We start from the raw sequence: 57,671 nt of genomic DNA on the forward strand, positions 1-57,671 counted from the left end.
ATGACCTGCTTATTCGCACCTTCCCTAAGGCTCAGATACCGCCATCGTGGGGTATGGCTATTTGGGACGCTAATGGCAAATGCGTTCTCACAAATGAAACGAAGATATTAACCGATATACGACAGATAGGTGTACCGGGGGGGAGTGCTAATAACGGCGCTAATATCAATTATACGCTACCCGGTAAATATGCAATCGTGCCTCAGGCAGCAGGGTATCGGGTTGCGGTCTCATCGTCAGGGACATTACAAACGCCTATAGGCATGTGCTGTTATTATGACGGGAACAACTCAATTATTAGCGCCAGGCTTGGTGAGATCCCCCCAGGCTCCTGGACGCCGAGCGGAGTCGATTTCCACACAACAACGACGGCAATCAAAACGGCCAGTTACGATTAAAGCAAATCCCAGGAAGAACCCTGCTCCGGCAGGGTTTTTTATTATCTGAATTCAGGAGAAATCTATGTCAGCAGGAACATTAACCCTGACGAATAACTCTGCTGCGGTCGCTGGTAGCGGAACTGCGTTTACCACAGAACTGGCGGCCGGTGATTTTATTGTCGTTACGGTCGGTGGCGTTCCGTACACCCTCCCGGTTAAGACCGTCAACAGCAACACATCTGCGACACTGGTGAATAATTTCACCGGACCAACGCAATCAGGTGCGGCCTGGTATGCAGTTCCTCGTATCGCCATGAACCTTGTCACCGCTGCTGCGGTAACACAGGCTGCGGAGGCACTGCGCGGGCTGAACTACGACAAACAGAACTGGCAGCAGCTCTTTAGCGGTACCGGAGCCATCACCGTCAGGCTGCCTGATGGGACAACATTTAGCGGTCCTGCATGGAGCAGCATAACAGCCATGCTGAATCAGAAAGCAAGTAAGGGCGTGAATAGTGATATTACAAGCCTGACCGGTCTAACAACTCCACTCAGTATTACGCAGGGTGGAACCGGGTCGGGTACCGTTTCTGGGGTGCGAAACATACTTGAGTTAACATCCTCAGCAGTAACGGAAATTGGTACGGATGGTGACAAAATACCACTTTTGTCTGGTCTCAATACCTGGTCGAAGTTGCAGACTTATACAATGGGCATCAATACCTATACAGCGGCAGGCGATACTCGTGCAGATGTGAAATTGATGCGGGATGTTGGTACATCACTTGCTAACTCTTCGGGTCCTTCGTTCAATTCAGAAATAACTACAGGTACTAACTCTCGCTGCGGGGCAAAATTTTTCCCAAATTTTAACTCTGCGTCTGTTCGTCGGGCGATTTGTCAGATAACGAACGATGGCAATGTAGCTGCTACGTTTGCATATGAGCAGGGCGGATCATTAACAGGTCCCTTAGGGTCTGCGCAATGGTCCGGCTCTGATGTGCAGATTAAACATGACTTCATGCCAGCAGCTCCCGGTCATCAGGAACGTATTGCCGCTATTGGTCTGGCGGAATACAAATACAACGGAAGTGATGTTGTCTCTCGCGGCTTCCTCGCACAACAAATGGCATTCATCGATGATTGCTATGTATTTGCTGGAGGAGAAGCGCAGGATGAAAACGGGAAAATGTTTGATGTGTTGAACGTTGATGATCGGGCAGTCATTGCCGATCTGATATCTACAGTTCAGGACCTGATGAAAGAGTCAGCTGCTCTAAATGAGAAAGTGTCTGGGTTGGTAACAGAGTGAAATACGCAGCACTCAGACTGGTGCGCTGCGTAGTCTTACTCTTAATCATTAACTAACCAAAACTCAGCCTCTTCAAACATTTCCTGAACAGTACGGCTAATCTGTTCTTTCTCATGCTTGCTGGCGTCGGTGTTGATCGCCGGCAGTGTCATCATCGGTTTAACCCGAACATCAGCATCCGGGAAGAACTGGTGAACCCTCCTGGTCAACTCGCCCAGAATGATATCTTTCGCACCGGGCAGACCATCAAAATTCCTTTTGTCATAAACGAGTTCCACGAACATTGCTTATTGCCTTTTTACTGGATGTATATACAGTATTTATACTGTGTTTTTATCCGGTATTCAAGAGAGGGCGTAATGATGCCACGACGCAGCGATATTGAAATGGCCTGGTATGCTTCGATACAGCAGGAACCGAATGGCCGGAAGACCGTCACCACACAGCGGTTTGTCCAGGAACTGAGCAAGGTTAACTGGAACTGGACGATGAAGCAGGCCAACGAATGGATCGAGTGGTATGTGACAACGTTCCGCGATGTATCAACGCAGGAAGGCGAAAACCGTACCTTTCAGCTGTTCAATCCAAATGGAGGACTATAGCCATGGGCTTCCCGTCACCTGCCAGTGATTACGTTGAAACAAAGATTTCCCTCGATCAGCAGCTAATTAGCCAGCCAGCTGCGACATATTTCATGCGGGCATCGTGTTCACATTTCAGGGAAGGGATACTGCAGGGTGCGCTGCTTGTCGTCGACTCTTCGCTGTCGCCCTGTGATGGCTCGCTGCTGATATGCGCGATAGATGGGGAATTCAGGATCAAGCGATACCGAACCCACCCTCAGCCCCACCTGATAAATCTGGAGAACGGGAGAAGGGAGGAGTTGCCAGTAGACGATGATAGCTACAGTTCTTCACATACTGTATTCGGGGTGATCACTTACATTATCAATAATGCCAGGACTGCAGAGTTTGATGACTGCCCGGTGATGTGAGTACCGAAATTATGCAATGTAGTCGATGCCCTGCGTCGGGGTTTTTCCCCGATAATTCCCCATTGCTTCCCCGTACAGAAAACAGGCATTAAAAAACCAGCCGTAACGGCTGGTTCTTAAAGGAGTTTCTGGTCGGCACGAGAGGATTTGAACCTCCGACCCCCGACACCCCATGACGGTGCGCTACCAGGCTGCGCTACGTGCCGACACTATGGCGCTAATACTACTGCTTTCCACCACGATTGCAAGAGTATGGTTTACTAACTGATTTATAATTAATCAGTTAGCAATAAAACGTTTCTCATCCGTCAGAACCTGTAGCAGTAAGCTCAGCTGTGGTTTCTGATCTTTAATCTTCTCGCCGCGTAAATCATAGGTCTGGTAATTACCGTTGTTGTTGAGCACCAGCGTCATTTCTGGAGTGGTAATCGCCATTGTGCTGCTGTCGGCGGCCGTTACCCAATAGTGGCGTCGCGTGGCATTAAACAAATCCTGGCCTTGCGAATATTCGTTTGCCGGTGTGCTGACGTGCAGCAGTCGCTGCATTAGCGTGGTCATCAGGTCGGTATGATCGGTCAGGCTATTAATGCGCTGAGCGGGTGTACCCGGCCAGTGAATTATCAGTGGAACCTGAAGATGACCGCGCGACCAGTCGAAGCGATTCTCATCCTGCGATAGTGGGACACCCCGACCGGCGGTAATAATCACCACCGTGTTGTTGAGCTTACCCGAATCACGCAGGGCGCCCAGAACGCGGTTAATGTTCGCATCTACGTCCTGAGCGGCGTTGGCGTAGCGTTTAGCAAAGTTCTTCTGGTTGCTGTCATCAATGTTAGTCCCGTTAAAGGAGACCCATGAGAACCAGCGGTTATCTTCCTGCGCGTAGCGGCCCAGCCAGTTGATCCATTGGTTCGCCGTTTGTTCGTCAGATTGTGTCTGCACGCTTGGCATGGAGAAGTCTGACAGCAGCGCCTGGCGATAGAGCGGGCTGGTAAAGCCATCAGAGGAGAATAACCCTAACTGATAACCTTGTTGATTCAGGGCAGAGATCAGCGCGGCAGGCGTTCTGCTTGCCAGAATGCCGTCCATATAGCTTGGCGACACGCCATAGAACAGGCCAAAAATACCGTTATCGGAGGTATTACCGGAACTCATATGGCGCGTGAAGGAAATATTTTGCCCGGCAAATTCCGCCAGGGCTGGCATCTGTTTTTCAAAGTGCGAGTAGTTCAGACCGTCTACGGTGATCAGCAGGACGTTCTGGCCGGTACCCATATCACGATAGCGTAAATCGCTAAGCGGATACTGCACGGAGACCGCTTCCGGATTACCTTGTTCGATCAGGCGGCGCTGATACTCTTGCGCATCCAGCAAACCATGTTTTTCCAGAAACTTACGCGCTGTCATTGGGTAAGACAGCGGCAGGTTTGCGCGCTGCATAGTGATCGGCCGATAGAAATTGGCGTCCGCCCAGATGTACACCACATGCGATGCGATGAACGATACGAAAAAGAAAGCGGCTAAAGGTTTCGCGAAATGACGGCGACGCGTCAGGCTGCGCAGCTTTTGCCAGCTCCAGGTCGCAAACAACATTTCTATTAGCAGAATAATCGGCACGCTGATGAACATCAGCTGCCAGTCACGCGCCGTTTCGTTCTGATCGGGGTTAATGACCAGTTCCCAGACAATCGGATTGAGATGCAGGTGGAAACGGGTGAACACTTCGCTGTCAATCAACAGCAGCGTCATGCCCACGGTCGCCAGGATGGCTGATAAGAATCGCATCAGCCTCTGGGACATGACGATAAACGTCAGGGGGAACAGGATCAGCAAATAGGCGGCAAACACCAGGAAGCTAAAATGCCCGACAACGCTCAGATAAGAATAAACACGACCTGCAAGCGTTGTCGGCCAGTCGGCGACAAACAGGTAACGACTACCGAGCACCATGGCCAACAGAATGTTGAACAAGGCGAACCAGTGCCCCCAGCTAACCATCTGGGAGACTTTCTCACGGTAGCGTTGACGATGAGTTACCATAAACTGTTGTTCGTTTCCCCGGAGCAGGCTCTTAGTGCGCTTGGTCGTCGTTTATCGAAGACTGCAATGCGCGGGCAAATGAATTCGCAATCGCCTGGCGCTGGGCCGGTGCGACGCTTGTATTGATAAGGTTAGTGACCATGTTTCCCAGTACCATCAGGGAAAGATCGGTCGGTGCCTTATGTTTTTCCAGTACGTTGAGCATTTCATTCAGCAATTGTTCAACGTGTTCGTCACTATAGCGGGAAATTTGTGGCATAAATCGAAATCTGTCTGTTCATGAAAGGGCAACATATTACCGTAGCGACAGTTTTTTTTCTGCTTTTTTATCTTCTATTGCGTCACTGCCCGGCAGGTGGTTGAATACCGCCCGGTCTTAAAGGAGAGTTTATCATGAGTCTGGATATCAACCAGATTGCCCTGCACCAGCTTATCAAGCGTGATGAGCAGAACCTTGAGCTGGTCTTGCGCGATTCATTACTGGAGCCGACGGCGACCGTTGTCGAGATGATGGCTGAGCTGCATCGGGTATATAGCGCCAAGAATAAAGCCTATGGCCTGTTTAGCGAAGAGAGCGAACTGGCGCAAACGCTGCGTTTGCAGCGTCAGGGCGAAGAGGATTTTCTGGCGTTCAGTCGTGCTGCAACCGGGCGTCTGCGCGATGAGCTGGCGAAATATCCGTTTGCTGACGGCGGGATCGTGCTGTTCTGTCATTACCGTTACCTGGCGGTAGAGTACCTGCTGGTGGCGGTGCTGAACAACTTAAGCAGCATGCGCGTGAATGAAAATCTGGATATCAACCCGACGCACTATCTGGATATCAATCATGCTGATATCGTGGCGCGTATTGATTTAACCGAGTGGGAAACCAACCCGGAGTCCACGCGGTATCTGACGTTCCTGAAAGGAAGGGTAGGACGTAAAGTTGCCGATTTCTTTATGGATTTCCTCGGGGCCAGCGAAGGACTGAATGCGAAAGCGCAAAACCGTGGCCTGCTGCAGGCGGTAGACGACTTCACTGCCGAAGCTCAACTGGATAAAGCTGAACGCCAGAACGTGCGTCAGCAGGTTTATAGCTACTGTAACGAGCAGCTTCAGGCCGGGGAAGAGATTGAACTGGAGTCCCTGTCAAAAGAACTTTCCGGCGTCAGCGAAGTCAGCTTCAGTGAATTTACCGCGGATAAAGGCTATGAGCTGGAAGAGAGCTTCCCGGCAGATCGCAGCACGCTGCGTCAGTTAACCAAGTTTGCCGGTAGCGGCGGTGGGTTAACGATCAATTTCGACGCCATGCTGCTGGGCGAACGCATTTTCTGGGATCCGGCGACGGACACCTTAACCATTAAAGGTACGCCGCCTAACCTGCGCGATCAGCTGCAGCGCCGTACTTCTGGCGGGAAATAACATGGATGATGCCGGATGGCGGCGTAAATGCCTTATCCGGCCACATGTCATACGTTGTCATCGGTTAAAAATGACATAAAAAAACCCCCCCCCGTCAACTTGTTGGCGATTACGCGCGAACGAAGTCGATGTGAGACAGTTTCGGCTTGAACGGGTGACGCTGTACAGCCTGAGCTTTAACTTTAACTTCTTTACCGTCAACAACGATGGTCAGAACTTCGCTGTAAAATTCAGCTTTAGCTTGCATGTTCATGATGGAATCGTGGTCCAGTTCGATAGCAATCGGGGCTTCTGCGCCACCGTAGATGATTGCCGGGAACTTGTTAGCGGTACGCAGGCGGCGGCTCGCACCCTTACCCTGCTCTTTACGTACTTCAGCGTTGATAGTAAACATTTAAATCTCTCTTTAATAATTCCTGCTACAGGCGACCCAGCAACAGGTAAGTGATCTGCTTTGCGTATGCAAAAGCGGGCGAGATTCTATCCTCAAATGACAGGTACATCAATCAAAAGTACGATTAACCGCGTAATTCATGCGCCCGGCGGAAGCGGCCTTCATAATCAAAGACCTTTTCACGTACCTGCCAGTACTGACCTTTCATGCGAGCGACCACAAAATCGGGATGGCGTAACAGCGCCTGCTGCGCCAGGATGTCGGCGGCAGTTATCCAGCGTATAGGGATGCCGGGCGTGCGGGTGTGTGGGCGAATAAACAGCTGTTCAAAGGCGGTACGTTGAGCGGGGGTGTGCAAACGAAATCGTTCGCTGACGTCGGCGCCATCCTCATCATAATACGTTATTTTCAGCCATTCACCTTTGTCATCCTGGCCATGCTGTAACGCCATGCCGCTACAGCGCAGTACCAGCGCATCCTTGAGCCTGAGCGCCGCCTTCAGCATATCGTCCGGATCGACCAGTATGGTATCGCATGCCCGACAGCGGCGAGCGGCAATGTCATTTTCAGCATTGCACTGTGGGCAGTTTTTAAAACGAAAGCGGAAGTCACATTGTTCACGGTGACCGTCATCATCTTCAAACCAACCCTGACAGCGACGGCCAAAGTGTTCGATCAGCGTGCCATCGGCTGTGGTCTTACCCCAGAAGGTGTTAGCAAACCCGCAGGCGGGGCAGAATACTTGCACCGGAACGTTGTCGCTTTTTCCTTTTGGCGCACCGACTTCCGGGGCGTAAAGATCGTGAGGATTGCCCGCGTAGTCGAGGATCAGACAATCCGTTTTTCCCGGCGCCAGACGCAGCCCTCGTCCGACGATTTGTTGGTACAGGCTTACGGACTCGGTGGGGCGCAGGATCGCAATGAGATCGACATGTGGGGCGTCAAACCCGGTGGTCAGCACCGCTACGTTGACCAGATAGCGAAAGCGCTGGGCTTTGAAATCCTCAATCAACACATCTCGCTCTGCGCCAGGCGTGTCACCGGTGATCAGTGCGGCATCGTCTGCGGGCAGCAGACCAACAATCTCTTTCGCGTGCTCCACGGTAGCGGCAAATATCATGACGCCTTTACGCGACTGGGCAAATTCAACAATCTGGCTGATGATATGCGGTGTTATCCGCTGCTGTTTTTTCAGCTCATGGTTGAGGTCAGCTTCGCTGAACAAACCGTTACTTTGTGCTTGCAGGCGGCTGAAGTCATACTGGACGACCGGCATGTCGAGGCGCTCTGGCGGCGTCAGATAGCCGTGTTTAATCATGTAGCGCAGCGGCAGCTCATAAATACAGTCGCGAAAAAGCGCTTTTTCATCGCCGCGCACCATACCGTGATAATGAAAATGGTAAATCCAGCCTTTACCGAGGCGGAAAGGCGTGGCGGTCAGTCCGAGCAGGCGTAGGTGAGGGTTGACGTGGGTCAGGTGAGTCAGAATTTGCTGATACTGGCTCTCTTCGTCGTCACCAATGCGATGGCACTCGTCGACGATGAGCAGGGAAAATTCACCCTGAAACGCTTCCAGATTACGTGCCACCGACTGTACGCTGCCGAAAACCACTTTACCGTGGCTCTCTTTACGCTTCAGGCCAGCGGCAAAGATATCGGCATCCAGCCCCAACGCACAATATTTGGCATGATTCTGTGCGACCAACTCCTTCACATGCGCCAGCACTAATACGCGCCCACGCGCCACACGCGCCAGTTCAGCAATCACCAGGCTTTTACCCGCCCCGGTTGGCAGGACGATGACCGCAGGTGTGCGGTGGTGGCGAAAATGGTTGAGCGTGGCATCCACGGCTTCTTGTTGGTAAGGGCGAAGTGTAAAAGTCATGGTCTCACTAGGGTAAACAATAACAATGAATAGTATGCCACGAATCTTTTTCCCTTGAGGGAAGTTGTTAGCCCGCTATACTGAGCGGAAAACGGCTCCACTTTTCGGGCATAACGCTCGATTTCCGTATTGTTACAGGCAAAATCACACTCATGCGACTTGATAAATTTATCGCTCAGCAACTCGGCGTCAGCCGCGCTATTGCCGGGCGTGAAATCCGTGGTAACCGCGTTACCGTCGATGGCGAAATCGTCAGAAATAGCGCCTTTAAACTGCTGCCAGAACATGACGTCGAATACGACGGTAATTCACTGACTCAGCAAAATGGCCCGCGCTATTTTATGCTCAACAAGCCTCAGGGCTATGTGTGCTCCACGGAAGACCCGGATCATCCGACAGTGCTTTATTTCCTCGATGAACCTGTTGCCCACAAGCTGCATGCGGCAGGGCGTCTGGATATCGACACCACCGGGCTGGTACTGATGACCGATGACGGTCAGTGGTCACACCGCATCACCTCTCCGCGTCACCATTGTGAGAAAACCTATCTGGTGACGTTAGAGTCGCCGGTGGCGGAAGATACCGCCGAACAGTTTACTCGTGGTGTACAGTTGCATAACGAAAAAGATCTGACAAAACCAGCGGTGCTGGAAGTGATTACGCCAACCCAGGTGCGCTTGACCATTAGCGAAGGGCGCTATCATCAGGTTAAGCGTATGTTTGCCGCCGTTGGCAACCATGTTGTGGAACTGCACCGTGAGCGAATCGGCGCCATCAAACTGGATGACGATCTTGCGCCCGGCGAATACCGCCCCTTGACTGAAGAAGAAATCGCCAGCGTTAACGTAACCCCTCGTTAATTTCAGGAGCTAAATGTGACCACCCGGCAGAACTCTTCAATTGCCATTGTTTTTATCCTTGGCTTGTTGGCCATGTTAATGCCGTTGTCGATTGATATGTATCTTCCGGCGCTGCCGGTGATCTCTGCTCAGTTTGGCGTGCCTGCGGGCAGTGCGCAAATGACCCTCAGTACCTATATTTTGGGGTTTGCAGTGGGGCAACTGATCTACGGCCCTATGGCAGACAGCATCGGGCGTAAGCCGGTGATTCTGGGGGGAACGCTGGTGTTTGCGGCGGCGGCAGTCGCCTGCGCGCTGGCACAAACTATCGATCAATTGATCACTATGCGTTTCTTCCACGGTCTGGCGGCTGCGGCGGCGAGCGTGGTGATTAACGCCCTGATGCGCGATATTTATCCGAAAGAAGAGTTTTCACGCATGATGTCCTTCGTCATGTTGGTCACGACGATTGCGCCGCTGCTGGCGCCGATTGTCGGTGGCTGGGTGCTGGTATGGTTAAGCTGGCACTACATCTTTTGGATCCTGGCCGTGGCGGCAATTCTGGCTTCGGTGATGATTTTCACCTTGATCAAAGAGACCTTGCCCGTTGAGCGACGCCAGCCGTTTCGTTTGCGTACCACAATGGGCAATTTCGCCTCGCTGTTTCGCCATAAGCGCGTGTTGAGCTATATGCTGGCCAGCGGATTTAGTTTTGCCGGGATGTTCTCGTTTCTCAGCGCTGGTCCCTTTGTCTACATTGAGATCAACCATGTTTCGCCGCAGAACTTTGGCTATTACTTTGCGCTGAACATTGTCTTCCTGTTTGTGATGACCATTATTAACAGCCGCTTTGTTCGGCGGGTTGGGGCATTGAATATGTTCCGCACCGGGCTGTGGATCCAGTTTGTTATGGCGGGCTGGATGGTATTTAGCGCGCTGTTCGGGTTGGGCTTCTGGGCGCTGGTGGTCGGTGTTGCGGCGTTTGTTGGTTGCGTATCGATGGTGTCATCTAACGCGATGGCAGTGATCCTCGATGAGTTCCCGCATATGGCTGGCACGGCGTCGTCGCTTGCGGGAACCTTCCGCTTTGGCATCGGTGCCATTGTAGGTGCGCTACTGTCACTGGCGACCTTTAACTCGGCCTGGCCGATGATCTGGACGATTGCCTTTTGTGCGTCCTGTTCCATTCTCTTCTATCTCTATGCCAGTCGAGCCAAAAAAACGGTGATCTAATACACAACCTGGGGGCATTTGCCCTCCGGAGTTGATGTACATCAACCGCTAATCTATCTATTCCCCTGGTTATGTTTATTTTATGTAAAATCAATTTATGTAAAAAGTCACATCATTGTAGTTAAAAAGGTTGAGTTAGATCTCAGAAACGCGTACATATAGCCCGGAAAACTGCCAGAACCGTTGAATAAATTTAAATATTGGGTTCGGAAAGTGGCATACGGACAGGGTGTAAACGTTTGCCAACTGTCTAAAGACGTATTGTCAATGATGTGTTAATATTGATGTAAAATAATTGTGAAGTAATTGTACTTCCAGGGAAAGAAAGTGATGACATTACAACTCTCAATCGTTCACCGTCTGCCGCAGTGCTATCGTTGGTCGGTGGGTTTCGCAGGTTCAAAAGTTGAACCGATTCCGCAAAACGGCCAGAGCAATGAGAATAGCCTGGTGGCGCTCAAGTTACTCAGTCCGGACGGTGACAGTGCGTGGTCGGTAATGCATAAACTCAGCCAGGCGTTGAGCGACATTGAAGTTCCGTGTTCCGTACTGGAATGTGAAGGGGAGCCGTGTCTGTTCGTCAATCGTCAGGATGAATTTGCAGCGACCTGCAGACTGAAAAATTTCGGCGTGGCTATCGCAGAACCTTTTTCAAATAATAACCCATTTTGAGCGTCAGCTTAGCGCGAGTAGCTGACGCGTATAGGCTTGTTGTGGCGCGTTGAAGACGTGCTCGCATTGCCCCTGTTCCACGACCTCTCCTTGCCGTAGCACAATAACCTGATGGCATAGCGCACGTACAACATGCAAATCGTGGCTGATAAAGATGTAGGCCAGGCGATGCTTTTGCTGTAATGACTTAAGCAACGTCAGGATTTGCGCCTGGACGGTCCTGTCGAGTGACGATGTCGGCTCATCCAGAATAATCAGCGATGGTTTTAAAATCAGTGCTCTGGCAATCGCAATACGTTGACGCTGACCACCGGAAAACTCGGCAGGGTAACGATGCCGCGTGTCGCTATCCAGGCCGACTTCTGCCATTACCGCTTTCACCTGCGCTTCACGTTGCTCGGCAGATAACGTGGGTTGATGCACGCGTAACCCCTCTTCAATAATCTGTAACACGCTCAGGCGCGGGTTCAGCGATGAGTTAGGGTCCTGAAAGACAACTTGAATGCGGTGGCGTACCGGCAACAGTTGACGGCGGTTTAAGGTATGCAGCGCCTGACCATCGAATACAATACGACCTTGTGAGGCGATGAGCCTCAGCAGTGCCAGACCGGTGGTACTTTTCCCCGATCCTGATTCGCCAACCAGTCCCAGCGTTTCTCCCGGTTTCAGAGAAAAACTGACGTTGTTGACCACCACGTTATGGTCCACCACGCGCTTAAGCAGCCCTTTACGGATGGGGAAAGCGACGCGAAGCTGCTCCACTTCCAGCAAGGGGGGTTGGCCGGTGGGTAAAGGCACTGGATCGCCGGCAGGTTCACTGTTGAGCAATTTCTGCGTGTAAGGATGGGTGGGGGCAGAAAGCAGTTGCCCGGCACGGTTTTGTTCAACGCACTGACCGTTTTGCATCACCGCAACGGTGTCAGCTAACTTTTTGACGATACTGAGATTATGGGTGATGAACAGCAGGCCCATATTCAGCTCGCGTTGTAGCTCGCGCAGCAGTTGCAGGATTTGTGCCTGCACGGAAACATCCAGTGCGGTGGTGGGTTCGTCGGCAATCAGCAGTTCAGGGCGAGTGAGCAGCGCCATGGCGATCATCACGCGCTGACGCTCTCCGCCGGAAAGCTGGTGCGGGAAATCCGCCAGACGCTTGGCGGCCTGACGGATCCCGACGCGATCCAGACAGGTCAAGATCTCTGCCCGTGCGGCTTCCCGACGCATTCCCCGATGCAGCGACAACACTTCATAGAGCTGTTTTTCCAGAGTGTGCAGCGGGTTGAGCGACACCATCGGCTCCTGGAAAATCATGGCGATTTTATTCCCCCGTACGCCGCGTAGCGTTTGTTCGCTGGCGTGGAGTAGTGATTCACCGTGAAAGCGGATATCACCGGCAAGATAGACCGCCGGAGGTGTGGGGAGCAAACGTAAAATCGAGAGTGCGGTGACGCTTTTACCCGAGCCGGACTCGCCCACCAGTGCCAGGGTTTGCCCGGCTTCGACGTGCAATGAAATTTCGTTCACCACGGTACGTACGGTTCCCTGCTGACGAAAACCGACCGATAAATTGTCAATGGCTAACAGAGGTTGCGTCATCTTATACCGCCTTGTTGGGATCAAATGCGTCGCGTACCGCTTCACCAATAAAGATCAGCAGCGATAACAACAGGGCTACCGACACGAACGCGGTGATCCCAAGCCACGGTGCCTGTAAGTTGTTTTTTCCCTGCAACAGCAGTTCTCCGAGCGACGGGGAGCCGAGCGGTAAGCCGAACCCCAGAAAATCCAGCGAGGTCAGTGTGGTAATTGAGCTACATAAAATAAACGGCAAAAAAGTCAGCGTGGCGACCATCGCATTCGGCAGCATGTGGCGCAGGATAATGCTGCGATCGCTCACGCCGAGCGCCTGTGCGGCGCGGATGTAATCAAAGTTTCGCGTGCGTAAAAACTCTGCGCGTACCACGCCGACCAGGCTCATCCAGCCAAACACGACCGTAATGGCCAATAGCCACCAGAAGTTGGGTTGGACGACGCTGGAGAGCAGGATTATCAAAAATAGCGTCGGCATCCCGGACCAGACTTCAATGAAGCGTTGCCCCCACAGGTCCACCTTTCCGCCGTAATAGCCCTGCAGCGCACCGGCCATCACGCCCATGACGCTGGAGCACAGGGTTAACATCAAACCAAACAGGATGGAAATGCGGGTCCCATAGAGGATGCGTGCCAGTACGTCGCCGCCGTTGGCATCGGTGCCCAGCCAGTTTTGTGCGGACGGCGGGGAAGGGAAGGGGGTGTCGGTGGCAAAGTTAATGCTGGTGGCGCCAAAGCGCACGGGTGCCCACAGGATCCATCCCTGGCTTTCCAGACGCTGCTGCAGCCACGGATCCTGATAATCTGCTTTGGTGGCTAACGGGCCGCCGAAATCGCTTTCACTGTAGTTTTTGACCAGTGGAAAGTACCAGCTGCCGTCATAGCGCACCAGCAGTGGCTTATCATTGGCAATCAGCTCGGAACACAGGCTTAAGCCGAACAGCAGCAGAAAAATCCACAGCGACCAGTAGCCACGGCGATTGTGGCGAAAACGCGCCCAGCGGGCCTGATTTACGGGGCTTAAGCGCGACATTAGCGTCCCTCGAAATCAATACGCGGATCGACCAGCGTATAGCTAATATCACTGAGGATATTGAGCAGCAGGCCGATCAGCGTGAAGATATAAAGCGTACCAAACATCACCGGATAGTCGCGTGACACGGTCGATTCATAGCCCAGTAATCCCAGACCGTTCAGCGAGAACATGACTTCAATCAACAGTGAGCCGGTGAAAAACATACTGATGAAGGTGGCTGGAAAACCGGCTATCACCAACAGCATGGCATTACGAAAGACGTGTTTGCGCAGAATGTTTTTCTCGCTAACGCCTTTAGCGCGCGCGGTGACGACATACTGTTTGCGAACCTCATCCAGAAAGGAGTTTTTGGTTAGCATCGTCAGTGCGGCAAATCCACCCACCACCGTTGCCACCACCGGCAGGGTGATATGCCACAGATAATCGGTGATTTTTTGATACCAGGGCAGAGCGTCAAAATTGGCGGAAACCAGACCGCGTAGCGGGAAAAGGTCGTAATAGCTGCCGCCGGCAAAGAAAACGATCAATAAAATTGCAAATAGGAATGCGGGGATGGCGTAGCCGATAATAATGAATGCGCTGCTCCACACGTCAAAGCGGCTGCCGTTGTACACCGCTTTGCGGATCCCCAGCGGAATCGACACCAGATAGATAATCAGCGTACTCCATAATCCCAGCGTGACGGAGACGGGCAGGCTGTCTTTGATTAATGTCAGGACCGAGGCGCTGCGAAACAGGCTGTCGCCAAAATCGAAGCGGATATAGTTCCAGAGCATGTTGAAATAACGTTCGTGAATCGGTTTATCGAATCCGTAACGGCGGGTGATTTCAGCAATCACTTCCGGATCCAGGCCGCGACCACCACGATAATTGCTGTCGCTGATGTTCCCGACGCCGGTTTGCGCGTGGCTGGCACGCACACCCTCACTACCGGCGCCCGGCAGTGCGCCACTTTGCCCGAATTCAATGGCGGCGACGGCCTGCTCGACCGGGCCGCCTGGGGCAATCTGCACGATAAAAAAGTTGATGGTAATGATGGCCCAGAGTGTCGGGATCACCAGCAGCAGACGTCGAATCAGATATGCGCCCATTTATTCTCCCTGTCGTCTGGCAGCGGGAAGTTTGGCCGCTTTGTTGACGTCATACCACCAGTTGTCCACGCCGATGGTGTAAATCGGGCGAACGGCAGGCTGCGAAAATTTGTCCCACCATGCCAGCCGATCTTCGGCCATAAACCACATCGGCAACATGTAATAATTCCAGGTTAACACGCGGTCCAGTGCGCGTCCCAGCGGGATAAGTTTTGCTTTATTACCTTGCGCCGCAATGATCTGGCTAATCAGCTTATCAATGACCGGGCTTTGCACGCCGGGAGCGTTATAGCTGGAATCAATATATTCGGAGGCCCACAGAATTTGCAGATCCGAGCTGGGCCACGGCATCGCGCGATACAGCCTTGGCATCATGTCATAGTCGCGGCTGCGCAGGCGGTTGGTGATTTGTGAGTTATCGACCTGGCGGATATTCATCGTAATGCCCAGCCGCTGCAGGTTATGCTGAAACGGCAATACCCATTGGCTGTTACTGCCTGCCGGGAGCAACAGCTCAAAAGTCAGCGCTTTGCCGCTGGTGATGTTGACCCGCTGCTGCCCCTTCAATACCCATCCGGCCTTGTCCAGGAGTGCACTGGCCTTCAGCAGGTTTTCACGATCGTAACCGTCGCCTTTTGATGTGGGTGGCTGATAGATTTTGCTGAAGACTTCGGGAGGCAGATCGTTTTTCATCGGTGCAAGTAGCACCAGCTCATCCGCGTCGGGATAATTTTTGGCGGCATATTCGGTGTTCTGGAAATAGCTGGTCGTCCTGCTCCAGGCATTATAAAACAACGCCTTATTCATCCATTCAAAATCAAAGGCCAGCGTGATCGCTTCACGAACACGGCGGTCGCTGAACACCGGACGCTGGATGTTAAACGCTAACCAGCGCGTATCCTGCGCCGACTCGTTTTTTTGTTCGGCTTTGACGATGTACTGTTTTGTGAAGTTCTTACCGGTATAACGTGTTGCCCAGTTTTTGGCATCGTTCTCAAGACGCAGGTCAAATGCACCGGCTTTAAATGCTTCAAAGGCCACGTTGTCATCAAGGTAATAGTCGTAGCGGAGGGTATCAAAATTCCAGCGCCCACGATTAACCGGCAGGTCAGCGGCCCAGTAATCTTTGACCCGTGAGTAGACAATATACTGCCCCATTTTCCACTGGGTGATGCGGTAAGGTCCGCTGGCAAGAGGTGGGGAAGATAACGGGTCGCTGAGTTTGTGATCCTTCCAGTATTTCTCTGGCATCACCGGTAATGAAAACAGGCTGAGCATGTCTTCTTTACCCGGTTTGGCTAACTCAATTCGCACGGTTAACGGGGCGATCGCTTTAACGGTGGTCCCTTTGTATACCAGACGAAACTGCGGCACGCCTTCGGTCATAAATTTGTGGAAGGTAAAGGCAACGTCGCGGGCGGTGATCGGCGACCCGTCGTGAAAACGCGCGCGCGGGTTAATGGCGATTTCAACCCAGGAATAGTCGTCCGCGTAGCGGGCTCTGTCGGCAATGAGCGGGTAATAGCTACCGGGTTCATCATCGGAAGTGGTAAACAGCGCATCGTAAAGAGATTCAGTCCGGGCGCCGGGATTCCCTCGCATCGAGTAGCGGTTAAAATTGTCGAAGGTGCCGATGGACGAGAGCGTGATTTGCCCTCCTTTGGGGGCAGCGGGATTCACATAGTCGAAGTGGGTAAAATTGAACGCATACTTGGGTTCGCCCAGTACGGAAAATGCATAGCTTTCTTTGATGGACTGAGCCTGAGCGCTAAAACCTATAACGGTGAAAAATAGCAGCAGTACGCGAACAATCCTATGCACGGGTTTTCCTTTTCTTGTCCACCAGCCGATGGACCTCATGTCCGAGCCTCGGGGAGGCTCCGGCAAGCGTAGTGTATCGACGAATCGCACTGTGCGATCACCACTTTGGCATATCTGGCTTCGCCATCCAGCGTACGAAATCAGCCAGCTTTAACGGACGGCTGACCCAGTAACCCTGGAAGAAATGCACGCCGCGATCGCGCAGCCAGCGGGCCTGCTCCTGCGTTTCTACGCCTTCAGCAACCGTCAGCATATTGAGGCGTCTGGAGAGTGTCAACACGGCATCCAGTACCGGCGACGTCAGCGTCTCGGTACCAATGGCATTGATAAATCCACGGTCAATCTTCAGGTAATCGACCGTAAAACGTTCCAGATAGATAAGGGCACTATGGCCGGTGCCGAAATCATCAATGGCAATTTCGAGTCCGGCAGCATGCAGCCATTCAAAAATTTTCGTGGCTTCGTGCTGATCGAGCATATCGCGTTCGGTGATTTCCAGTACCACCTGAAAATAGTTGGCGGGTAACGAGGCGCTCAGTTCCTGAATATCTGCTTTGAAACTCTCACCATGCAAATGTGAAGGAGCGATGTTGATCCCCAATTTTGCGCCCTTGGGGAGTACTTTTTGCAGGGCAGGGGCATCGCTGGCCACCAGCTTAAAGAGATGCTGCGTGAGTGGCACAATCATTTGCTGCGATTCGGCGTAATGAATAAAGGCATCAGGCGGGATCTCGCCCGTCGTTGGATGACGCCAGCGTAATAAGACTTCTACGCCTTTTACCTCCAGCGTTTGCATCTCCATGACCGGTTGGTAGACCACATAAAACTGATTGTGCTTGATGGCGTTCAGAATATCTTTCCCGGGCCGTAAACGGAGGGTGTAGATGTAGTACCAGACAAGCAGGGCCGCCATAATTCCAGCCATGCATCCCAGCATGAGGGAATACCAGATATCGTTATACGTCCACTCTTCTGCGTACAATCGAACGGTCACCGGCAGGCCGTCAATCGTCGCCTGTCGTGGGGTTGAGGCATCAGGAAGATCGGAGACGGGTATCAGGTGAGCTGAAAATGTCGAAATAGCCGTCTTGCCCACGATAATAGCAATACCGTCAAAATCATCTTGCCGGGCGGTATAGAGAAGATAGGGGGCCAGATTGATGTTCAGTGAACTAAATACGCCGCTATTCGGCAAGGCAGGATGACGATACCAAATCATTATTGCGGGTTTGTCAGGCACCATCGGCGTACCCGGGAGCAGGGCCACATCGATATCGTGGTTGATATTAATCGACGGCATCAGCTCCTGGATGGGGGTGTTCATGGGGCCCGTTGCGGAAGAGCAAAATGCGATGCTGTCTTTTACCAGCAAAAAAGCCCGTACGTTCAGGCTAAAGGCCGCACTGGAGGTTAGTTTCGTGGCAACTTGTTGGCAACTGTCAGTGACCAGGGGTTGTAGTTCATCGGTGGTCGTTTTGAGTTCTGAGAAGTAACTTTTGACGTAATTCTGTATATCGGAGAGCAGCGTGTCGTACTTCACTTCTCGTTTATGCCACGAGACGAAAAATTGCAGTGTGCTGACGAGTAAGGCGACGACGAGCCCCGTTAAAATACAGGTGATCAGGATTTTCCGACCGGAAGAAGAGGCACGTTTGAACATAGTTCTTTATGTTTACCTGCAGTAACTGCTTATTATTAAACCGCTTAATTTGTAAGACTATAGCCTGGATTGACGCTTATCGTGAGATTTTTCTGTTGTGTAAAAGAAAAGCAAAAAGCACCGCCTAAGCAGTGCTTTTGATTTGTCTCATCAGGATAGCCAAGGGATAGCTGCCAAACGAATTAACTGCGACTCAGAACCCGGCGGGCTTCGTTGTAACGCTTTTTCCAGTAAGGCTCGTTCATACTGGAAATAACAACGCCGCTGCTGGTCGAGGCATGTACAAACTGGTTGTTACCGATATAAATACCGACGTGACGGCCCGTAGAGCCCGCACGGAACAGAACCAGATCGCCGGTGCGCAGATTGGTGCGCGAAACGGATTTACCCGTTTCCTGTTGTTCGTAGGTTGAGCGAGGAAGCTCTAAACCAAATTGTTCACGGAATGTACGCTGTACAAAACTTGAACAATCAATCCCTTTCTTAGTGCTGCCGCCAAGGCGGTAACGCACGCCTTTCCAGTCAGCGTATTGGTCCATAATACGAGATTTAACATCGATATTACGTACCATACTTTCAAATTCATCCTGAGAGGCTTGCAGTGAAGAGTTATCTCCATTGCCCACAGCATGCGTCTCAGAATGCATATTCTTGGCGGTGTTCGTTGTGCTACATGCAGAAAGCAGAACCGCAACTGCTATCGCGGGTATGCCCCGCAAGATATATCTCAAAATCGGTTGAGATTTGACCATGTTGTTTGTTTTCCCTTGAAGTCCTTAACGATAAATATCGTTATAAAAAATGCCAAACGTGACGAGACTAATTACCTACGCACGATGAGACAATTCTTTATAGTCAAATCTGTGGTGGAACGCACAAATTTATTCGTAAAGAGAATAATTATCTCGCGAGGCAAAACGAGTTCGAGATTACCCGATCGCCACGGTCATTGCGAGTGATTTTACGTGATTTCTTATAAGAAAAATTGATACAGAAAGTGAATAAACGGCATTGGCTAAATTAAGAACAATTAGGCTGAAAAACACGCAATTCATTCATTTTCAACAGGAATAAGATGACAAGAGAATGACAGTCAGCAAGAGATATTATCGTCAGATATCATCAGGGAATCAGAAGTATCCCTGATGATGTTAATTACTCTGCGTTATTTGTTTAAAAAATGTTTGTTTTTACCTGGGAGATAATTCGTGAACAGGGTGACCAAACGGTCGCTTAATGGTGTCATTAGCCACCAGGGCAGGCCAATCAAAACGACGGTCATCGAACCGACCACGATATCAGTAAGCCAGTGAGCACCAATCATTACGCGAGGAAAGGCAAAAACCACAGCGATAATAAGGCCGATTAATCCTGCGACTTTTCCGAAATACCGCAGCATAAATGCGGAAAAAATAAGCAGCATCATGCCGTGATCGCCCGGGAAGCTGTCTCTTGACGCATCTTTGGTTGAAATATGCAGCAGCTCGCTGACACGATGAATATTATCCAGCATCAGCGTTGGACTGGCGCGTTTAACCGGAATAAGCGCCTGGCCTAACTGATTTAATACCACCGCCGTGAGCAGCATCACCAGACCAATTGCGATGATACGGCGGCGACCGTCCGGGGTTTCTTTGCGCCAAAAACTCAGCATCAGGGCACCCATTGCCAGCAGCGAGCAGCCGTCAAACGCGCGGTTGTTGGTGATTGCGACAACCCACAGGAACATTGGGCTGTCGACCAGTTTTTGGTTGAAGAAATGGAAAACACCAAAATCGATGGAATACCAGAACCCATGTCCGGCTGGAATATACCAGGACAGAAACAGCGCCAGACCTGCGATATTAAGCAGGAGAATAAAAGGGTATCGGGTTTTCATCGTCGTTCACCATTGCCAAAATCGCAGGCAACCTTACGCGTTAGCGTCTAAACGAAGCTTCAACAATGCACCCTGTAACGCGTTCCAGTCAGTCTCGGTGTCCGAGATGAGTTCAATACGGCTGTCCGGAGGTGCGACGTTTTGGGTCTCAATGTGCCAGTCATCACCCTGACGGTTGATGCGTACCAATCCTTCCTTGATTCGCATGACGCCTTTTACGCGACCTACCGGCGCGAGACGCGACCATTCCAGCAGGCCGATGGTATCGAACACGGTGTCCGCATCGAAAATCCAGCCGCAGGCCTGATGCCCCTGACCGCTGTTGAGACTACGACGCCAGCGCTGCTGTGCCGGCAGGCTCAGTGCCGCCAGCCCTTTTTTGTCGGCATGCTGGTGGGCGTGTGCCGCACTTGTGGGAAGCTCTGCCAGATTCAGACGCGGTAAATCCAGTAACTGCGTGTCAATGTGTCCATGGTCGGCATGAACCAACTGACGGTGACCGCCGTAGTGCTGCCACCAGGTTTGCAAGGCATGTTCACTTTCAGCCGTAGCGCGATCGGTTTTGTTGGCGACGATAACGTCAGCGGCGGCCAGCTGGTCGCGGAAATTCTCATTGGCGACGCTTTTTTCATCCAGCAGCAGGCGAGGGTCAAGGATACAGAGTGTCGCGCGCAGATCGATCCACGGTTCGTAAACCGGGGCGGTGAGTAAATCCAAAATCTGTTTTGGATGCCCGAGGCCGGTAGGTTCGATCAATAACCGGTCAGGTTTGCCCTGACGCAGTAACGTATTAAGGCCTACCTGCATCGGCAAACCGTTAACACAACACATGCATCCTCCGGGGATCTCTTTTAGCAGTGCGCCGCTGTCGGCCAACAGCGCGCCGTCAATACCGACTTCGCCAAACTCATTGACCAGCACAGCCCACTTCTCAGCGGGATCTTTGTTGGCGAGTAAATGAAGAATAGAGGTGGTTTTACCGCTGCCGAGAAAACCGGTAATGAGGTTGGTTTTGGTCACGTTGGCTCCAGAATCATCAAATGCTGTTATAGCGTTCAACAATCCTGGCGAAAAAAGGATAAAAAGAGAAGGGCAGAGAGGACGAAGGCGTGCTTCGTCCCGCTGAATGGCAGAAATTGTTAATTTTTTAACGTCTGCATGACGGCCTGATGCGCGCCATATTGCGCAATATTCTGCCAGGCCTGCTCGATAGCTTCGACGAATTGCGGATTTTGCACCAGATCGGGGGCAAAAATCTCGCGCAGGGAAAGCAGTGCGCTGACGCGCTCTGATAGGGAACTGTGCTCGACAAGCGCGCGGACCTTATCACGCAACGGATCGCGCACATCAATGGCTGCACCCGCATCATCAATGCCGCTCACGTAGCGCATCCAGCCCGCAACGCCCAGTGCCAGCAGAGGCCAGTCGCTTTGCCGTGATAAATGTACGCGGATCCCTTCCAGCATTCTTTGCGGCAATTTTTGGCTGCCGTCCATCGCGATTTGCCATGTCTTATGCTTCAGTGCGGGATTGGCAAAACGTTGCAGCAGGCTTTCGGCATACTGATTTAGATCGACGTTAGTGATGTGCAGCGTGGGGGCCTGCTCCGTCATCATCAGACGGTAAGCCGCTTCACGAAAGGCGTTATCCTGCATGCAATCGCTGATGTGCTGAAATCCGGCCAGATAGCCAAGGTAGGCCAGAAACGAGTGGCTGCCGTTTAGCATCCGCAGTTTCATCTGTTCCCACGGCAGCACGTCATCAACCATCTGGACACCGACGGTTTCCCACTGTGGGCGGCCGGCGACAAAATTGTCTTCAATCACCCACTGGATAAACGGCTCACAGCTGATGCCACAGGGGTCAGCGATGCCCAGCGCTTGGGCAATTTCTTCCAGCGATTCGTCGGTTGCAGCGGGGACAATTCTGTCGACCATGGTGCCCGGAAAACTGACCTGCTGTTGTATCCACGCCGCCAGCTCAGGCGAACGTTTTTGCGCCATGCCCAGAATTGCGTTTTTCACCACATGCCCGTTGTCCGGGATGTTATCGCACGAGAGTACGGTAAACGGCGGCAGCCCGCGTTCGCGTCGGCGATGCAGGGCTTCGACAATAATGCCCGGCGCTGAGTGCGGTTCATCCGGCGACTGCAAATCATGAATAATGCGTGGGTTTGTGACATCAAGCGACCCGGTGGACGGATCAATACAGTAGCCTTTTTCCGTGATGGTTAACGACACAATCGCCACCTGAGGTTCACAGAATTTTTCAATAATGGCCGCCAGCGAATCCAGCGTGGCGTTCAGGCATTCGTTAACGGCACCTATCACTATCGGTTGATTACCGTCAGCGCCTTTTTCTAACACGGTATACAGGTGATTCTGCTCGCGAAGCTGGCTCATTAGTCGATCGCCGCTGAACAGGCTGATCTCACAAATCCCCCAGTTTCCTCCCTGCGTATTGAGTACGCGATCGGTCAACAATGCCTGATGAGCACGGTGAAAAGCACCGAAACCAAAATGTACGATCCGCGAGGTTAACCGTTGGCGATCGTACTGTGGCATGCGTACATTTTTGGGGAGTGACGCCGAGGCAATAGTCTTCATTAAATACACCTAATTAACCATTAATTAACAATGTCAGTATAAAGTTATATGACAACAAATTAAATTGGTGTGCCTTATTTATCCGGGGAATGTGAGCTGGATCAATCAATCATTGGGGTGCTGTTGATCATCCTCCCGATGCCTGTATGGTAGTCGTCATGCAGCTAACTTAATTTGGTATAACAACTTGTGAGGTGAAGCAATGGAACAAACCTGGCGTTGGTACGGACCTAACGATCCGGTATCGCTTGATGATGTGCGTCAGGCTGGCGCAACCGGTGTTGTGACCGCCTTGCACCACATTCCTAATGGTGAAGTGTGGCCGGTAGAAGAGATTCAAAAGCGACAGGCTATTCTGGCTGAAAAGGGCCTGACCTGGTCGGTGGTGGAAAGTATTCCCGTTCACGAAGACATCAAAACCCAGTCCGGACAGTATCAAACGTGGATCGCCAATTATCAGCAGAGTATCCGTAATCTGGCGACCTGCGGCATTGATACCGTGTGCTATAACTTCATGCCGATCCTCGACTGGACGCGTACTGACCTCGAATATCAACTCCCGGACGGTTCTAAAGCCCTGCGCTTCGATCAAATTGCTTTTGCGGCCTTTGAGCTGCACATCCTGCAGCGCCCCGGTGCGGAAGCGGATTACACCGCAGAAGAACAGCGTCAGGCTCTGGATTATTTCAATGCCATGAGCGAAGCCGATGTAGAGAAGCTGACTCGCAATATTATCGCCGGTCTGCCGGGTGCAGAAGAAGGTTATACGCTGGACAAGTTTCGCGCGCGCCTGGCGGAGTATGACGGTATCAGCAAAGACGATCTGCGTAATAATATGGCCGTATTCCTGCGCGCAATTGTGCCGGTAGCTGAAGAAGCAGGCGTGCGCCTGGCCGTGCATCCTGACGATCCGCCGCGCCCGATCCTCGGCCTGCCGCGTATTGTTTCCACCATTGAAGATATGCAGTGGTTGAAAGAAACAGTAGACAGCATCTATAACGGCTTCACCATGTGTACCGGTTCTTACGGTGTACGGGCGGATAACGATCTGGTGAAAATGATTGAAACCTTTGGCGATCGTATTCACTTTACGCATTTGCGTTCGACCTGCCGTGAAGATAACCCGAAAACCTTCCATGAAGGTGCTCACCTGCAGGGCGACGTAGATATGGTCTCTGTGGTGGCGGCGATCCTGCGTGAAGAACAGCGTCGTAAGAAGGCGGGCGATCTGCGTCCTATCCCAATGCGTCCGGATCACGGGCATCAGATGCTGGACGATCTGCACAAGAAAACCAATCCGGGTTACTCCGCAATTGGTCGTCTGAAAGGGCTGGCAGAAGTTCGTGGCGTTGAGCTGGCGCTGAAACAAACGCAGTTCCGCGATCTGCTGTAATGGCATCAACAGGGATTGGGCGAGTAGCTCGATCCCTGTTCTGCCTTCAGGGCTGAATTAACGCCTGCTCCAGCACTCTCAGCACTTTATTGATCTGCGGTAACTGCAACCCGCCAAAACCGAAAAACATCACCCCGGCGTTGTTCTCCTTGCGCCAGATTTCTTCTGAACCATTTTCAATGTCCTGTAACGTATCAAAGCGAACACCTGCCTGCAGGCAGCGCTGTTGCAGCAAGGCGATGACGTCGGGCGAGCGATCGATGTGTAACGAGAGATGCAGGCCCGCCGTTGCACCGTCAATTTTTCCGTCGGGGAACAGCGCAGAAAGACCGTCCCGGAGAAGCGCGAGCCGGGACGCGTAGCTGCAGGCCAGTTTGCCGAGGTGGGTATAAAAAACCTGATTTTGCATTAACTCAGCGAGAAACTGCTGCAATAACCACTGGCTGCCGTTGTTGTTTAACGCTTTCATATTCTGCACTGCCGGGAGCAGTTCATCCGGGCAAATGAGATAGCCAAGACGCGCACCCGGCCCCAGCGTTTTTGAGAATGTCCCCATATAGATCACCCGATCGTGATAATCCATGGCTTTCAGCGCGGGGAGGGGATTTTCGCCGTACGTAAAAACGGCATCATAATCATCTTCGATAATGTACGCCCCGACACGCTGCGCCCAGGTCAGCAACGACAGACGCCGCTCCACTGAAAGCACGCTCCCCATCGGATACTGATGTGCGGGCGTCACGTAACAAAGTTGGGTTGCATATTCGGGTAATTTATCCGTGCACAGTCCCTGATTATCCACCGCGATAGGCGTAATGTCGGCACCGTAGTAATTAAACAGATGCCAGGCTCCAGAATAACAAGGGGATTCGGTCACAATATGACACTTTTTTTCCTGACTTGCCGCGTGATGAATAATAAATATTTGGCTGAGCAGTGATAACCCTTCCTGAATTCCGTTGGTAATAATGATGTTTTCTGCGCGAGTATTAATTCCCCGGGATAGATTAAGGTATCTGACCATTTGCTCACGCAATGAAAATAATCCATTTGGTGAATGATATCGGGTAAACAATTGCTCTTTTAGTACGCTGGGAGCATTATTCCATTTTCGCCAGCTTGACCAGGGAAAGGCATTGGGATCGGGGACACCCATCCGGCAATAAAAATCCCGTCCCATCTCACCATAAACATCGGTGGAAACGCCTGCAGGCTCAGGCTTTACCGGCGGTGAACCCTGGGCTAACGGTATGTGTGCCGCGGGTGTACGTACTGGTGTAGTAAAGATCACTTCATAGCCAATACCCTGTCGGCTCTTAATCAACCCTGCCGCCATCAATTTTTCATACGCCATAACGACTGTGATTTTGGCCACATTCAGCGCCTGCGCCTGCTCGCGGATAGAAGGAAGTTTGTCCCCACACAGCAAATTCCCCCGCTGAATAGCCTGAAAATAAAATTGAAAGATCTGCAGTTGCAGCGATGTACGGCTTTCTCTGTTGAGAAACAGTGCCAGCATGAGAAATTCCTTATTAAAACGATAGCCGCATATTACGAGTTTCCATTTTTAACTATTTTGACTCGCCTCATAGAGTGAACGCTGTTCCTATACTCTGCTGCCGGTGTCTCTATTCTCCTTTTTTAATATCCCTTAGCGTGTCGCTATTAAAATAAGGGAGCCAAATATGTCGTGGATGAGAAAGAACGCACTATGGTGGGCATTCGGTGGAGCCGTTGCCATGGCCTTTGCCATTTGGGGAACGTGGCAAGGCGTGCATTACACCAGTAGCACCGAGTTTTGTTTGTCGTGCCATTCGATGCGTACGGTGGGGGAGGAATATCAGACCAGCATACATTTTCGCAATGCCTCCGGCGTGCGTGCCGAGTGTAAGGATTGCCATATTCCACCAGGCATCGTTCCGACGCTTCTGCGCAAAACGGAAGCCTTGAACGATCTCTACCATACGTTTATTTCCCCGTCGATTGATACGCCTGAAAAGTTTACCGCCAAACGGGCAGAACTTGCCCAGCGGGAGTGGGCGCGAATGAGCGCCAATAATTCAGCGGCCTGTAAATCCTGCCATAGCTATGAGGCGATGGATCACGGCAAGCAATCGACGAATGCAGCGGCACAAATGACCGCAGCGGCGGCGAAAGACAGCAACTGCATTGACTGTCACAAAGGTATTGCCCATCACAAGCCTGATATGAGCAGCGGTTTTCGCGATCGGTTTAAGCAACTCCAACGCCAGGGAGAGACGCCATCGGAGGCGACCACGCTGTTTTCGTTAGGCGAGAAAGCCCTGACGGCAACGGCTGGGAGTCCCGCCGGTAAAGCGCTACTTTTTCCGGCCACCGAAGTCAGAGTGCTGAAAAAAGAGGGCAGTAATGTCCAGTTGGAAGTGACGGGGTGGCGTGAAAGCAAAGGCCGTGGGCGGGTTATCACGCAGTTTATGGGCAAACGCGTTTTCTCCGCGGTGCTTGATGATTCCCTGATGGCAAACGTAAAAATTCTGCAAACCCAGGTTGACCCAGATTCGCACCAGCAGTGGCAGCAAGTGAGCGTGACCGCATGGACCTCCGCGCAGGGGCTTATCACCAGTATTGCACCGGTGTGGGAATACTCGGAACAAATGCTGCAATCCACCTGCAGCGCCTGCCACAGCACACCGCCGACCATCCGTTATACCGCCAATGGCTGGATTGCCGGACTGAAGGCGATGTCGACCTATTACCGGCTTAATCCGGTGGAAGAACGCACGCTGTTGAAATACCTCCAGACGCACGCCAGCGATGTGCCTGCCCCCCAATAATAAAGAGGATAATGTATGGATATTCACGATTTTAATCCGTCCCGTCGCCGTTTTCTGAGCGGTATGCTGGCGGTAGGTGCCGCCAGTGCGCTGGCGCCGAACCCGCTGATATCAAAGGTATGGGCGGCAGGAGAAAACCCTGAACAGTGGATCCAGTCCGGCTCGCATTACGGCGCTTTTGAAGCCAAAGTGGTCAACGGCGAGTGGACCGAAACCCGGCCCTTTAAACACGACAAATATCCGTGCGATATGCTGAATGCAGTACGTGAAGTGGTCTACAACCCTTCGCGAGTCCGCTACCCGATGGTCCGTCTGGACTGGTTACGTAAGCGTGAAAAATCAGACCGCAGCCAGCGCGGTGATAACCGTTTTGTGCGGGTCAGTTGGGATCGGGCGCTGGATCTGTTTTACGAAGAGCTGGAACGGGTGCAAAAAAACTACGGATCTTCCGGCGTATTTACCGGGTTGGCCGACTGGCAAATGGTGGGCAAATACCATAAAGCAGGTGGCGCAATGGACAGGGGGCTCGGCCTGCACGGGAGCTATGTCACCACCGTTGGCGACTACTCGGCGGCGGCTGCACAGGTCATCTTGCCGCATGTGATTGGTTCGCTGGAAGTCTACGAGCAGCAAACCTCGCTGCCGCTGGTGATTGAGAATACCCATACCATCGTGTTGTGGGGCTGCGATCCGATTAAGAATTTGCAGATAGAATTCCTGGTACCCGACCACGAAGCGTTTGGCTACTGGCAGCAGATTAAAGAGGCGGTCGCACAGGGCAAAATGCGCGTCATCAGCGTTGATCCGGTGCGCAGTAAATCGCAAAACTATCTGGGTGCTGAACAACTGGCGCTGCGACCGCAAACCGATGTTGCTTTGCTGCTGGCGCTCGCGCACACCTTGTATGAAGAAAAACTGTACGACACGGCATTTATTAACGATTACACCGTCGGCTTTGAACAGTTTTTACCGTACCTGACGGGCGAGACTGACAAGCAGGTGAAAAACGCCGAATGGGCAGCCCAAATCTGTGGCCTGAGCGCAGAACAAATCCGTGACTTCGCCCGCCTGCTGGTGAAAGGCCGCACGCAGTTTATGGGCGGCTGGTGCGTCCAGCGTATGCACCACGGAGAGCAGTATCCCTGGATGCTGGTGGTGCTGGCGAGCATGGTCGGACAAATTGGTTTACCGGGCGGCGGTGTAGGATTTGGCTGGCACTACAACGGCGGTGGAACGGTAACGTCGGTCGGGCCTGTGCTGTCGGGGCTGGGAAGTATTAACAATCCCCCAGAGGCGAAATATAAAGCGGATTTTCGTGGCGCATCGGCGCATATTCCCACCTCGCGTATCGTCGACTGCCTGCTTGCGCCGGGTAAGAAAATTGCCTTCAACGGTGAAACGTTAACCTGGCCTGATATCAAAATGGCCGTCTACAGCGCGGCCAATCCGTTCCATGCGCAGCAGGATCGCAACCGCATGATTGAGGCATGGAAGAAGCTGGAAACCGTCGTGGTGTTAGATCATCAATGGACCGCATCCTGTCGTTTTGCCGATATTGTCCTGCCCGTCACTACGCGCTTTGAGCGGAATGACATTGAGCAGTTTGGCACGCATTCGAATAAAGGACTGATGGCGCTGCGTCAGGTGGTCAAACCGCAATATGAGGCACGTCACGACTTTGACGTATTTGCCGGGCTGTGTAAGCGCTTTGATAAAGAAGTGGCATATCGTGAAAATCGCGATGAAATGCAGTGGATACAAGCGCTTTATGACGAAGGTGTGAAAATGGGCGCATCGCTCGGCGTCACCTTACCGGACTTTGATACCTTCTGGAAAGGGGACGGATATATTGAATATCCGGCGGGGCAGCTGTGGGTGCGCCACGGTGAGTTCCGCGACCAGCCCGATCTTAATCCGTTAGGCACCCCGTCGGGGCTTATTGAAATCTACAGTAAAACCATCGCGGGTTTTCAATATGAAGATTGTCCAGGACACCCGGTGTGGATGGAGCCGTTTGAACGTAGCCATCAGGGCAAGACGAATAAATATCCGCTGCATCTGCAATCCTGTCACCCGGACAAGCGTCTGCACTCGCAGTTATGCTCAAGCGAGGCGTTTCGTAACACCTACGCGGTGGCTGGCAGAGAGCCGCTTTACATCAGCGAGCAGGATGCAACCGCCCGCGGTTTAAAAGCCGGAGATATTGCTCGCGTCTTTAACGCCCGAGGTCAGGTGCTGGCGGGCGTAGTGATTAGCGCCGATTTTCCCGCTGGCGTGATCCGCATTCATGAGGGCGCGTGGTATTCCCCGCAGGAAGGCGGGAAAACCGGGACACTATGCACCTATGGCGATCCGAATGTCCTGAGTGCGGATATTGGAACATCGCAGCTGGCGCAAGGCCCTTCCGCGCATTCCGTGCTGGTAGAGGTTGAACGCTTCCAGCAGAAGGCCCCGCAAGTAACCGCTTTCGGTGGACCTGAGACAGTGAAAGAGGAGGGGGCCAGTGCCGCATAATCACATTCATCAGCAGCGTGCAGCAGTATATCAGTGGTTTTCGCAACTGCTGTTTCGTGAACTGGACGAGAAGCAATTAGCCCGTCTTGAGAGCGAGGAGAGCCGGGAGTGGATGACCTCACTGACGGGGATCCCCGGACTGGCTGCTGACGTCAAAAAGTTAGCGCGTAGTCTGGCTCAGGTGCTGCGGCGCGAATGCCGACAACTGGAGCTGGCGGCCGATTTTGCTTCACTGTTTTTGCTGGCCCCTCCACAGAGCGTGTCTCCTTATGCAGGGCATTACCCGCACACGACGGCACCTGAAGAGCGACGGCAAATGAATGTGCTGTTAGTTGAACAGGAGCTGGCTGCGCGGGAGAATGAACCTGCCGATCATATTGCGGTACAGCTGGCGTTAATGGCGAAAATGGTAGGCAAAGAGCAGAGCGTCGCCGAGCAATATTACTTTTTGCATCATCATATTATGTGCTGGGCATCATTGTTCCGGGATAGCTGTCTGCATCGCGACGGCGAGGGCTTTTACCCTCAGGCGGTTAATGTCATCGTGCGTTTTATGCGCGAGGATGAGCAGTATCTGGAATCATTATTGATGGATGATTTTTATCTCAGCAGTCAGCGCTGAAAACAGCAAAGGGACAGCGTGCGCTGTCCCTTTTAGTCTGTGTCTTAGCAGAAACGTTAGTCTGCACGCCCCATATAACGGCGTTCTTCGATATGAATGCGGATTTTCTCACCGGCACTCAGATACTCAGGAACCAGGATCACCAGGCCGGTGGTCAGGGTGGCTGGCTTGTTACGTGCACTGGCTGACGCACCTTTAATACCAGGTGAGGTTTCAACGATCTCAAGGTCTACGGTCTGCGGCAGTTCAAGCGCCAGCAGTTGGCCATCCCAGGTCAGCACCTGCATGTCCGGCATTCCGCCTTCCGGGATAAACAGCAACTCTTCTTCGATCTGGTCTTTGGTGAAGGTATACGGGGTATAGTCTTCTTTATCCATGAAGACATATTCGTTGCCATCGACGTAAGAGAAATCAACGCCACGACGGCTCAGGGTGACGGTATCCACAATATCGTCGCCTTTGAAGCGCTCTTCGACTTTTAGGCCGGTACGGACATCAGAAAAACGCATTTTGTACAGCGTGGCTGCACCACGTGCGCTCGGTGATTGAATATCAATGTCTTTTACAATCAGCAGCTTGCCGTTGTAGTTAAGTACCATACCTTTTTTAATTTCGTTCGCTCTTGGCATCGAAAAAATCCTGTAGTGAGGAGTGTCTAAAATATCGCGTCAAACTACTCGCGCCGGGTCATTCAGGCAAGCGGAATTCGCACTTTTGCGGGTGCAAAAAAGGTGGTACTGTTCGCTACCTACACAATCCGCGGGTTTACCTTAAAGAGAATATTGTATGGAATGCCGTCCGGATTGTGGCGCATGTTGCACTGCGCCTTCTATCTCCAGCCCCATCCCCGGCATGCCTGAGGGCAAGCCCGCCAATACGCCATGCGTTCAGCTTGATGAATTCCTGCGCTGTAAAATTTTTGGTTCCACACTGCGGCCAAAAGTGTGTGCAGGCTTACAGCCCAGCGCTGAAATGTGTGGTCAGACAACGCGCCAGGCTATGGTGTACCTTATTGAGCTTGAAGCGCTCACCGCACCTTAAACGTCTTTGATCCGCGCCAGGCAAAAGACCGTGGCGATAATCATCACCAGCGCAAACCAGAACACCGCATGGTAGTTCCAGATTTCAGCGGCAATACCGGCCAGCGATCCGGCAATAATCCAGCCCACGCGGATGGTGTTGGTGTAAAGAGTGGTTGCAGAGCCCGCCTGTCCTGGCATTAAGTCCTGGAAATAGAGCATGCCAATACCGCCGAGGATACCGATGTAAATCGCGTTCAGCAGCTGCAAGCTGAGCAGAATGACCGGCGAATGCGCCAACAGCATTCCGGCATAAAAGAAGAAACCGGCGACCACGGCGATCCGCATCAACAAACGCTTGCCCAGACGTTTAGCAAAATATCCGGCAATGAGCATCGTCGGTATTTCCAGCCCGGCGGCGGTGCCCATCATAATGCCTGCGAGTTTTTCCGGCAGATGCAGTTCGTTGATGATAAACAGTGGCATATTAATGATGTACAGGCTGTTGGTGCCCCACATTAATGTACAGATAGCGAACAGCAACAGCGTATCGCGCCGGTTACGACGCGGGGCTTCCACCGCGCCCGTGGCGAGGGACGCATTTTTGTTCATCGACGGTAAGAACAACCACACCATGACGCCGCAGACGATAAACGCAACGGCGGCACTCAGATACATCACCGTAAAGCTGAAACCCATAGCCAGCGCGTAAGCTAACGGCGGGCCAATCACCCATGCCAGCGAAACCTGAGCACGCAAAATAGAGCTGAACATGACGGCTTCCCGGCCCGTGCGGTCAGCATGCTCGCGGGCGAGGGCAAACATTTGCGGGTTAGCGGTCGATCCAAAGCTACTGAGGAAGACGCCGACAAACAGCAAGATAAAATAGTTACGGTTCCAGGCAAACAGCACACAGGCCAGCATCCCCAGTACGCAGCAAAAAACGATCAGATTTTTGCGATCGCCCTTCTTATCAGAACGCCCAGCTAAAAACTGGCTTACCAGGATGCCGATGACAGCGCTACCGGTAAAAAAGAAACCGACCATACCCGGACGGGCATGAACTTCATCGGTCAGAAAAAGGCTGAGCGTAGGGGTCTGCAATGCGCCGGCGATACCCGTAAGAAAAGCGACAAGCAGGAACGCCGAAGACGTTAAATCAAACGACTTGGGGGAGGCGGCTACCGGGGTGTTATGCATGTTTCAATATCTGTGATGTGAAGAGACGCGGAGTTTACGCTGCCTGTCAGAAAATAAACAGGGCGCGAAATCAAAATCGGCATGAAAAATCAAAATAGCATTTCAGTCTGTAAAAACAGCCTGCTGACGATGCTGAAATCGATAACTTAGCTTCCTTTCTATGTCAGCAATTATTGATGCACAGAAGAAAAAATGTGCGTTATATCTAAATTCAGCAAGCAAATTGCTAACTTTACTTGCGTGCTGAAGCAGAAAGCGCAAAACTTCTTGAAACGTTTCAGCGTCATCTTTTCTTAAGTATTGGAGTTGGGTGGCGCCTTTTTTCTCATGTTAGCTGAATCGTTTCAATTCAGCAGGAGAGGAGAACCATGTTCCAGTTATCTGTTCAGGATATTCACCCGGGCGAACAGGCCGGAAATAAAGAAGAGGCCATTCGCCAGGTTGCTGCCGCGTTAGTGCAGGCTGGCAACGTGGCGGAAGGCTACGTCAACGGCATGCTGGCGCGCGAGCAGCAAACATCTACTTTCCTCGGCAACGGTATTGCCATTCCTCACGGTACCACGGACACCCGTGATCAGGTGTTGAAAACCGGGGTGCAGGTATTCCAGTTTCCGCAAGGTATTACCTGGGGTGAAGACCAGGTTGCATATGTGGCTATTGGTATTGCGGCCAGCTCTGACGAACATCTGGGTTTACTGCGTCAGCTGACACACGTACTCAGCGATGATTCGGTGGCTGAACAGCTGAAATCCGCCACCACCGCAGAAGAACTGCGTGCGTTGCTGATGGGTGAAAAGCAGAGCGAACAGCTCAAGCTCGACAACGACATGCTGTCGCTGGACGTGGTCGCCGGTTCGCTGGTCACGCTGCAAGCCCTGAACGCCGCGCGTCTGAAAGAAGCGGGTGCGGTTGATGCTAACTTTGTTGCCACGGCTATCAATGAGCAACCGCTGAACCTCGGCCAGGGGATTTGGCTGAATGATTGTGCTCAAGGCAATCTGCGAAGCGCAGTTGCGCTCAGCCGAGCGGCAAATGCCTTCGACGTAGAAGGTGAGACGGCCGCGCTATTGGTGACCGTCGCGATGAATGACGATCAGCCCGTGGCAGTGCTCAAGCGCCTTAGCGATTTGCTGCTGGAAAATAAAGCTGACCGCTTGCTGAAAGCGGATGCAGCGACCGTACTGGCCCTGCTGACCAGTGATGATGCGTTAACTGATGATGTGCTGAGCGCAGAGTTTGTTGTGCGCAATGAGCATGGTTTACACGCCCGTCCGGGCACCATGCTGGTGAATACCATTAAACAATTTAACAGTGAAATTACCGTGACAAATCTTGATGGAACCGGAAAACCGGCAAATGGACGCAGTCTGATGAAAGTTGTGGCGCTGGGCGTGAAGAAAGGACATCACCTGCGCTTTACCGCCCAGGGCGAAGATGCTGAACAGGCGCTGAAAGCGATTGGCGAGGCCATCGCAGCCGGTCTTGGGGAGGGCGCATAATGAGCAGACGTGTCGCAACTATTACCCTGAATCCAGCCTATGACCTGGTCGGCTTTTGTCCGGAAATTGAACGCGGTGAAGTGAACCTGGTAAAAACGACCGGCCTGCATGCCGCGGGTAAAGGCATCAACGTTGCCAAGGTACTGAAAGATCTGGGGATCGACGTCACGGTGGGTGGTTTTCTGGGTAAAGATAACCAGGATGGCTTTCAGCAGTTGTTCAGCGAACTGGGGATTGCCAACCGTTTTCAGGTGGTGCAGGGGCGTACCCGTATTAACGTCAAGCTGACTGAAAAAGACGGTGAAGTTTCTGACTTCAATTTCTCCGGTTTTGAAGTCACCCCGGCGGACTGGGAACGCTTTGTGAATGACTCCCTGAGCTGGTTGGGCCAATTCGACATGGTCTGCGTCAGCGGCAGTCTGCCAACCGGCGTGAGTCCGGAAGCCTTCACCGACTGGATGACGCGCCTGCGCAGTCAGTGTCCATGCATTATCTTTGATAGTAGTCGTGAAGCGCTGGTTGCAGGTTTGAAAGCGGCGCCATGGCTGGTGAAACCCAACCGTCGTGAGCTGGAAATCTGGGCGGGCCGTAAGCTGCCAGAAATGAAAGATGTGATTGAAGCTGCGCATGCACTGCGTGAGCAGGGTATTGCGCATGTGGTGATTTCCCTCGGTGCGGAAGGTGCATTGTGGGTTAACGCTTCTGGCGAATGGATTGCTAAACCGCCGTCAGTTGAGGTGGTCAGCACCGTAGGCGCAGGGGATTCGATGGTTGGCGGTCTGATTTATGGCCTGCTGATGCGTGAGTCCAGCGAACACACTCTGCGTCTGGCGACTGCCGTTGCCGCCCTGGCGGTAAGCCAAAGCAATGTCGGCATTACCGATCGTCCTCAGTTGGCCGCGATGATGGCGCGCGTCGACTTAAAACCGTTTAACTGACAGCAGGAGAGGCATAATGAAAACGCTGCTGATTATTGACGCTAATCTCGGCCAGGCTCGCGCTTACATGGCGAAAACCCTGCTTGGAGCGGCGGCACAAAAAGCGCATCTGGATATTATCGATAATCCGAATGATGCAGAGATGGCGATTGTCCTGGGTGACACCCTCCCTAACGACAGTGCGCTGAACGGCAAAAAAGTTTGGCTGGGAGATATCTCCCGTGCGGTGGCGCATCCTGAACTGTTCCTGAGCGAAGCGAAAGGTCATGCGAAACCCTACAGCGCACCGGTTGCGGCAGCGCCTGTAGTTAGCAGTGGCCCCAAACGCGTGGTGGCGGTAACGGCCTGTCCGACCGGCGTGGCGCATACGTTTATGGCGGCGGAAGCCATTGAAACCGAAGCCAAAAAACGCGGCTGGTGGGTGAAGGTTGAAACCCGTGGTTCAGTAGGCGCAGGCAATGCGATTACCCCGGAAGAGGTGGCGCAGGCCGATCTGGTGATTGTGGCGGCGGATATTGAAGTTGATCTGGCGAAATTTGCCGGAAAACCGATGTACCGCACCTCTACCGGACTGGCGCTGAAGAAAACCAAGCAAGAGCTGGATAAAGCCGTAGACGAAGCGACGCCGTACCAGCCTGTAGGGAATGGGCAGTCCGGAGCAACAGAAGGTAAGAAAGAGAGCGCAGGTGCATACCGTCACCTGCTGACCGGCGTGTCTTACATGCTGCCGATGGTGGTTGCCGGTGGTCTGTGTATTGCACTGTCTTTTGCCTTTGGTATTAAAGCATTTGAAGAGCCGGGCACACTGGCTGCGGCGTTGATGCAAATTGGCGGCGGTTCAGCCTTTGCGCTCATGGTGCCGGTTCTGGCGGGTTATATTGCATTTTCCATCGCTGACCGTCCCGGTCTGACGCCGGGTCTTATCGGCGGTATGCTGGCGGTTAGTACCGGTTCTGGCTTTATTGGTGGGATTATCGCCGGTTTCCTTGCCGGTTACGTGGCGAAACTCATCAGCACCAAGCTGAAGCTGCCGCAAAGTATGGAAGCGCTGAAACCAATCCTGATCATTCCGCTGCTATCGAGCCTGGTAGTTGGGCTGGCAATGATTTACCTGATTGGTAAACCGGTTGCCGGTATTCTGGAAAGCCTGACCCACTGGCTGCAAACCATGGGAACGGCGAACGCAGTGCTGCTTGGGGCGATTCTTGGCGGCATGATGTGTACCGACATGGGCGGTCCGGTCAACAAAGCGGCGTATGCTTTCGGTGTCGGCCTGCTCAGTACGCAGACGTATGCACCGATGGCGGCAATTATGGCGGCGGGGATGGTTCCCCCTCTGGCGCTGGGTCTGGCTACGCTGGTGGCGCGTCGTAAATTCGACAACGCACAGCGTGAAGGGGGCAAAGCGGCTCTGGTGCTGGGCCTGTGCTTCATCACCGAAGGGGCGATCCCGTTCGCCGCCCGTGACCCGATGCGTGTGCTGCCATGCTGCATCGTCGGTGGCGCGTTGACCGGCGCACTGTCGATGGCGGTGGGTGCGAAGCTGATGGCACCTCACGGCGGTCTGTTTGTGCTGCTGATCCCTGGCGCGATTACGCCGGTGGTGGGATACCTGCTGGCGATTATTGCCGGTACGCTGGTAGCGGGTCTGTCTTATGCCTTCCTGAAACGTCCAGAAGAGGACGCGGTGGCGAAAGCATAATTTCTGCTGCTGACACAAAAGGGCCGATGATTCGGCCCTTTTTTATTCACTCAATCCGCCCGATCAGGCGGCGGCAGAATCGGTTTGCTGCGCTTTCAGCCAGGCGATTTCTTCCGCCCAGATATCCGGATTGATGGTTTCCAGCACCAGCGGAATGCCGTCAAAACGGTCATCCTGCATAATCCAGCGGAAGGCGTCGTGACCGATATTGCCTTCACCTAAGCTGTGATGGCGGTCAACGCGGCTGCCAAACGTGCTTTTGGCATCGTTCAGGTGCATCCCACGTAAATAGTTAAAGCCGACAATACGTTCAAATTCGGCAAAGGTCTTTTCACACTCGGCGGCGCTTCGCAGATCGTATCCGGCGGCGAAGGCGTGGCAGGTATCAATGCAGACGCCCACGCGGGATTTATCTTCTACGCCATCGATAATGGCGGCCAGATGCTCAAACTTAAAGCCAAGATTGCTGCCCTGACCGGCGGTGTTTTCAATAACTGCGGTTACACCCTGGGTCTGCGCGAGGGCAATGTTGATGGACTCGGCAATACGTGCCAGGCATTCGTCTTCCGGGATCTGCATTAAATGGCTGCCCGGATGAAAGTTAAGCAGGGATAACCCCAGCAGCTCGCAACGCTGCATTTCATCAATAAAGGCATCGCGTGATTTTTCCAGCGCCTCGCTGACCGGGTGGCCGAGGTTAATCAGGTAGCTGTCGTGAGGAAGAATTTGTGCGCTGCTAAAGTGATACTTTTCGCAGGCCGACTTGAAGTTATCAATGACGTCAGTAGTCAACGGCGCGGCGCGCCATTGGCGCTGATTTTTGGTGAACAGGGCGAATGCGGTGGCATCGATTTCTGCGGCGCGAATAGCAGCATTGGCCAGACCGCCAGCGGCGCTTACGTGCGCTCCAATATATTTCATAATTGATTCCCCAAATAGTTCGAGTTGCAGGACAAAACGCAATACGTTTTGAGCAGCGCATGCAACTCGAAATATGACGGGAAAAACCCGCCATACTCAAATATAAAAGGGGAGAGTATAGCGGGTCAACGGGGGTTAGTCGTGTTTGATTATGCCATCACGCTGTGAATCAAAACGTTGATTGCACCACCACCGACAATCAGCCAGACAAACAGCACCAGCGCCATCAGTAACGGTTTGGCACCGGCCTTTTTCAGCGCGCTGACGTGAGTGGTCAGCCCAAGTGCGGCCATCGCCATTGCCAGCAGCACGGTATCGAGGGTGACCAGCATGTTCACCACAGACTGCGGCAGCAGGTGGAACGAGTTAAATATCGCCACCACAATGAACAGGATGGCAAACCACGGAATGGTGATTTTGCTCTTTTCGCCGCCGTTAGCCGGAGACAGTTGTTTCACACGAGCTGCCAGCAGGATGAGGAACGGAGCCAGCATCATGACGCGCAGCATTTTGGCAATAACGGCTGCGTTTTCTGCATCCGGGTTAATCGCATGTCCGGCAGCGACAACCTGTGCGACTTCATGCATGGTTGACCCAATGTAAATCCCGTAGGTTTCAGGGCTAAACCAGTGCGAAAGCAACGGATACATCGCCGGGTACAGGAAGATAGCAATGGTACCGAAGATGACCACGGTGGCGACAGCGACCGTCACTTTACTGGCTTCTGCTTTCACGACCGGCTCTGTTGCCAGTACTGCCGCGGCACCACAAATACTGCTCCCGGCACCAATCAGCCAGCTGGTGTGTTTGTCCAGACCAAACACCTTCTGGCCGAGGAAGCAGGCAAGCATAAAGGTGCTGGTCAGCGTCAACGCATCGATCACAATCCCGCTGACGCCAACGTCAGCAATCTGCGAGAAGGTGAGACGAAAGCCGTAAAGGATGATCCCCAGTCGCAATAAATGTTGTTTCGCAAACAGTACGCCGCCGTCACAGCTTTTCCAGATGTGCGGATAGACGGTGTTGCCGAGGACCATCCCCAGTAAAATGGCTAAGGTGAGGGCGCTGAACCCGGCCCCCGCAACCGCGGGGATAGAACCACCCCATAACGCGGCTCCGGTGATGACTGCGCTCAGGGCAAGCCCCGGAATAAAATGCCACACTGTACGTCGATGATTCTTTAGGGCGAGTTCGGTCATAACCCCTCCTGTCAATGGAATGATTTCTTGGAGAAAATAGTAAGGTGAAGTGGTTTAAAAATAAAATTGATTATATATTTATAATTAATCTGAATAAGTGGTAAACACGGGCCATCTAGAGGAAAACGACCATGCATATCACCCTGCGACAACTTGAAGTGTTTGCCGAGGTACTGAAAAGTGGCTCGACAACCCAGGCCTCTGTCATGCTGTCATTGTCGCAATCCGCAGTGAGCGCAGCGCTGACTGATTTAGAAGGCCAGCTTGGCGTACAGCTGTTCGATCGCGTAGGTAAACGTCTGGTGGTCAATGAGCACGGGCGTTTACTCTATCCCCGCGCGTTGGCGCTGCTTGAGCAAACGGCCGAGATAGAACAGCTTTTCCGGGAAGATAATGGGGCGATTCGCGTCTATGCCAGCAGCACCATCGGCAATTACATTTTACCTGCCATGATTGCCCACTATCGTCATGATTTTCCCGATCTGCCGTTGGAACTGAGCGTGGGGAACAGCCTGGACGTAATTAATGCCGTACTGGATTTCCGGGTCGACATTGGACTGATAGAAGGGCCCTGCCACAGTACGGAAATCATCTCAGAACCCTGGCTGGAGGATGAGCTGGTGGTGTTTGCTGCACCGACGTCACCGCTGGTAAAAGGTCCCGTTACGCTTGAACAACTGGCGGCTTCACCGTGGATCCTGCGCGAGCGCGGGTCCGGTACGCGTGAATTGGTGGATTACCTACTGTTATCTCATTTGCCGCGATTTCAGATGGCCATGGAGTTGGGTAACTCCGAGGCCATTAAGCATGCTGTGCGTCATGGGTTAGGGATTAGCTGCCTGTCACGTCGGGTGATTGAGGAGCAGCTACAGGCGGGAACGCTGAGTGAAGTGCCTGTACCGTTACCGCGTTTAGTCCGTACTCTTTGGCGTGTCCATCACCGTCAAAAACATCTCTCCAATGCGCTGCTGCGCTTTTTACGCTACAGCGACCAGCAGTAGGGCGGCGATATTTTTTCAGGCAGCATGCCGACTATTTTCGGCTTTACTTATAATCCACGGCCAGTCATGAAGGTCTCTTATAACAGCGTATTTGTGCCGGAAGAATGCCATTTCGTCTGCTACAATCGCGCCTCATTTTTTGGATGGATAGCATTTTCCCATGGTTTCCGAAACTAAAACCACAGAAGCGCCCACGCTACGTCGTGAACTGAAGGCGCGCCACCTGACGATGATTGCCATTGGCGGTTCCATCGGTACGGGTCTTTTCGTTGCATCTGGTGCAACCATTTCTGCGGCGGGTCCAGGCGGCGCGCTGTTTTCCTATATTCTGATTGGCCTGATGGTGTACTTCCTGATGACCAGTCTCGGTGAACTGGCTGCGTACATGCCGGTTTCTGGTTCGTTCTCCACTTACGGTCAGAACTATGTAGAAGAAGGCTTTGGCTTCGCGCTGGGCTGGAACTACTGGTACAACTGGGCGGTCACCATTGCCGTCGACCTGGTCGCTGCGCAGTTGGTGATGAGCTGGTGGTTCCCGGATACGCCAGGCTGGATCTGGAGTGCGCTGTTCCTGTGCGTCATCTTCCTGCTGAACTACATCTCTGTTCGCGGTTTTGGTGAAGCAGAGTACTGGTTCTCGCTGATCAAAGTCACCACCGTGATTATCTTCATCGCGGTTGGCGTGCTGATGATTTTCGGCATCTTCAAAGGCGCTCAGCCGGTGGGCTGGAGCAACTGGACTACGGGAGATGCACCTTTCGCCGGTGGCTTTGCAGCCATGATTGGTGTGGCGATGATCGTCGGCTTCTCCTTCCAGGGTACTGAACTTATCGGTATTGCGGCGGGTGAATCTGAAGATCCTGAGAAGAACATTCCGCGCGCGGTGCGTCAGGTGTTCTGGCGAATCCTGCTGTTCTATGTGTTCGCGATCCTGATTATCAGCCTGATTATTCCGTATACCGATCCAAGCCTGCTGCGCAACGATGTGAAAGACATTAGCGTCAGTCCGTTTACGCTGGTCTTCCAGCACGCGGGCCTGCTTTCTGCGGCTGCGGTAATGAACGCTGTGATCCTGACCGCGGTGCTGTCGGCGGGTAACTCCGGTATGTATGCCTCAACGCGCATGCTCTACACCCTGGCATGCGACGGCAAAGCGCCGCGTATTTTCGCCAAATTGTCTCGTGGCGGCGTCCCGCGTAATGCGCTGTATGCGACCACGGTGGTGGCAGGTTTGTGTTTCCTGACCTCCATGTTTGGCAACCAGACCGTGTACCTGTGGCTGCTGAACACCTCCGGTATGACGGGCTTTATCGCCTGGCTGGGGATTGCCATTAGCCACTATCGCTTCCGTCGCGGTTATGTGATGCAGGGGCGTGATATAAACGATCTGCCGTATCGTTCAGGCTTCTTCCCGCTGGGACCGATCTTTGCGTTCGTGCTGTGCCTGATCATCACCCTGGGGCAAAACTACGAAGCGTTCCTGAGAGACACCATTGACTGGGGCGGCGTGATGGCGACCTATATTGGTATTCCGCTGTTCCTGATTATCTGGTTCGGCTATAAACTGACCAGAGGGACGCGTTTCGTGCGTTACAGCGAAATGCAATTCCCGGATCGCGTGAAGAAATCGTCTTAAGCATTTTGGCAGGAAATAACAAAAAACCCCGGCAGGGTAAATGCCGGGGTTTTTTATTGCGTCAAACTTAGAAGTTATAGGTCAGGCCAACCGTGTAACGACGACCATCGAGTATGGTGTCATAGGTCTCGTAATCGATTTGCTTATCCAGCACGTTGTACACGCCAGCGGTGGCCAGCACATCCTTGCTCACGTAGTAACGCACACCAACATCGACTTGAGTATAGGTCGGTGTCCCTTGAGCCATCGACGTACGGCTCAGGTACTCAGAGGTTTTCCCGCGCAGGTTCAGACGGCTCCAGAAACCGAGATCCTGCGTGGCCTGCCAGTCCAGCGTGGTGTTAAACATATGCTTCGGCATTTTGTTTAACGGCTGACCGGAGAACTGACCGCTTTTCTGTTCAGATTCGGTGAACGTGTAGTTTGCCGTCCAGTTGAGATCGGAGGTGATTTTCCAGCCGAAGGTGGATTCTACGCCGCGCATATTGGCTTCATCGACGTTAACGCGATCGCTGACAAAATCATAGTGGGTACCGCCGATGGTACAGGCCGGATCGGCACTGCTGTTACAGCGGCGAACTTCGGTGATCTTGTCTTTGAAGTCGGTGTTGAACAGCGTCACGCCCGCGTTGAGGTCGTTGCCGTTATCCCACAGCAGGCCGATTTCTTCGCTCAGGCTCTTTTCCGGTTTCAGATCCGGGTTGCCCACAATGATGCCGTTCAGACGACCACCGCCAGTCACCTGTCCCCAGCTTGCTGACGACTGGCGCAGATCCGGCGCGCGGTAGCCTGCAGACACGCCGCCTTTCAGGGTCCATTGATCGCTGAGATGCCATACGCCGTAGCCGCGTGGTGTCCAGTTATCACCGTAGTTTTCATCTTTATCCATACGCAGGCCGCCGGTCAGCGTGAAGGTATCGGTTACGGCCCATTCATCTTCAGCAAACAGCGCCCAGCTCCAGCGGGTCAGCTTGTTCAGACCGTCTGCCGCTTCCAGCTGGTTACCATTATCGCGCAGTTTTTCATAACGGTACTGTCCGCCTGCCGTCAGGGTATGTGCCCCGAGGAAAATCTGGTTCTGATTGTTAAAAATAGTGTTATAGGACTTCATCTGACGACCCGGGTTATCGGTCTCTTCCTGCTGAATATAGCTGGTGGTGTTGAAGTCGTCGTAGTAACCGCTGTGGGTTAATGAATAGGTCGTGTGCACATACTTGTTTTCGCTTTTGCTGTTTGGCTTACAGCTTCCGTTGCGACAGCTTTCTTCTGCTGTGGATTTACCTGGCGTACTGTCGCGATCCTGCAGTTCACGGGCGTAATCGAAGTCAATGTCGTTTTTATCATCCGGCGTAAGGTTCAGGGTTAATCCCCCATTACGCATACGCTGTTCGTTATAACCATTGACGATTTCATCTTCGGCACGGTGAGAGAATAACCCGGTGACTTTTGCGCCGAGTAATCCGTCAATCAGCGGCCCGGACGCATAGGCGTTAGTCTGGTAAATATCGCCGGAGTCACGGTCTTCCTGGAAGGTGGCGTCACTATGTAGAGAACCACTCCAGCCTTTGGTATTCGATACCTTTTTGGTGATCACGTTAATCACCCCGCCCATTGCATCGGAGCCGTACAGCGATGACATGGGGCCACGGATCACTTCGATGCGTTCAATGGATTCCAGCGGCGGCAGCCAGCCTTGTTCAATGCCGGAGTTATCGCTGTTCGGTCGTGTGCCGCGTGTGCTGATCCGCTTACCGTTGACCAGGAAGAGCGTGTACTGCGAGGCCATCCCGCGGATGCTGATATCACTGCTGCTACCGCCACCCGTGACGACAACGCCAGGCACGTCTTTGAGCGCATCGGTGACATCGCGGTAGGCTTTATCCTCAATTTGCTGCTTGGTGATCACAGAAATAGAGGCGGGGGCATCCTGAATCTTTTGCTCGAAACCGGTCGCGGTGACCACTACGGTATCCTGGTCAGCGGCATAGACGAGTGATGGGAGGCTGGCGACGCATACTGCGGCAGCAACGGCCTTAACGTGAGGTATAGTCATTTGTATCATTCCATTTAAATGAATCTAACTGCGTGTCATGTGAAAGGCCATGACAATTGTATGTATTTGTCTTTTAAGGACTCTTTTCAGTAAAGAAGCGGAGGGATTGTACAAAAGTATGAATTTTTGTAAACACAAATGATAATAGAAATCATTTGTGTTTGATATGGTATTCTGGGAAGTGTTTATAAAATCAAAGAGATAGCAGCGAAATAAAAATGGAGAAAAAGTGAAGGAATGATGGAGAAACAAAGAGGGCTTGCGCCCTCGGGGGGTTACTTCAGCAGATACTGCGCGTGGAAGCGCAGGTGATCTTCAATGAACGACGCAATAAAGTAATAGCTGTGATCAAAGCCTGGCTGGATACGTAACGTCATCGGCCACGCGGTCTGACGGGCTACCTCCGCCAGTACGGCGGGCTGGAGCTGATCGGCAAGGAACTGATCGCTATCACCCTGATCGATAAGCGTTGGAATTGCCTCTTCCGGTTTACTGGCTAACATTAACGCGCAGCTGTCCCATTCGGCCCAGGTCGATTTATCCTCGCCCAGATAGGCGCTAAACGCCTTCACGCCCCACGGCACGCGACAGGGGTTAACAATCGGTGCAAAGGCGGAAACGCTGGTGTATCTGCCGGGATTTTTCAGCGCCATAATCAATGCGCCGTGACCGCCCATGGAGTGTCCGCTGATGGCGCAGCGCTCGCTGACGTTAAAATGCGCTTGAATAAGCTGCGGCAGCTCATCCCGCAAATAATCATACATGCGGAAATGCGCGGCCCAGGGGGCCTGGGTAGCATTGAGATAAAAGCCGGCGCCCTGGCCTAAATCGTACCCGTCATCGTTCGCAACGTGTTCACCGCGTGGGCTGGTATCCGGCATCACCAGTACGATCCCCAACTCAGCCGCAATGCGCTGCGCACCCGCTTTGGTGGTAAAGTTTTCATCATTACAGGTCAGGCCCGACAGCCAGTACAGTACCGGAGGCGGCGTATTTTCGCGCGGCGGTGGGAGAAAAATGCTGAAGGTCATGGTGCAATTTAAGGTGGCGGAATCATGACGCCAGCGTTGCTGCCAGCCTTCAAAACAGCGGTGCTCTTCGAGCATTTCCATGCACGGCTCCTTGTTGTGTTGAATCTGAATATGTTTGCGAATTCACCATAATACAGATAATTCATGATGCCGTGAGTAACTTTCACTTCCGCAATGGGCAAACATACATCATCATCTATATAACCTCGCGTTAACACTCCGTATCGACCCGATCGAGCGGTGCATGAAAGCCACACGCTGAAAGGCGGTGCCAATTTCAATAATTATCGCGGTGAATACTGGATTATGTGCGCAGCCTCACGCACAATGTTCTGGCTGTGACACAGCCTAAAAACTTTGCCCCACGCAGGGCAGAGGCGCCACACCTGCAGGAGAAGAATAAATGTCATCACTCAGTAAAGAAGCGGCCCTGGTTCATGAAGCGCTGGTTGCGCGTGGTCTCGAAACACCGCTGCGCCCGCCCGTGCAAGAGATGGATAACGAAACGCGCAAACGTCTTATCTCCGGCCATATGACCGAGATTATGCAATTGCTCAATCTCGATTTGAGCGATGACAGCCTGATGGAAACGCCGCATCGCATCGCAAAAATGTATGTCGATGAGATTTTTTCCGGTCTCGATTACGCCAATTTTCCCAAAATCACCGTCATTGAAAACAAAATGAAGGTTGATGAAATGGTCACCGTTCGTGATATCACGCTGACCAGCACCTGCGAACATCACTTTGTCACTATCGATGGCAAAGCGACGGTGGCGTATATCCCGAAAGAATCCGTGATTGGTTTGTCGAAGATTAACCGTATCGTGCAATTCTTTGCCCAGCGTCCGCAGGTGCAGGAGCGTCTGACCCAACAAATCCTGACCGCACTGCAAACCCTGCTGGGAACCAATAATGTGGCGGTGTCGATTGATGCGGTGCATTACTGTGTGAAAGCGCGCGGTATTCGCGATGCGACCAGCGCCACTACGACCACCTCACTGGGTGGATTATTTAAATCCAGCCAGAATACGCGTCAGGAATTCCTGCGCGCTGTACGTCACCACAACTGACAAGGGCAGGACCATGGAGCGTAATGTCACGCTGGATTTTATTCGTGGCGTTGCCATCCTCGGGATCCTGCTTCTCAATATCAGCGCCTTTGGTTTGCCAAAGGCGGCATATCTCAACCCGGCCTGGTCTGGCAGCATTACTTTATCGGATGCCTGGACCTGGGCGGTGCTCGATCTCTTCGCGCAGGTGAAATTCCTCACGCTGTTCGCTCTGCTCTTCGGCGCGGGCCTGCAAATGCTGCTGCCACGCGGAAAACGCTGGATCCAGTCGCGACTCACGCTGCTGGTCTTACTGGGGTTTATTCACGGCTTACTATTCTGGGATGGCGATATCCTGCTGGCGTATGGCTTAATCGGCCTGATCGGCTGGCGGCTGATTCGTGATGCCCCATCGGTAAAAAGCCTGTTTAACACCGGTGCTCTGCTGTATCTGGTGGGGATCGGCGTACTGCTGCTGCTGGGTTCGATTTCTGGGGGGGAAACCAGTCGCGCCTGGACACCGGATGCCTCCGCGTTGCTGTATGAAAAGTACTGGAAGATTAATGGCGGCATGGAGGCGGTGAGTAACCGCGTGGATATGCTGTCAAACAGCCTGCTGGCGCTGGGGGCGCAGTACGGCTGGCAACTGGCGGGGATGATGCTGTTGGGTGCCGCATTAATGCGCAGTGGCTGGCTGAAAGGGCAGTACAGTTTGTCGCATTATCGACGTACAGGTATGCTGCTGGTGGTGACCGGTATAGCAATCAATCTGCCTGCGATTATGCTGCAGTGGCATCTCGACTGGGCGTACCGCTGGTGTGCTTTCCTGCTACAAGCCCCGCGTGAACTGAGCGCGCCGTTTCAGACCATCGGCTACGCTGCGTTGATGTTTGGTTTCTGGCCGCAACTGAGTCGCTTTAAGATTGTTATCGCTATTGCCTGCGTAGGACGTATGGCGCTGACTAATTATCTACTGCAGACGCTTATCTGCACCACGGTGTTTTATCAGTTCGGTTTGTTTATGCAATTCGACCGGCTGACTCTGCTGTTTTTCGTTATTCCCGTCTGGGCTGTTAACCTGCTTTTCTCCGTCATTTGGCTGCATTTTTACCGGCAGGGCCCGGTGGAGTGGCTATGGCGTCAATTAACCCTGCGTGCTTCAGGGACATCATTGCCGCGAACATCCAGATAACGATCTGGATCACATTCATTAACAAAATGGATGTAACCGTTTTCATTCCTGTGACATGACTCACGCAGTCCTGTACCTCGTGCTGACAAAATACACAGCCTGGGGTGTCCGTGGGCAACCGCAATCTTAAACAGGGCAGTGAATATGGTAACCATACGTGATGTGGCACGGCAGTCTGGCGTTTCTGTAGCGACGGTTTCCCGCGTACTGAATAACAGTGCGTTGGTGAGTCCTGACACCCGTGAAGCGGTAATGAAGGCTGTGACACAGTTAGGCTATCGACCCAATGCCAATGCGCAAGCGCTGGCGACGCAGGTGAGCGACACCATTGGGGTCGTGGTGATGGATGTATCAGATTCGTTTTTTGGTGCATTGGTGAAAGCCGTGGATCTGGTGGCTCAGCAGCACCAGAAATATGTGCTGATTGGCAACAGTTATCATGAAGCTGAAAAAGAACGTCATGCCATCGAAGTCCTGATCCGCCAACGTTGTAATGCCTTGATTGTCCACTCAAAAGCGCTGAGCGATCGCGAGCTAGGCGAGTTTATGGAACACATCCCGGGCATGGTGCTCATCAATCGCATTGTGCCGGGTTACGCCCATCGCTGTGTCTGCCTGGACAATATCAGCGGAGCTAAAATGGCCACCCGCATGCTGCTCAATAACGGTCATCAACGTATTGGCTACCTGGCGTCAAGCCACCGAATTGAAGATGATGCGATGCGCAAAGAGGGCTGGATGAGCGCGTTGCAGGAACACGGTATTACGCCGGCGGAAAGCTGGGTAGGTACCGGTTCACCGGATATGCCGGGGGGCGAATCAGCCATGGTGGAGTTGTTGGGGCGCAATTTGCAGCTGACGGCGGTTTTTGCCTACAACGACAACATGGCTGCCGGAGCGCTGACGGCGTTAAAAGACAACGGCATCGCCATTCCATTACACCTGTCTATCATTGGTTTCGATGATATCCCGATTGCCCGTTACACTGACCCTCAACTGACCACCGTGCGCTACCCCATTGCGTCAATGGCGAAAATGGCGACGGAGCTTGCGCTACAAGGGGCGGCGGGTACGCTGGATCCGGCGGCAACGCACTGTTTTATGCCGACGTTGGTGCGACGTCATTCTGTGGCGTTGCGGCAGAATGCGGCACCGATCACTAACTGATAATGTCACCTGATGTAACCGCTTTCAATCTGTGAGTAAATTCACAGTATCTTAACAATGCGATAGCTATGATGACACTGTTTGTTGCGCTGTAACTACTATGTAACGGTGAATAATCACTTTCATCGAGGTGTGGGCGTCTTAAACAACAATTAAAGCCTGTTTTTGGAGCGTTGCCAGACACGGAAGAAATATTTTTAAAAGTGAGCTTCGGCGTTCAGTAACAGTTTAGTAACGTTCTGTCCCGCCGAGCATTTATCTCAAGTACTACCCTGCATAATAAAACCGGAGATACCATGAATAAGAAGGTGTTGACCCTGTCTGCTGTAATGGCAAGCATGTTATTCGGTGCGGCTGCGCACGCTGCTGATACCCGTATTGGTGTGACGATTTATAAGTATGACGATAACTTTATGTCTGTGGTACGTAAAGCAATCGAAAAAGATGCCAAAACGGCGCCAGATGTACAGCTGCTGATGAATGACTCCCAGAACGATCAGTCTAAACAAAACGATCAGATTGATGTGTTGCTGGCAAAAGGCGTGAAAGCTCTGGCGATCAACCTGGTTGACCCGGCAGCAGCGGGCACGGTCATTGAGAAAGCACGCGGTCAGAACGTTCCTATCGTGTTCTTCAACAAAGAGCCTTCTCGTAAAGCGCTGGACAGCTATGACAAAGCCTTCTACGTCGGTACTGACTCCAAAGAATCCGGCATCATTCAGGGCGATTTGATTGCTAAGCACTGGGCGGCAAACCCGAACTGGGACCTGAACAAAGACGGTAAAATTCAGTTTGTTCTGCTGAAAGGCGAGCCGGGACACCCGGATGCTGAAGCACGTACCACCTACGTGATTAAAGAGCTGAACGACAAGGGCATTAAAACTGAGCAGTTGCAGTTAGATACCGCTATGTGGGATACCGCTCAGGCGAAAGATAAAGTTGATGCGTGGATGTCCGGTCCAAATGCTAACAAAATTGAAGTCGTTATCGCGAACAACGACGCTATGGCAATGGGTGCGATAGAAGCGCTGAAAGCACACAACAAAACCAGCGTACCGGTATTTGGTGTGGATGCATTGCCAGAAGCACTGGCACTGGTTAAATCTGGCGCAATGGCCGGTACCGTGCTGAACGATGCTAACAACCAGGCGAAAGCGACTTTCGATCTGGCGAAAAACCTGGCAGCCGGCAAAGGCGCAGCGGATGGCACGACCTGGAAAATCGAGAATAAAATCGTTCGTATTCCTTACGTCGGCGTCGATAAAGATAATCTGGCAGAGTTCACCAACAAATAAATACTCCGTCTGTGGGCGCAATTTGGTTGCGCCCTTAATAACACGCTTTGCAAGGCCAACAAGGTATAATTATGGTCAGCACTAATACTCAGTCGTCAGGCGAATACTTGTTGGAAATGAGCGGCATCAACAAGTCCTTTCCGGGCGTTAAGGCTCTTGATAATGTTAATTTAAAAGTCCGCCCACATTCTATTCATGCCTTGATGGGCGAGAATGGTGCTGGAAAGTCGACATTATTAAAATGTCTTTTTGGGATCTATCAAAAAGATTCCGGCAGTATTTTATTTCAGGGTAAAGAAATCGATTTTCATTCTGCTAAAGAAGCGCTTGAAAACGGTATTTCAATGGTACACCAGGAATTAAACCTGGTTTTACAACGTTCTGTGATGGACAACATGTGGCTGGGGCGTTATCCCACCAAAGGGATGTTTGTCGACCAGGATAAAATGTACCGTGATACCAAAGCGATATTTGATGAGCTGGATATTGATATCGATCCGCGTGCGCGTGTCGGTACGTTATCGGTTTCACAAATGCAGATGATAGAAATTGCCAAAGCATTTTCGTATGACGCCAAAATCGTCATCATGGATGAACCGACCTCATCGTTAACCGAAAAAGAGGTTAATCATCTGTTCACCATCATCCGTAAGCTGAAAGAACGTGGCTGCGGTATCGTATATATTTCTCACAAGATGGAAGAAATCTTCCAGTTGTGCGATGAAATCACCGTCCTGCGTGATGGCCAGTGGATTGCCACCCAGCCGCTTGAAGGGCTGGATATGGATAAGATCATCGCCATGATGGTGGGACGTTCGCTGAACCAACGTTTCCCGGACAAAGAGAACACGCCTGGTGAAGTGATTCTTGAAGTACGCAATCTGACGTCGTTACGTCAACCGTCAATTCGTGATATCTCTTTTGATCTGCATAAAGGGGAAATCCTCGGTATTGCCGGTTTAGTCGGCGCAAAACGCACGGATATCGTTGAAACCCTTTTTGGTATTCGTGAAAAATCATCGGGTACGATTACGCTCCACGGCAAAAAAATTAATAACCACAGCGCCAATGAAGCCATTAACCATGGTTTTGCGCTGGTCACGGAAGAGCGCCGTTCAACCGGTATTTATGCCTATCTGGATATTGGATTTAACTCGTTAATCTCCAATATTCAGAACTATAAAAATAAAGTGGGTCTGTTGGATAATTCCCGCATGAAGAGCGATACCCAATGGGTTATTGACTCAATGAGGGTAAAAACACCGGGCCATCGTACGCAAATTGGTTCCCTGTCCGGTGGTAACCAGCAAAAGGTGGTTATTGGTCGTTGGTTGTTAACGCAGCCAGAGATACTGATGCTGGATGAACCCACGCGAGGAATCGACGTTGGTGCAAAATTTGAAATTTATCAGCTAATTGCAGAACTGGCGAAAAAGGAGAAGGGGATTATTATCATCTCCTCTGAAATGCCGGAACTGCTGGGTATTACCGATCGTATTCTGGTTATGAGCAATGGTCTCGTGGCTGGAATTGTTGACACAAAAACAACAACGCAAAACGAAATCCTCCGTCTTGCGTCTTTGCACCTTTAAGATTAGGGGCTCCTCATGAGTGCGTTAAATAAGAAAAGTTTTCTTACTTACCTGAAAGAAGGCGGAATTTACGTTGTTCTTTTAGTTCTGCTGGCCATTATTATTTTCCAGGATCCCACATTCTTAAGCTTACTGAACTTGAGTAACATTCTGACCCAATCCTCGGTGCGTATTATTATCGCGCTGGGTGTAGCCGGACTGATTGTTACCCAGGGTACTGACCTGTCAGCCGGGCGTCAGGTTGGCCTGGCGGCGGTGGTTGCCGCAACGTTGCTGCAATCTATGGAGAACGCCAACAAGGTGTTCCCGGAAATGGCCACTATGCCGATCATCGTGGTGGTACTGATTGTTTGTGCCATCGGTGCCATTATCGGCCTGGTGAACGGTATCATCATTGCTTACCTGAATGTGACGCCGTTTATCACTACCCTTGGTACGATGATCATCGTGTACGGGATCAACTCACTGTATTACGATTTCGTTGGGGCATCGCCTATTTCTGGCTTTGACAGCGGGTTCTCCACCTTTGCGCAGGGCTTTATTGCGCTGGGCAGTTTCCGACTCTCCTACATCACCTTCTATGCGCTGATTGCGGTGGCCTTTGTTTGGGTACTGTGGAATAAGACCCGCTTCGGTAAAAACATTTTTGCCATTGGCGGTAACCCGGAAGCGGCGAAAGTGTCGGGTGTTAACGTTGCGCTGAACCTGCTGATTATCTATGCGCTGTCCGGGGTGTTCTATGCCTTCGGTGGTTTGCTGGAAGCCGGGCGTATCGGCTCGGCAACCAACAACCTCGGCTTTATGTATGAGCTTGATGCCATTGCGGCCTGTGTCGTGGGCGGCGTGTCGTTCAGTGGTGGGGTCGGTACCGTCTTTGGCGTAGTGACCGGTGTGATAATCTTCACCGTCATCAACTATGGCCTGACCTACATCGGCGTGAACCCTTACTGGCAGTACATCATTAAAGGCGGCATTATTATCTTCGCCGTGGCGCTGGACTCACTGAAATACGCGCGTAAGAAGTAACGATAGACAACAAAAAGCCCGGGGCAGAGAAATGACTGCACCGGGCTTTTTGTTACTTGTGTTACAGCGTTACTGCATGTGCTTTCTCACCTGTTTTGAATTTGACCTCGCCTAAATCGATGCAGGCGACCGGACAAACGTGACCACACAGCAAGCAACCGACGCATTTTTCCGTGTCGCAGTGCGGTGTACGGGTCTGCTCATCCCACTCCATCGCCTGATGTCCGCCGTCATAGCAGGAGATATAGCAGCGTCCGCAGCCGACGCATTTTTCGAGGTTGATATGGGGGTAGACGATGTAACTACGGTCAAGATCTTCAGCCGGAATAATATTGGCATTGGCAAGACCGACCATCTCTTCCAGTGAGTTAAACCCCTGATCGGCAAGATAGTGCGACAGTCCGCTGGTCATATCTTCCACAATACGGTAGCCGTACTGCATGATCCCGGTGGTGACCTGCAGCGTGGCTGCGCCTAACAGCAAGAATTCGGCGGCATCTTCCCAGGTTTCAATACCGCCAATGCCGCTAATCGGGAAATCATGCAGTTCTGGGTGTGAACGCAGTTGTTGGATAAAGCGCAGTGCGATGGGCTTTACCGCCTTCCCGGAATAGCCAGAAATACTGGATTTCCCGTTGACCACCGGCATGCCGATCTTCCGCTTCAGGTCGATATTGGTGATGGATTTTACGGTGTTAATGGTCGCGATACCGTCAGCGCCTCCGTGTTTAGCCGCCAGAGCGACTTCGCACATATCACCGATATTAGGCGTCATTTTGGCTAACATCGGTAGAGAGGAACCGCGTTTAACTGCCCGACAGTATTTCTCAACCAACTCCGGGCTTTGCCCGACATCGCTGCCCATCGCATGTGAAGTCATCTGCGGACACGAGAAGTTGCACTCAATTATATCTGCACCGGCTTCTTCAACCAGTCGTGCCAGCTCCTGCCATTGCTGCTCATTTTCGCCCATGATTGACGCAATCAGCACCTTATCAGGGTAATGTTGTTTCAGTTTACGAATGGCGGCCAGGTTCTCTTCCAGCGGATGTTCGGCAATCTGCTCCATATTCTTGAAGCCGATAAAGCCGGTATCTTCTTTTGTCAGATGGTCAAATCGTGGGGAGACTTCGTTGGCAATAAAAAAACCAATAGTTTTAAACACAATGCCGCCCCAGCCGGTGTCATAGGCTTTGGCGCACATCTCAAAGCAGTTGCCTACCGGAGAAGAAGAGAGGCAAAACGGGTTGGGGAATTTTACGCCGCAAAAGGTAATAGAAAGATCTTTCGTTAACATGAGCAAACCCCCTCTAAATAGTGATGAATTGCCTGAGCGGCTTCTTTACCGGTTTTCACGGCAGACACCACGGTTTTATCTCCTTTGACAATATCGCCAGCGGCGAAAATAACCGGATCGGCGGTTTGATAATTGTGGGTTTCAATAAGATTACGTTGCGCTGTTAACGCGTGAAACGCATCCAACTGTGCGTGTTGGCCGACGGCGAGAATAATATGCTCGGCTTCAAGAGAGAGTTCCCCTAGCAGACGCACGTGTTTAAAGGTGACTTTATTTCCGGCAACCGCTACCGGCGTAAAACCGTCGATGATCGACACGCCTAATGCCTGCGTGCTGGTAAACTCTTTGTCACTGGCGGGAAATTCAGCTAATTCTTCACGAGCGACACAGGTAACTGACGGGCAGCCGAGAAGTTTCAGCGTGCTGGCGACATCCATGGCGACATCGCCCCCGCCGATAATTAACGCACTCTGCGGTAAGGTGATATCACCGTGCGCCCGTCGCGCGCGTTGCAAGAAATCGACGGCGATCTCAACGTTATCCGCCTCATCAAACAATGGCAGGGTGGAACCATAAGACATCCCAACAGTCACCAGCACGGCGCGATTTTCAGCTTTGAGTTGTTCGACGGCGATCGTGTTGCCGACTTCGCAATCGCACTTGATGGTGACGCCCATTTCAACGATACGGGCAATCTCAAGATCCACCACGGATTGAGGCAGGCGAAACTCAGGAATGCCAAAGCGTAGCCAGCCACCCGGCTGAGCCTGCTTTTCGTAGATCGTTACGTCATAACCCAGGTTACTCAACGTCACGCTGGCCTGCAACCCAGCTGGCCCTGCGCCGATAATGGCGACTTTGCCACGTGTTTTGGTTGCCGGTTGATAAATTTTCATCGCAGTCTGCTGTTCAAAATCGGTAATAAAACGTTGCAGCCGTGCAATATCGATCGGTTTATCTATTCCTGAGCGCGTACATCCACGCTGGCATAATTTTTCGGTGGGGCATACCCGAGCACAAATGGCGCCGAGCGCATTATTTTCGCGAATAGTTTCGGCTGCCCCCTTAAAATTGCGAAAATAGATGGAGCGGATAAATTTCCCTGGGTCAGTTTGTGCCGGACAATCCTGACTACAGGGGGCATCGTGACATAATAAACAGCGCGAGGCCTCTTTTATTGCTAATAAGGGGGTGAAAGCGGGCGTTAGCTCATCCAGATAATTTTGTTGTGGCATCTTTTCTTCCTTAATGCTTGAGTAAATTAAGGCGAACTGTTAATAACAAAATATAAAAATAAAAAAGCCTTTCTTAAGGCTAAGCATTGCAGGAAGAGTATTCTGTGAAAGGTTTCACAAATAAAAGATGGTGTGAGGGAAATGCCGATAAGCAGCATTAATCCCTTATGTTAAAATAGGAATTATTATCATAATATTAGCTATTCTCAAGCGCTAATATTAATAACTGGATTTTATCGATAAAAGATTAAATAAATCACCATGCCAAAAGATAAACATCCGCATCCGGCGTAAACAAGAACGTATGACCAGAATTGCAGCGGTTCTTGATGACGATAGGCATAAACGGGTTCACGGGCGTTCTTCTTTATTTTATCCACCGCACCTGTACGCCAGCCCTTCCAGGCTTCACGAAAACAAAATACAGGGATTAACAGAAAGGCTAAAACGACGAAGAGGGTTTGCACATCCATGCTTATTTTCCTTGTTTCTTTTGTAATTCTAACAATTGTTCAGGCGTGACCGCCGGGTAGCCCTGCGCATCATCCGGAACCTGGTGCAGGGCCGGGATGGGCACCAGCGGACCTAAAAAACGCGGCTCACGTTTAAAAAGATAGAGATCGGCCAGGGCGCCAAAACGTGCGCCAAATTCGCGTACGCGTACGGTCAGCATATCTTTTGGCGACGGTACCGCGTAGCACTGGGCTTGAATGCCCATATGCAGCGCAATAAACAACGCGCGCTCGCAGTGGAATCGCTGAGTGATAATGATGAAATCGTTGGTATCAAATACTTTGCGGGTGCGCACAATGGAGTCAAGTGTACGGAAACCGGCGTAATCAAGCACGATGTCGGCAGGATCGACGCCAGCGGCAATCAGATCTTTACGCATCGTCATCGGTTCGTTGTAGTTTTGCTGGGCATTGTCGCCGCTGAGCAGCAGATAATTCACCTTACCGCTGTTATACGCGTTTAATGCGCCCTGAATGCGGTAGCGGTAATACTGGTTAATTACGCCGGTGCGATAGTATTTCGCGGTGCCTAATACCACGCCGACCTGACGGTAGGGTAAATCCTGCAATTCGTCGTAGATATAGGGTGCCGTCTTCCAGCTCATCCATCGGTCGAGGCCAAGCACCGTCAACAGCAGTAAGCCTATCAGGACTAACAAGCTGTAAAACACGCGCTTTAACATGTAGATAACTCGGCAATAGGATGGAATGTTAATCAGGCTACTGTACTCGACGGCGTAGCGCAAGAAACAGCAGTCTGATTGAGGGGATTTTCAGCAATACTGTTTAGAGCATGTAGGTCAGATAAGACGCTAACGCGCCGCCATCAGGCTATGGCGATAATGCCTGATGGCGGCGTTGGCTTATCCGGCCTACATGACGACCTTTTTACGCTAGCAAAACGCGCTCGATGCGGTTGCAGCCCAGAGCTTTCAGGGTAGCGGCAGTGGCATCCCACTGGATCAACGGCGCATCGGCTTTTTCTGCCAGTACGGCGCGTTGAATATCCGGGTAATCGTAGCCGTTCAGATTCAACAGGTTTAATGCACCCTGCAGCGGAGGCAGCGTGGGGTTAAAAGCGGCGTTTTCAGCGTAGCTACCGCTGAAGATTTGACCGTCTTTGCATTCCAGTGCCACACCGCTTGGGGCGTTGCTGTACGGCATATGGCAGCGGTTGGCTGCGGCGATCGCCGCCTGCGTCAGCGCGTCACCTTGCAGCGCAAAGCCGTGATCCTGCTCATCCATCAGCAATGTTTTGATGTCGAGATCTTTCGGACCAAAAGCATCCGGCAGGTAGTCACGCAGCGCGTGCGGCTCACGACCCGGCAAATGAATGCGTAAATCCAGCCCGCTGTTCAGCTCGTTCATAAACTGACGGCAGTGGCCGCAGGGGGTGTAGTTGACGGTAATGGCGGCGAGTCCCTTTTCTCCGCGCAGCCAGGCGTGACTGATGGCGCTTTGCTCGGCATGAACGGTTTGCTGCATCGTCGCGCCGAGGAATTCCATATTGCTACCAAAATACCAGTTGCCACTGACGCCGCGCGCAATGGCACCAACGTTAAAATGGGACAGATCGGTACGTGCGCAGGCGGCAGCCAGCGGCAGCAGAGCGAATGCCAGCGCGTCTTCGTCCAGTCCCGATTCGCGTTTCAGCAAAGAGACCTGCTCCGCAGTCAACATGGCGGGGAAATGGACATCCGCCAGAAGGGGGGCCAGGGCTGATTGCACGTTACCCGCGAGTTGGGCGAAAGCAGTTTGAAAACGTGGATGCATGGCGATGCCTCATAACAATGTAATGGAATCGTAGTTTACGGGCCTGTTACGGCTTTATATGTGATCCAAATCTCACTGTGTATGCAACTCATGAAACTTAAATGAAAAATGTGCAACGCATCGCAAATAAATGAACTAAAAATGGCGCTAACCGACTACAGCCAGAATCACCGGGAACAGGAAGGGGGCCACCAGCGAGGTGATGATCCCGCAAATAACCAGTGCCAGGGAACTGAACGCACCTTCCTGGTAATCAAGCTCCGCGCAGCGTGCCGTACCCAGGGCGTGTGACGCGGTCCCCATTGCCAGTCCACGCGCCGCCTTGGTGCGAATGCGCATCGCATTTAACAGTGTGTGGCCAAACACGGCACCCAGGATCCCGACAAAGATGACGCAGACGGCGCTGATAGCAGGAATACCGCCGATGCTACCCCCCACCGCCATGGCGATCGGCGTGGTGACCGATTTAGGCATTATAGATGCGGCAATTTCTGGCGATGCCCCCATCAGTAACGCAATAGTGGTCCCGGTGACCATCGCCACAATGCTACCAGCAAAGCAGATGGCAATAATGGATTTCCAGCGGGCGCGGATTTGGTGCAGCTGTTCGTACAGCGGGTATGCCAACGCGACCACGGCAGGTTGCAGTAAATCGTTCAGCACTTCGCTACCTTTGAAATAGTGATCGTAGGGAATGCCGGTCAGGATCAGAAAAGGAATAATCACCACCATGGCAACCAGCAGCGGGTTTAGCAGCGGCATTTTGATCCGCATTGCCAACTTACGTGCGCCAAAAAATACCGCCAGCGTGAGGGGTAACGACCACCAGATATACGCCATCATTCTTTTGACCCTTTTTGCCCAACGATTTTGCGTTCACCGTGCACAAGGTGTGAGCTCCAACTGACCACCAGGAAAACGACCAGCGTACTGATGGTGCAGGACACCACGACCGGTCCAAATTGCGCGCGCAGCAAGTCAAAGTACTGCATGATCCCGACGCCAATCGGGACAAACAGCAGCGCCATGTAACGAATCAGGACGTAGCAACCGGGGTTAACCCATTTCGCTGGCAGTATCTGTAATGCCAGCAGAACAAACAGAATCAGCATGCCAATAATGCTACCCGGGATGGTGATAGGCAGCAGTGAGGCAAGAAA

49 protein-coding genes, 1 tRNA gene and 3 pseudogenes (1 of these 53 running past the window's edge) are annotated in these 57,671 nt (G+C 52.2%); 23 read left to right on the forward strand and 30 right to left on the reverse strand.

The annotated features are described in order from the left end of the window. Both FDW88_RS22575 and FDW88_RS22705 read left to right on the forward strand, forming a co-directional pair. Positions 1–398: pseudogene (locus tag FDW88_RS22575) on the forward strand (hypothetical protein); the annotation flags it as partial. Positions 399–462: 64 nt separating this feature from the next. Further along, entirely contained in the window at positions 463–1,692 is a 1,230-nt protein-coding gene (locus FDW88_RS22705; RefSeq protein WP_249354888.1) for a hypothetical protein, read from the forward strand. 41 nt (positions 1,693–1,733) lie between these two features. Here the strand turns inward: FDW88_RS22705 and FDW88_RS14225 are convergent, their stop codons facing one another. Continuing rightward, positions 1,734–1,976: a DinI-like family protein gene (locus tag FDW88_RS14225; protein ID WP_137362803.1), complete on the reverse strand. Its 243-nt coding sequence runs from the start codon at positions 1,974–1,976 to the stop codon at positions 1,734–1,736. A 93-nt stretch (positions 1,977–2,069) separates the two neighbouring features. Then, positions 2,070–2,150: pseudogene (locus tag FDW88_RS14230) on the reverse strand (DinI family protein); the annotation flags it as partial. A gap of 30 nt (positions 2,151–2,180) precedes the next feature. Here FDW88_RS14230 and FDW88_RS14235 point away from each other — a divergent pair. After that, a pseudogene (locus FDW88_RS14235) lies at positions 2,181–2,686 on the forward strand (S24 family peptidase). A gap of 129 nt (positions 2,687–2,815) precedes the next feature. Here the strand turns inward: FDW88_RS14235 and FDW88_RS14240 are convergent. The 3 genes from FDW88_RS14240 to FDW88_RS14250 all read right to left on the reverse strand — a co-directional run bounded on the left by FDW88_RS14240 (position 2,816) and on the right by FDW88_RS14250 (position 4,985). Then, positions 2,816–2,892, reverse strand: a tRNA-Pro gene (locus FDW88_RS14240). Between the two features lie 73 nt (positions 2,893–2,965). After that, positions 2,966–4,726 (reverse strand): LPS biosynthesis-modulating metalloenzyme YejM, encoded by a 1,761-nt coding sequence (yejM, locus tag FDW88_RS14245; protein WP_137362804.1) that lies wholly within the window; start codon positions 4,724–4,726, stop codon positions 2,966–2,968. 31 nt (positions 4,727–4,757) lie between these two features. After that, positions 4,758–4,985: a YejL family protein gene (locus tag FDW88_RS14250; protein WP_096756447.1), complete on the reverse strand. Its 228-nt coding sequence runs from the start codon at positions 4,983–4,985 to the stop codon at positions 4,758–4,760. A gap of 134 nt (positions 4,986–5,119) precedes the next feature. Here FDW88_RS14250 and yejK point away from each other — a divergent pair, with 134 nt between their 5' ends. After that, complete coding sequence (gene yejK / locus FDW88_RS14255) at positions 5,120–6,127, forward strand: nucleoid-associated protein YejK (RefSeq protein WP_005129293.1); 1,008 nt, start codon at positions 5,120–5,122, stop codon at positions 6,125–6,127. Between the two features lie 109 nt (positions 6,128–6,236). On the opposite strand, the gene rplY is transcribed toward yejK, so the two are convergent. Then, complete coding sequence (rplY, locus tag FDW88_RS14260; RefSeq protein ID WP_096756449.1) at positions 6,237–6,521, reverse strand: 50S ribosomal protein L25; 285 nt, start codon at positions 6,519–6,521, stop codon at positions 6,237–6,239. Positions 6,522–6,645: 124 nt separating this feature from the next. Beyond that, the gene (locus FDW88_RS14265; RefSeq protein WP_137362805.1) at positions 6,646–8,406 is read right to left on the reverse strand and encodes a DEAD/DEAH box helicase; all 1,761 of its coding nucleotides are present in this window, start codon (positions 8,404–8,406) and stop codon (positions 6,646–6,648) included. A 152-nt stretch (positions 8,407–8,558) separates the two neighbouring features. Here FDW88_RS14265 and rsuA point away from each other — a divergent pair, with 152 nt between their 5' ends. From rsuA to FDW88_RS14280, 3 genes are all read left to right on the forward strand, one after another. After that, entirely contained in the window at positions 8,559–9,266 is a 708-nt protein-coding gene (gene rsuA / locus FDW88_RS14270) for a 16S rRNA pseudouridine(516) synthase RsuA (protein WP_096756451.1), read from the forward strand. A 15-nt stretch (positions 9,267–9,281) separates the two neighbouring features. Next, entirely contained in the window at positions 9,282–10,478 is a 1,197-nt protein-coding gene (locus FDW88_RS14275) for a Bcr/CflA family multidrug efflux MFS transporter (RefSeq protein ID WP_135911718.1), read from the forward strand. Positions 10,479–10,805: 327 nt separating this feature from the next. After that, positions 10,806–11,150: a YejG family protein gene (locus tag FDW88_RS14280; protein ID WP_029139605.1), complete on the forward strand. Its 345-nt coding sequence runs from the start codon at positions 10,806–10,808 to the stop codon at positions 11,148–11,150. Between the two features lie 3 nt (positions 11,151–11,153). On the opposite strand, the gene yejF is transcribed toward FDW88_RS14280, so the two are convergent. The 9 genes from yejF to FDW88_RS14325 all read right to left on the reverse strand — a co-directional run bounded on the left by yejF (position 11,154) and on the right by FDW88_RS14325 (position 22,830). Next, positions 11,154–12,743 (reverse strand): microcin C ABC transporter ATP-binding protein YejF, encoded by a 1,590-nt coding sequence (yejF, locus tag FDW88_RS14285; protein WP_115258007.1) that lies wholly within the window; start codon positions 12,741–12,743, stop codon positions 11,154–11,156. Position 12,744: 1 nt separating this feature from the next. After that, on the reverse strand, positions 12,745–13,770 hold the full coding sequence (locus FDW88_RS14290; RefSeq protein ID WP_096756454.1) for an ABC transporter permease: 1,026 nt from the start codon (positions 13,768–13,770) through the stop codon (positions 12,745–12,747). Continuing rightward, on the reverse strand, positions 13,770–14,864 hold the full coding sequence (locus tag FDW88_RS14295) for a microcin C ABC transporter permease YejB (RefSeq protein ID WP_115258009.1): 1,095 nt from the start codon (positions 14,862–14,864) through the stop codon (positions 13,770–13,772). The genes FDW88_RS14290 and FDW88_RS14295 overlap by 1 nt, the downstream gene beginning before the upstream one ends. Next, complete coding sequence (locus FDW88_RS14300) at positions 14,865–16,685, reverse strand: extracellular solute-binding protein (RefSeq protein WP_371414758.1); 1,821 nt, start codon at positions 16,683–16,685, stop codon at positions 14,865–14,867. It abuts the gene before it with no gap. Positions 16,686–16,782: 97 nt separating this feature from the next. Then, on the reverse strand, positions 16,783–18,345 hold the full coding sequence (locus tag FDW88_RS14305; RefSeq protein ID WP_135911720.1) for a cyclic di-GMP phosphodiesterase: 1,563 nt from the start codon (positions 18,343–18,345) through the stop codon (positions 16,783–16,785). A gap of 182 nt (positions 18,346–18,527) precedes the next feature. Beyond that, positions 18,528–19,097: a bifunctional murein DD-endopeptidase/murein LD-carboxypeptidase gene (gene mepS, locus FDW88_RS14310; protein WP_096756458.1), complete on the reverse strand. Its 570-nt coding sequence runs from the start codon at positions 19,095–19,097 to the stop codon at positions 18,528–18,530. Positions 19,098–19,510: 413 nt separating this feature from the next. Next, positions 19,511–20,224 (reverse strand): phosphatase PAP2 family protein, encoded by a 714-nt coding sequence (locus FDW88_RS14315; RefSeq protein ID WP_115258012.1) that lies wholly within the window; start codon positions 20,222–20,224, stop codon positions 19,511–19,513. 33 nt (positions 20,225–20,257) lie between these two features. Continuing rightward, the gene (locus tag FDW88_RS14320) at positions 20,258–21,244 is read right to left on the reverse strand and encodes a GTP-binding protein (RefSeq protein WP_096756460.1); all 987 of its coding nucleotides are present in this window, start codon (positions 21,242–21,244) and stop codon (positions 20,258–20,260) included. 119 nt (positions 21,245–21,363) lie between these two features. Then, the gene (locus tag FDW88_RS14325; protein ID WP_137362807.1) at positions 21,364–22,830 is read right to left on the reverse strand and encodes a mannitol dehydrogenase family protein; all 1,467 of its coding nucleotides are present in this window, start codon (positions 22,828–22,830) and stop codon (positions 21,364–21,366) included. Between the two features lie 202 nt (positions 22,831–23,032). Here FDW88_RS14325 and uxuA point away from each other — a divergent pair, with 202 nt between their 5' ends. Then, on the forward strand, positions 23,033–24,223 hold the full coding sequence (gene uxuA / locus FDW88_RS14330; RefSeq protein WP_117343452.1) for a mannonate dehydratase: 1,191 nt from the start codon (positions 23,033–23,035) through the stop codon (positions 24,221–24,223). A 46-nt stretch (positions 24,224–24,269) separates the two neighbouring features. Here uxuA and FDW88_RS14335 read toward each other — a convergent pair whose 3' ends face one another. Beyond that, complete coding sequence (locus FDW88_RS14335) at positions 24,270–25,742, reverse strand: PLP-dependent aminotransferase family protein (protein ID WP_137362808.1); 1,473 nt, start codon at positions 25,740–25,742, stop codon at positions 24,270–24,272. A 166-nt stretch (positions 25,743–25,908) separates the two neighbouring features. On the opposite strand from FDW88_RS14335, the gene torC reads away from it, so the two are divergent. The 3 genes from torC to torD are packed head-to-tail and all read left to right on the forward strand — an operon-like array spanning position 25,909 to position 30,172. Beyond that, complete coding sequence (torC, locus tag FDW88_RS14340) at positions 25,909–27,036, forward strand: pentaheme c-type cytochrome TorC (protein ID WP_137362809.1); 1,128 nt, start codon at positions 25,909–25,911, stop codon at positions 27,034–27,036. 15 nt (positions 27,037–27,051) lie between these two features. Further along, complete coding sequence (gene torA / locus FDW88_RS14345; protein WP_137362810.1) at positions 27,052–29,550, forward strand: trimethylamine-N-oxide reductase TorA; 2,499 nt, start codon at positions 27,052–27,054, stop codon at positions 29,548–29,550. After that, positions 29,540–30,172 (forward strand): molecular chaperone TorD, encoded by a 633-nt coding sequence (gene torD / locus FDW88_RS14350; protein ID WP_135911726.1) that lies wholly within the window; start codon positions 29,540–29,542, stop codon positions 30,170–30,172. Before torA ends, torD begins: the two co-directional genes overlap by 11 nt. Before the next feature lie 56 nt (positions 30,173–30,228). Here torD and yeiP read toward each other — a convergent pair whose 3' ends face one another. After that, positions 30,229–30,801, reverse strand: coding sequence for an elongation factor P-like protein YeiP (yeiP, locus tag FDW88_RS14355; RefSeq protein WP_096756467.1), 573 nt, complete (start codon positions 30,799–30,801; stop codon positions 30,229–30,231). A gap of 157 nt (positions 30,802–30,958) precedes the next feature. On the opposite strand from yeiP, the gene FDW88_RS14360 reads away from it, so the two are divergent. Further along, positions 30,959–31,213, forward strand: coding sequence for a YkgJ family cysteine cluster protein (locus FDW88_RS14360; protein ID WP_115258019.1), 255 nt, complete (start codon positions 30,959–30,961; stop codon positions 31,211–31,213). Here the strand turns inward: FDW88_RS14360 and setB are convergent. Continuing rightward, positions 31,210–32,391 carry a sugar efflux transporter SetB gene (setB, locus tag FDW88_RS14365; protein ID WP_117343457.1) on the reverse strand — a complete coding sequence of 394 codons (1,182 nt, stop codon included), beginning with the start codon at positions 32,389–32,391 and terminating at the stop codon, positions 31,210–31,212. The two genes, FDW88_RS14360 and setB, sit on opposite strands and share 4 nt — an antisense overlap. A 368-nt stretch (positions 32,392–32,759) precedes the next feature. On the opposite strand from setB, the gene fruB reads away from it, so the two are divergent. From fruB to fruA, 3 genes are read left to right on the forward strand one after another with little or no spacing between them, the layout of a single operon-like run. After that, entirely contained in the window at positions 32,760–33,890 is a 1,131-nt protein-coding gene (gene fruB, locus FDW88_RS14370; RefSeq protein ID WP_096756470.1) for a fused PTS fructose transporter subunit IIA/HPr protein, read from the forward strand. Further along, on the forward strand, positions 33,890–34,828 hold the full coding sequence (gene fruK, locus FDW88_RS14375; protein WP_003834544.1) for a 1-phosphofructokinase: 939 nt from the start codon (positions 33,890–33,892) through the stop codon (positions 34,826–34,828). Before fruB ends, fruK begins: the two co-directional genes overlap by 1 nt. A gap of 16 nt (positions 34,829–34,844) precedes the next feature. Next, positions 34,845–36,530, forward strand: a complete 1,686-nt coding sequence (gene fruA / locus FDW88_RS14380; RefSeq protein WP_137362811.1) for a PTS fructose transporter subunit IIBC — start codon at positions 34,845–34,847, stop codon at positions 36,528–36,530. 63 nt (positions 36,531–36,593) lie between these two features. On the opposite strand, the gene nfo is transcribed toward fruA, so the two are convergent. Both nfo and FDW88_RS14390 read right to left on the reverse strand, forming a co-directional pair. Further along, positions 36,594–37,451 (reverse strand): deoxyribonuclease IV, encoded by an 858-nt coding sequence (gene nfo / locus FDW88_RS14385; RefSeq protein WP_137362812.1) that lies wholly within the window; start codon positions 37,449–37,451, stop codon positions 36,594–36,596. A gap of 149 nt (positions 37,452–37,600) precedes the next feature. After that, a complete protein-coding gene (locus FDW88_RS14390; protein WP_117343461.1) occupies positions 37,601–38,650 on the reverse strand; it encodes a YeiH family protein in 1,050 nt (349 codons plus the stop codon). Between the two features lie 131 nt (positions 38,651–38,781). Between FDW88_RS14390 and yieE the strand changes: the two genes are divergently transcribed. Both yieE and lysP read left to right on the forward strand, forming a co-directional pair. Continuing rightward, entirely contained in the window at positions 38,782–39,651 is an 870-nt protein-coding gene (yieE, locus tag FDW88_RS14395) for a DNA-binding transcriptional regulator YeiE (protein WP_115258025.1), read from the forward strand. A 160-nt stretch (positions 39,652–39,811) separates the two neighbouring features. Then, a complete protein-coding gene (lysP, locus tag FDW88_RS14400) occupies positions 39,812–41,287 on the forward strand; it encodes a lysine-specific permease (protein ID WP_096756479.1) in 1,476 nt (491 codons plus the stop codon). 67 nt (positions 41,288–41,354) lie between these two features. Here lysP and FDW88_RS14405 read toward each other — a convergent pair whose 3' ends face one another. Both FDW88_RS14405 and fghA read right to left on the reverse strand, forming a co-directional pair. Then, a complete protein-coding gene (locus FDW88_RS14405) occupies positions 41,355–43,340 on the reverse strand; it encodes a ligand-gated channel protein (RefSeq protein WP_137362813.1) in 1,986 nt (661 codons plus the stop codon). Positions 43,341–43,615: 275 nt separating this feature from the next. Next, positions 43,616–44,452 carry an S-formylglutathione hydrolase gene (gene fghA, locus FDW88_RS14410; protein WP_096756481.1) on the reverse strand — a complete coding sequence of 279 codons (837 nt, stop codon included), beginning with the start codon at positions 44,450–44,452 and terminating at the stop codon, positions 43,616–43,618. Between the two features lie 322 nt (positions 44,453–44,774). On the opposite strand from fghA, the gene folE reads away from it, so the two are divergent. From folE to mglC, 6 genes are all read left to right on the forward strand, one after another. After that, positions 44,775–45,443 carry a GTP cyclohydrolase I FolE gene (gene folE, locus FDW88_RS14415; protein ID WP_096756482.1) on the forward strand — a complete coding sequence of 223 codons (669 nt, stop codon included), beginning with the start codon at positions 44,775–44,777 and terminating at the stop codon, positions 45,441–45,443. A gap of 13 nt (positions 45,444–45,456) precedes the next feature. Then, positions 45,457–46,614: a DUF418 domain-containing protein YeiB gene (gene yeiB, locus FDW88_RS14420; protein WP_137362814.1), complete on the forward strand. Its 1,158-nt coding sequence runs from the start codon at positions 45,457–45,459 to the stop codon at positions 46,612–46,614. A gap of 144 nt (positions 46,615–46,758) precedes the next feature. Further along, positions 46,759–47,781 carry an HTH-type transcriptional regulator GalS gene (gene galS, locus FDW88_RS14425; RefSeq protein WP_096756484.1) on the forward strand — a complete coding sequence of 341 codons (1,023 nt, stop codon included), beginning with the start codon at positions 46,759–46,761 and terminating at the stop codon, positions 47,779–47,781. Positions 47,782–48,077: 296 nt separating this feature from the next. Beyond that, positions 48,078–49,076: a galactose/glucose ABC transporter substrate-binding protein MglB gene (gene mglB / locus FDW88_RS14430; RefSeq protein ID WP_096756485.1), complete on the forward strand. Its 999-nt coding sequence runs from the start codon at positions 48,078–48,080 to the stop codon at positions 49,074–49,076. A gap of 71 nt (positions 49,077–49,147) precedes the next feature. Beyond that, positions 49,148–50,668, forward strand: a complete 1,521-nt coding sequence (mglA, locus tag FDW88_RS14435) for a galactose/methyl galactoside ABC transporter ATP-binding protein MglA (protein ID WP_096756486.1) — start codon at positions 49,148–49,150, stop codon at positions 50,666–50,668. A 15-nt stretch (positions 50,669–50,683) separates the two neighbouring features. After that, a complete protein-coding gene (gene mglC, locus FDW88_RS14440) occupies positions 50,684–51,694 on the forward strand; it encodes a galactose/methyl galactoside ABC transporter permease MglC (protein ID WP_115258030.1) in 1,011 nt (336 codons plus the stop codon). A gap of 61 nt (positions 51,695–51,755) precedes the next feature. Here the strand turns inward: mglC and preA are convergent, their stop codons facing one another. From preA to FDW88_RS14475, 7 genes are all read right to left on the reverse strand, one after another. Beyond that, entirely contained in the window at positions 51,756–52,991 is a 1,236-nt protein-coding gene (gene preA, locus FDW88_RS14445; protein WP_137362815.1) for an NAD-dependent dihydropyrimidine dehydrogenase subunit PreA, read from the reverse strand. Then, complete coding sequence (locus FDW88_RS14450) at positions 52,985–54,226, reverse strand: NAD(P)-dependent oxidoreductase (RefSeq protein WP_137362816.1); 1,242 nt, start codon at positions 54,224–54,226, stop codon at positions 52,985–52,987. The genes preA and FDW88_RS14450 overlap by 7 nt, the downstream gene beginning before the upstream one ends. A 233-nt stretch (positions 54,227–54,459) precedes the next feature. Further along, positions 54,460–54,699, reverse strand: coding sequence for a DUF2542 family protein (locus tag FDW88_RS14455; RefSeq protein ID WP_096756490.1), 240 nt, complete (start codon positions 54,697–54,699; stop codon positions 54,460–54,462). Positions 54,700–54,701: 2 nt separating this feature from the next. After that, positions 54,702–55,421 (reverse strand): outer membrane permeability protein SanA, encoded by a 720-nt coding sequence (gene sanA, locus FDW88_RS14460; RefSeq protein ID WP_117343464.1) that lies wholly within the window; start codon positions 55,419–55,421, stop codon positions 54,702–54,704. Between the two features lie 205 nt (positions 55,422–55,626). Then, positions 55,627–56,511 carry a cytidine deaminase gene (gene cdd, locus FDW88_RS14465; protein WP_117343465.1) on the reverse strand — a complete coding sequence of 295 codons (885 nt, stop codon included), beginning with the start codon at positions 56,509–56,511 and terminating at the stop codon, positions 55,627–55,629. 147 nt (positions 56,512–56,658) lie between these two features. After that, positions 56,659–57,354, reverse strand: coding sequence for a CidB/LrgB family autolysis modulator (locus FDW88_RS14470; RefSeq protein WP_096756493.1), 696 nt, complete (start codon positions 57,352–57,354; stop codon positions 56,659–56,661). Next, on the reverse strand, positions 57,351–57,671 hold the 3' portion of the coding sequence (locus tag FDW88_RS14475) for a CidA/LrgA family protein (protein ID WP_096756494.1). It continues 78 nt past the right edge of the window; only the last 321 of its 399 coding nucleotides appear in the window; its start codon lies off the right edge, out of view; it ends in the stop codon at positions 57,351–57,353. Before FDW88_RS14475 ends, FDW88_RS14470 begins: the two co-directional genes overlap by 4 nt.

It is taken from the genome of Citrobacter sp. wls829, assembly GCF_005280825.1.
Lineage (GTDB): Bacteria > Pseudomonadota > Gammaproteobacteria > Enterobacterales > Enterobacteriaceae > Citrobacter > Citrobacter gillenii.

Coding starts and splice junctions, on each gene's coding strand:
- FDW88_RS22705 (WP_249354888.1), top strand. CDS start 463: ATGTCAGCAGGAACATTAACCCTGACGAATAACTCTGCTGCGGTCGCT.
- FDW88_RS14225 (WP_137362803.1), bottom strand. CDS start 1,976: ATGTTCGTGGAACTCGTTTATGACAAAAGGAATTTTGATGGTCTGCCC.
- yejM (WP_137362804.1), bottom strand. CDS start 4,726: ATGGTAACTCATCGTCAACGCTACCGTGAGAAAGTCTCCCAGATGGTT.
- FDW88_RS14250 (WP_096756447.1), bottom strand. CDS start 4,985: ATGCCACAAATTTCCCGCTATAGTGACGAACACGTTGAACAATTGCTG.
- yejK (WP_005129293.1), top strand. CDS start 5,120: ATGAGTCTGGATATCAACCAGATTGCCCTGCACCAGCTTATCAAGCGT.
- rplY (WP_096756449.1), bottom strand. CDS start 6,521: ATGTTTACTATCAACGCTGAAGTACGTAAAGAGCAGGGTAAGGGTGCG.
- FDW88_RS14265 (WP_137362805.1), bottom strand. CDS start 8,406: ATGACTTTTACACTTCGCCCTTACCAACAAGAAGCCGTGGATGCCACG.
- rsuA (WP_096756451.1), top strand. CDS start 8,559: ATGCGACTTGATAAATTTATCGCTCAGCAACTCGGCGTCAGCCGCGCT.
- yejF (WP_115258007.1), bottom strand. CDS start 12,743: ATGACGCAACCTCTGTTAGCCATTGACAATTTATCGGTCGGTTTTCGT.
- FDW88_RS14290 (WP_096756454.1), bottom strand. CDS start 13,770: ATGTCGCGCTTAAGCCCCGTAAATCAGGCCCGCTGGGCGCGTTTTCGC.
- FDW88_RS14295 (WP_115258009.1), bottom strand. CDS start 14,864: ATGGGCGCATATCTGATTCGACGTCTGCTGCTGGTGATCCCGACACTC.
- FDW88_RS14305 (WP_135911720.1), bottom strand. CDS start 18,345: ATGTTCAAACGTGCCTCTTCTTCCGGTCGGAAAATCCTGATCACCTGT.
- mepS (WP_096756458.1), bottom strand. CDS start 19,097: ATGGTCAAATCTCAACCGATTTTGAGATATATCTTGCGGGGCATACCC.
- FDW88_RS14315 (WP_115258012.1), bottom strand. CDS start 20,224: ATGAAAACCCGATACCCTTTTATTCTCCTGCTTAATATCGCAGGTCTG.
- FDW88_RS14325 (WP_137362807.1), bottom strand. CDS start 22,830: ATGAAGACTATTGCCTCGGCGTCACTCCCCAAAAATGTACGCATGCCA.
- uxuA (WP_117343452.1), top strand. CDS start 23,033: ATGGAACAAACCTGGCGTTGGTACGGACCTAACGATCCGGTATCGCTT.
- FDW88_RS14335 (WP_137362808.1), bottom strand. CDS start 25,742: ATGCTGGCACTGTTTCTCAACAGAGAAAGCCGTACATCGCTGCAACTG.
- torC (WP_137362809.1), top strand. CDS start 25,909: ATGTCGTGGATGAGAAAGAACGCACTATGGTGGGCATTCGGTGGAGCC.
- torA (WP_137362810.1), top strand. CDS start 27,052: ATGGATATTCACGATTTTAATCCGTCCCGTCGCCGTTTTCTGAGCGGT.
- yeiP (WP_096756467.1), bottom strand. CDS start 30,801: ATGCCAAGAGCGAACGAAATTAAAAAAGGTATGGTACTTAACTACAAC.
- FDW88_RS14360 (WP_115258019.1), top strand. CDS start 30,959: ATGGAATGCCGTCCGGATTGTGGCGCATGTTGCACTGCGCCTTCTATC.
- setB (WP_117343457.1), bottom strand. CDS start 32,391: ATGCATAACACCCCGGTAGCCGCCTCCCCCAAGTCGTTTGATTTAACG.
- fruB (WP_096756470.1), top strand. CDS start 32,760: ATGTTCCAGTTATCTGTTCAGGATATTCACCCGGGCGAACAGGCCGGA.
- fruK (WP_003834544.1), top strand. CDS start 33,890: ATGAGCAGACGTGTCGCAACTATTACCCTGAATCCAGCCTATGACCTG.
- fruA (WP_137362811.1), top strand. CDS start 34,845: ATGAAAACGCTGCTGATTATTGACGCTAATCTCGGCCAGGCTCGCGCT.
- nfo (WP_137362812.1), bottom strand. CDS start 37,451: ATGAAATATATTGGAGCGCACGTAAGCGCCGCTGGCGGTCTGGCCAAT.
- FDW88_RS14390 (WP_117343461.1), bottom strand. CDS start 38,650: ATGACCGAACTCGCCCTAAAGAATCATCGACGTACAGTGTGGCATTTT.
- yieE (WP_115258025.1), top strand. CDS start 38,782: ATGCATATCACCCTGCGACAACTTGAAGTGTTTGCCGAGGTACTGAAA.
- lysP (WP_096756479.1), top strand. CDS start 39,812: ATGGTTTCCGAAACTAAAACCACAGAAGCGCCCACGCTACGTCGTGAA.
- FDW88_RS14405 (WP_137362813.1), bottom strand. CDS start 43,340: ATGACTATACCTCACGTTAAGGCCGTTGCTGCCGCAGTATGCGTCGCC.
- fghA (WP_096756481.1), bottom strand. CDS start 44,452: ATGGAAATGCTCGAAGAGCACCGCTGTTTTGAAGGCTGGCAGCAACGC.
- folE (WP_096756482.1), top strand. CDS start 44,775: ATGTCATCACTCAGTAAAGAAGCGGCCCTGGTTCATGAAGCGCTGGTT.
- yeiB (WP_137362814.1), top strand. CDS start 45,457: ATGGAGCGTAATGTCACGCTGGATTTTATTCGTGGCGTTGCCATCCTC.
- galS (WP_096756484.1), top strand. CDS start 46,759: ATGGTAACCATACGTGATGTGGCACGGCAGTCTGGCGTTTCTGTAGCG.
- mglB (WP_096756485.1), top strand. CDS start 48,078: ATGAATAAGAAGGTGTTGACCCTGTCTGCTGTAATGGCAAGCATGTTA.
- mglA (WP_096756486.1), top strand. CDS start 49,148: ATGGTCAGCACTAATACTCAGTCGTCAGGCGAATACTTGTTGGAAATG.
- mglC (WP_115258030.1), top strand. CDS start 50,684: ATGAGTGCGTTAAATAAGAAAAGTTTTCTTACTTACCTGAAAGAAGGC.
- preA (WP_137362815.1), bottom strand. CDS start 52,991: ATGTTAACGAAAGATCTTTCTATTACCTTTTGCGGCGTAAAATTCCCC.
- FDW88_RS14450 (WP_137362816.1), bottom strand. CDS start 54,226: ATGCCACAACAAAATTATCTGGATGAGCTAACGCCCGCTTTCACCCCC.
- FDW88_RS14455 (WP_096756490.1), bottom strand. CDS start 54,699: ATGGATGTGCAAACCCTCTTCGTCGTTTTAGCCTTTCTGTTAATCCCT.
- sanA (WP_117343464.1), bottom strand. CDS start 55,421: ATGTTAAAGCGCGTGTTTTACAGCTTGTTAGTCCTGATAGGCTTACTG.
- cdd (WP_117343465.1), bottom strand. CDS start 56,511: ATGCATCCACGTTTTCAAACTGCTTTCGCCCAACTCGCGGGTAACGTG.
- FDW88_RS14470 (WP_096756493.1), bottom strand. CDS start 57,354: ATGATGGCGTATATCTGGTGGTCGTTACCCCTCACGCTGGCGGTATTT.